General features: G+C 59.9%; 43 protein-coding genes and 1 pseudogene. 30 read left to right on the top strand and 14 right to left on the bottom strand.

Annotated elements, in window-relative coordinates:
• Positions 1–312: 312 nt before the first annotated feature.
• The 3 genes from G5179_RS19325 to G5179_RS19315 form a co-directional block, all read right to left on the bottom strand.
• The gene (locus G5179_RS19325; RefSeq protein ID WP_005338972.1) at positions 313–522 is read right to left on the bottom strand and encodes a cold-shock protein; all 210 of its coding nucleotides are present in this window, start codon (positions 520–522) and stop codon (positions 313–315) included.
• Positions 523–797: 275 nt separating this feature from the next.
• Positions 798–1466, bottom strand: a complete 669-nt coding sequence (locus G5179_RS19320) for a LysM-like peptidoglycan-binding domain-containing protein (RefSeq protein WP_047436096.1) — start codon at positions 1464–1466, stop codon at positions 798–800.
• A 99-nt stretch (positions 1467–1565) separates the two neighbouring features.
• Entirely contained in the window at positions 1566–3668 is a 2103-nt protein-coding gene (locus G5179_RS19315) for a methyl-accepting chemotaxis protein (RefSeq protein ID WP_421258930.1), read from the bottom strand.
• 274 nt (positions 3669–3942) lie between these two features.
• On the opposite strand from G5179_RS19315, the gene gltX reads away from it, so the two are divergent.
• Complete coding sequence (gene gltX / locus G5179_RS19310; RefSeq protein ID WP_076360502.1) at positions 3943–5358, top strand: glutamate--tRNA ligase; 1416 nt, start codon at positions 3943–3945, stop codon at positions 5356–5358.
• Positions 5359–5498: 140 nt separating this feature from the next.
• On the opposite strand, the gene G5179_RS19305 is transcribed toward gltX, so the two are convergent.
• A complete protein-coding gene (locus tag G5179_RS19305) occupies positions 5499–6749 on the bottom strand; it encodes a methyl-accepting chemotaxis protein (protein WP_421258929.1) in 1251 nt (416 codons plus the stop codon).
• Positions 6750–6849: 100 nt separating this feature from the next.
• On the opposite strand from G5179_RS19305, the gene G5179_RS19300 reads away from it, so the two are divergent.
• From G5179_RS19300 to G5179_RS19250, 11 genes are all read left to right on the top strand, one after another.
• Positions 6850–7599: a potassium channel family protein gene (locus G5179_RS19300; RefSeq protein ID WP_266135366.1), complete on the top strand. Its 750-nt coding sequence runs from the start codon at positions 6850–6852 to the stop codon at positions 7597–7599.
• Between the two features lie 146 nt (positions 7600–7745).
• Positions 7746–8351, top strand: a complete 606-nt coding sequence (locus tag G5179_RS19295) for a TIGR04211 family SH3 domain-containing protein (RefSeq protein ID WP_266135365.1) — start codon at positions 7746–7748, stop codon at positions 8349–8351.
• A 313-nt stretch (positions 8352–8664) separates the two neighbouring features.
• Positions 8665–11829, top strand: a complete 3165-nt coding sequence (gene putA, locus G5179_RS19290; protein WP_421258928.1) for a bifunctional proline dehydrogenase/L-glutamate gamma-semialdehyde dehydrogenase PutA — start codon at positions 8665–8667, stop codon at positions 11827–11829.
• Between the two features lie 221 nt (positions 11830–12050).
• On the top strand, positions 12051–12830 hold the full coding sequence (nudC, locus tag G5179_RS19285) for an NAD(+) diphosphatase (protein WP_421258927.1): 780 nt from the start codon (positions 12051–12053) through the stop codon (positions 12828–12830).
• Positions 12831–13012: 182 nt separating this feature from the next.
• Complete coding sequence (hemE, locus tag G5179_RS19280) at positions 13013–14080, top strand: uroporphyrinogen decarboxylase (RefSeq protein WP_005335440.1); 1068 nt, start codon at positions 13013–13015, stop codon at positions 14078–14080.
• A 112-nt stretch (positions 14081–14192) separates the two neighbouring features.
• Complete coding sequence (locus tag G5179_RS19275; RefSeq protein WP_323918848.1) at positions 14193–15122, top strand: ROK family protein; 930 nt, start codon at positions 14193–14195, stop codon at positions 15120–15122.
• A 60-nt stretch (positions 15123–15182) separates the two neighbouring features.
• Entirely contained in the window at positions 15183–16193 is a 1011-nt protein-coding gene (gene epd / locus G5179_RS19270; protein ID WP_005335438.1) for an erythrose-4-phosphate dehydrogenase, read from the top strand.
• Between the two features lie 61 nt (positions 16194–16254).
• On the top strand, positions 16255–17418 hold the full coding sequence (locus tag G5179_RS19265; protein WP_005335436.1) for a phosphoglycerate kinase: 1164 nt from the start codon (positions 16255–16257) through the stop codon (positions 17416–17418).
• 115 nt (positions 17419–17533) lie between these two features.
• Positions 17534–18613: a class II fructose-bisphosphate aldolase gene (fbaA, locus tag G5179_RS19260; protein WP_005340963.1), complete on the top strand. Its 1080-nt coding sequence runs from the start codon at positions 17534–17536 to the stop codon at positions 18611–18613.
• A 159-nt stretch (positions 18614–18772) separates the two neighbouring features.
• Positions 18773–20077 carry an NAD(P)/FAD-dependent oxidoreductase gene (locus G5179_RS19255; RefSeq protein WP_421258926.1) on the top strand — a complete coding sequence of 435 codons (1305 nt, stop codon included), beginning with the start codon at positions 18773–18775 and terminating at the stop codon, positions 20075–20077.
• Between the two features lie 236 nt (positions 20078–20313).
• Positions 20314–20904 (top strand): hypothetical protein, encoded by a 591-nt coding sequence (locus G5179_RS19250; RefSeq protein ID WP_421258925.1) that lies wholly within the window; start codon positions 20314–20316, stop codon positions 20902–20904.
• A 54-nt stretch (positions 20905–20958) separates the two neighbouring features.
• On the opposite strand, the gene G5179_RS19245 is transcribed toward G5179_RS19250, so the two are convergent.
• The 4 genes and pseudogenes from G5179_RS19245 to cutA form a co-directional block, all read right to left on the bottom strand.
• Positions 20959–21372 (bottom strand): hypothetical protein, encoded by a 414-nt coding sequence (locus G5179_RS19245; protein ID WP_042080037.1) that lies wholly within the window; start codon positions 21370–21372, stop codon positions 20959–20961.
• A 70-nt stretch (positions 21373–21442) separates the two neighbouring features.
• Positions 21443–21934: pseudogene (locus G5179_RS19240) on the bottom strand (GNAT family N-acetyltransferase).
• On the bottom strand, positions 21924–23723 hold the full coding sequence (locus G5179_RS19235; RefSeq protein ID WP_421258924.1) for a protein-disulfide reductase DsbD: 1800 nt from the start codon (positions 23721–23723) through the stop codon (positions 21924–21926). Before G5179_RS19235 ends, G5179_RS19240 begins: the two are co-directional and overlap by 11 nt.
• Positions 23720–24037 (bottom strand): divalent-cation tolerance protein CutA, encoded by a 318-nt coding sequence (gene cutA / locus G5179_RS19230; RefSeq protein WP_204480078.1) that lies wholly within the window; start codon positions 24035–24037, stop codon positions 23720–23722. Before cutA ends, G5179_RS19235 begins: the two co-directional genes overlap by 4 nt.
• A 244-nt stretch (positions 24038–24281) precedes the next feature.
• On the opposite strand from cutA, the gene G5179_RS19225 reads away from it, so the two are divergent.
• The gene (locus G5179_RS19225) at positions 24282–24638 is read left to right on the top strand and encodes a hypothetical protein (RefSeq protein WP_005354392.1); all 357 of its coding nucleotides are present in this window, start codon (positions 24282–24284) and stop codon (positions 24636–24638) included.
• 162 nt (positions 24639–24800) lie between these two features.
• Here the strand turns inward: G5179_RS19225 and G5179_RS19220 are convergent, their stop codons facing one another.
• Entirely contained in the window at positions 24801–25247 is a 447-nt protein-coding gene (locus G5179_RS19220; protein WP_047436069.1) for a PACE efflux transporter, read from the bottom strand.
• A gap of 125 nt (positions 25248–25372) precedes the next feature.
• Between G5179_RS19220 and G5179_RS19215 the strand changes: the two genes are divergently transcribed.
• Complete coding sequence (locus G5179_RS19215; RefSeq protein ID WP_167571162.1) at positions 25373–26254, top strand: LysR family transcriptional regulator; 882 nt, start codon at positions 25373–25375, stop codon at positions 26252–26254.
• Positions 26255–26260: 6 nt separating this feature from the next.
• Here the strand turns inward: G5179_RS19215 and ygfZ are convergent, their stop codons facing one another.
• Positions 26261–27169 carry a tRNA-modifying protein YgfZ gene (ygfZ, locus tag G5179_RS19210; protein ID WP_421258923.1) on the bottom strand — a complete coding sequence of 303 codons (909 nt, stop codon included), beginning with the start codon at positions 27167–27169 and terminating at the stop codon, positions 26261–26263.
• A 111-nt stretch (positions 27170–27280) separates the two neighbouring features.
• On the opposite strand from ygfZ, the gene G5179_RS19205 reads away from it, so the two are divergent.
• Entirely contained in the window at positions 27281–27550 is a 270-nt protein-coding gene (locus tag G5179_RS19205; protein ID WP_113739619.1) for a succinate dehydrogenase assembly factor 2, read from the top strand.
• A 19-nt stretch (positions 27551–27569) separates the two neighbouring features.
• Complete coding sequence (locus G5179_RS19200; RefSeq protein ID WP_421258922.1) at positions 27570–27962, top strand: protein YgfX; 393 nt, start codon at positions 27570–27572, stop codon at positions 27960–27962.
• 157 nt (positions 27963–28119) lie between these two features.
• Here the strand turns inward: G5179_RS19200 and nadB are convergent, their stop codons facing one another.
• On the bottom strand, positions 28120–29727 hold the full coding sequence (gene nadB, locus G5179_RS19195) for an L-aspartate oxidase (RefSeq protein WP_005354382.1): 1608 nt from the start codon (positions 29725–29727) through the stop codon (positions 28120–28122).
• 182 nt (positions 29728–29909) lie between these two features.
• Between nadB and rpoE the strand changes: the two genes are divergently transcribed.
• From rpoE to cysQ, 11 genes are all read left to right on the top strand, one after another.
• Positions 29910–30491 carry an RNA polymerase sigma factor RpoE gene (gene rpoE / locus G5179_RS19190; protein WP_005335411.1) on the top strand — a complete coding sequence of 194 codons (582 nt, stop codon included), beginning with the start codon at positions 29910–29912 and terminating at the stop codon, positions 30489–30491.
• Positions 30492–30513: 22 nt separating this feature from the next.
• Complete coding sequence (locus tag G5179_RS19185) at positions 30514–31116, top strand: RseA family anti-sigma factor (protein ID WP_421258921.1); 603 nt, start codon at positions 30514–30516, stop codon at positions 31114–31116.
• A 21-nt stretch (positions 31117–31137) separates the two neighbouring features.
• Positions 31138–32118, top strand: a complete 981-nt coding sequence (locus G5179_RS19180) for a MucB/RseB C-terminal domain-containing protein (protein WP_216980206.1) — start codon at positions 31138–31140, stop codon at positions 32116–32118.
• 100 nt (positions 32119–32218) lie between these two features.
• Positions 32219–32680: a SoxR reducing system RseC family protein gene (locus tag G5179_RS19175; protein ID WP_040068038.1), complete on the top strand. Its 462-nt coding sequence runs from the start codon at positions 32219–32221 to the stop codon at positions 32678–32680.
• 116 nt (positions 32681–32796) lie between these two features.
• Positions 32797–34590, top strand: a complete 1794-nt coding sequence (lepA, locus tag G5179_RS19170; RefSeq protein ID WP_005335396.1) for a translation elongation factor 4 — start codon at positions 32797–32799, stop codon at positions 34588–34590.
• A 3-nt stretch (positions 34591–34593) separates the two neighbouring features.
• A complete protein-coding gene (gene lepB / locus G5179_RS19165) occupies positions 34594–35517 on the top strand; it encodes a signal peptidase I (protein ID WP_005335395.1) in 924 nt (307 codons plus the stop codon).
• Positions 35518–36189 carry a ribonuclease III gene (rnc, locus tag G5179_RS19160; RefSeq protein WP_005335394.1) on the top strand — a complete coding sequence of 224 codons (672 nt, stop codon included), beginning with the start codon at positions 35518–35520 and terminating at the stop codon, positions 36187–36189.
• Positions 36186–37085 (top strand): GTPase Era, encoded by a 900-nt coding sequence (gene era, locus G5179_RS19155; protein WP_005335393.1) that lies wholly within the window; start codon positions 36186–36188, stop codon positions 37083–37085. Before rnc ends, era begins: the two co-directional genes overlap by 4 nt.
• Complete coding sequence (gene recO / locus G5179_RS19150) at positions 37086–37796, top strand: DNA repair protein RecO (protein WP_216950233.1); 711 nt, start codon at positions 37086–37088, stop codon at positions 37794–37796.
• An 84-nt stretch (positions 37797–37880) separates the two neighbouring features.
• Positions 37881–38618, top strand: coding sequence for a pyridoxine 5'-phosphate synthase (pdxJ, locus tag G5179_RS19145; protein ID WP_421203775.1), 738 nt, complete (start codon positions 37881–37883; stop codon positions 38616–38618).
• 202 nt (positions 38619–38820) lie between these two features.
• Complete coding sequence (cysQ, locus tag G5179_RS19140; protein ID WP_421258920.1) at positions 38821–39588, top strand: 3'(2'),5'-bisphosphate nucleotidase CysQ; 768 nt, start codon at positions 38821–38823, stop codon at positions 39586–39588.
• Positions 39589–39675: 87 nt separating this feature from the next.
• Here cysQ and G5179_RS19135 read toward each other — a convergent pair whose 3' ends face one another.
• The 3 genes from G5179_RS19135 to G5179_RS19125 form a co-directional block, all read right to left on the bottom strand.
• Positions 39676–39972 (bottom strand): YciI family protein, encoded by a 297-nt coding sequence (locus G5179_RS19135; protein ID WP_005354350.1) that lies wholly within the window; start codon positions 39970–39972, stop codon positions 39676–39678.
• Positions 39973–39996: 24 nt separating this feature from the next.
• A complete protein-coding gene (locus G5179_RS19130) occupies positions 39997–40560 on the bottom strand; it encodes a septation protein A (protein ID WP_216952963.1) in 564 nt (187 codons plus the stop codon).
• Between the two features lie 90 nt (positions 40561–40650).
• Positions 40651–42174 (bottom strand): aminotransferase class V-fold PLP-dependent enzyme, encoded by a 1524-nt coding sequence (locus G5179_RS19125; protein WP_216952964.1) that lies wholly within the window; start codon positions 42172–42174, stop codon positions 40651–40653.
• 175 nt (positions 42175–42349) lie between these two features.
• Between G5179_RS19125 and trhA the strand changes: the two genes are divergently transcribed.
• The 3 genes from trhA to G5179_RS19110 all read left to right on the top strand — a co-directional run.
• Positions 42350–42985, top strand: coding sequence for a PAQR family membrane homeostasis protein TrhA (trhA, locus tag G5179_RS19120; protein ID WP_158111314.1), 636 nt, complete (start codon positions 42350–42352; stop codon positions 42983–42985).
• 127 nt (positions 42986–43112) lie between these two features.
• Entirely contained in the window at positions 43113–44774 is a 1662-nt protein-coding gene (locus G5179_RS19115) for a putative transporter (RefSeq protein ID WP_216952965.1), read from the top strand.
• A gap of 229 nt (positions 44775–45003) precedes the next feature.
• Positions 45004–46598 (top strand): retention module-containing protein (locus tag G5179_RS19110; RefSeq protein WP_421258919.1); only part of this gene is annotated, 1595 nt, incomplete at its 3' end.

The raw sequence follows: 46598 nt of genomic DNA, 5'->3' as shown, positions 1-46598 counted from the left end.
GGAATAGCTCAGTTGGTAGAGCACGACCTTGCCAAGGTCGGGGTCGCGAGTTCGAGTCTCGTTTCCCGCTCCAATCTCTCTTCGAAGTTTTCATAATCCCTTTGAATTGCCCCTCACATCGCGCTGCGATGCTTTGTCGTATCTGGCGTTTACTAGGCGTGTCTCTACCACCTCCTGCCAACAGGAAAGGGATGTGGGCTCATTGTGCGGATTGTACGAGGCAAGCGGTTGTGACAGGTGGTGGAAGGCGAGAATTGCGGGCAAAAAAGAGGAGGGGCCTTGGCTCCTCCTGCATGATTCACTGGCGCGGGCTTAGACCAGAGTAACGTTTTCAGCCTGAGGGCCTTTTTTGCCCTGGGTCACAGTGAACTGGACTTTTTGACCTTCAGCCAGGGTTTTGAAACCGGTGCTCTGGATGGAGGAGAAGTGAACGAATACGTCCGGCCCCTGGGATTGTTCAATAAAGCCAAAACCCTTGGTTTCGTTGAACCATTTTACCTGGCCGGTGCGAATGTCAGACATGTGCTAAATCCTATCAATAACAAAATGAAACTAAGCCCGTGCTGGGCTGCATTTGCCTTGCAATCAGGGGTTGGCTCATGACTGACCACGTCTCTTTGTCCCAGTAGCACGTAGAACAATCCCTGTCTAAAGCACAAACGATTGTACGTTAGCGCCGATCCTTGTCAATTTGACCCCTTTCGTTTTTTGAACAAGCTAAAAATATTGTGAAGTCAGTAGCTTATTTGACGATATTTGACTGAAAAAAAACGGGAGGCCAGCGCCTCCCGTTTTTGTTATTCCTTGAGGGCGAACCCTTCGCCCTGCCGGTCGTAGCGGTAAACCGCCTGACCGTAGGAGCGGATCTCCACCCGCTGGATGCGGCGGGTGTCGTCCACCAGGATGAAGATAGAGCGGCCCGATTGCAGGCGGGTCAGGGGACGATCCGGCCCCTCGATGGCGATCAGGCGGCTCAGCTCGGCACCCGGCAACTCGAATTTACGCCAGATGGAGTAGAGGGTCTCACCCGCCTGCACATCGTGTTGCAGCCAGGTGCCGTTGACCTTCTCTTCGACCGGCTTGGCTGCCGCGGGGGCACTACCTGCCGCGCCACTGCCGACAGTTAGAGCTTGAGCAGGCACGGCCAGCGGCACTTCCAGCGAGCCGGAAGGGGCGGCTTTGGGGGCGGATGGCGCTGGCTCCCAGGCCAGCACCAGCAACCAGAGCGGGATCAGGATCAGCAGACCTATGGTGTTTTTGCGGGGCAGCGGGCTGGACAGCTTGAATTTGCCTGCTTTGGCATCCTGGCGGCGTTGGCCGAGGTTGCTCATCCCTTGGCCAAAACGTTGGCGCAGGGACAGGGTCGCGGCATTGATGCGATGGAGCAGGGATCCTTGTGATTCGTCTTGGCGACGCTGCTGGGCTCGTCTGTTATGGCCTCGTGGGCGACGGTCCGGGGTGGGCACGGCATTTACCTCTCACTACATTGCCTGCCATCAGGCAAATTCGCCGCCTATGGTAAACGGACTCGCCCCCGAGGGGGAGAGTCCTGAGGCGGAAAATTATCAGCTGAGACGAAATTGACCCAATAATTGCTGCAATTTGTCGGCCGCCTGACGCAATGCCTGACTGGCTTTGGCCGTTTCGGTCGCATCCTGAGCAATGTCGTTGGCCAGTGCGTTGGTTTTTGACAGGTTGCCGGAGACGGTTTCTGAGACCGAGCTCTGCTCTTCGGCGGCGGAGGCGATCTGATAGGTCATGTCGTTGATGGTGGAGATGGCCTGGTAGATGCTGCCGAGCGCCTCTTCCGCCAGATCCGCTTCGCTCACTGCCTGATGGGTCAACTGCTGGCTCTGGGTGATGGCGTTGACTGCATTGGTGGAGCTAAGGCGGATCTTCTCGATCAACTCCTGAGTATTCTGCACCGCCTGTTGGGTATTGCCTGCCAGTTTGCGCACCTCGTCGGCCACCACCGCAAAGCCGCGGCCTTGTTCGCCAGCCCGTGCAGCCTCGATGGCGGCGTTGAGGGCCAGCAGGTTGGTCTGATCGGCAATCCCCTGAATGACGGTGAGGATGCTGGTGATCTGGGCGCTGTCGTGGGCCAGCCCTTCCACCACTTCGGCCCCTTTACCGGCTTCTGCCGCGACCTTGTGCATCGACTGGATCACCTGCTGGAAGCGCTCCTTGCCCTGATCGGCGGCGCCTTGCGCCTGTTTGGCCGAGTCGGCGGTATTGTTGGCGTGGGTGGCGACCTCCTGACTGACGTAGGACATCTCCTGTACCGCGGTCAGCATCTGCTCCATCTCGGCCTGATGATGCTGCAGGTTGTTGTCGGTCTGACCGGCAATGCGATCGGTGTCACCAGCGTAGCGGTTCACCTCGCTGGCAGTCTTGAGCACATCCCCGAGCAGCCCTTGCAGCTTGTCGATAAAGCGGTTGATTCCTTTAGCCAAATCACCAAGCTCATCCACCGAGCGGGTTGCGAGACGTTTGGTGAGATCCCCTTCACCATCGGCGATGTCATCCACCAGGCTGACCATCTGACGGATGGGGCCAGTAATGCTGCGGGCAATCACCAGCATGGTGACCAGCGCCAGCACCAGCACGATAACGGCGCCCACCAATTGCTGGGTCATGGCTGCCTGGTTCATGTCGCTCAGCTGGCTTTCCAGTTGATCGGCCCCCGCCAGTACCACCTTGTAGGGCAGGGTGACGATGATGGCCCAGTTGCGGCTCATTCCCGGTACCATGATGGGGACGGAAATACGGAATGACTCGTCCAGCTCCTGACGCTGAACTTCCGGTTTCAGGTACTGCTGCCACTGGTTGCCCAGCACCTTACTTGCGCTGCTGCCGAGCAGGCTAGCATCGCCGCTGGTGCCGGTGATGACACCGGCTGCGCTGACGATCAGGGTTTCGCCCTTGCCGTCATAGATATTGCTGTTGAGGCTCTTGGCCTGACGGCTGATGGAGTCCACCGCCAGATCCAGCGCGGCGATCCCCTTGAACTGACCATCCACCAGAATGGGGGTGGTGATAGTGCTCACCAGCACCTGTTGGCCGTTGATATCCACCTTGAAGGGATCGATCAGACAAGAGCGCCCTTCCCGTTTCGGGCAGGCGTAGTAGTCGTTGGCGGGATTGCCGAATTCGTCCGGGTCGGTTTTTTCGATGGAGAGCAGCAGATCGGTACCGATTTGATCCTTGTCGCGATAGAAGTAGGGCACGAAGCGCCCTTTGTCGTCACTGCCCAGCGCACTCTGGCCAGCAAAGCTGGCATCCTGACCGTCGAAACCGTTGGGCTCGAAGCCGGCGAAGGCGCCATAGAGCTGGGGCTCCAGCGCCAGTTGTGCCTTGAGCAGGTCGGTGGCCTGCTGGCGATCCAGCGGCAGTTTGCCCTGTTGTTGCAGGGCTAGGGCGCTGGCCATCTGCTGGGTGTAGGAGAGCCCTTTTTGCAGCAGCTGGGTGATGGTAGCCGCCTCGGCGCGGGCATTGGCGCTGACCTTCTGCCATGCCTCCTGCTGCAGCGCTTCACGGCTGGAGCTGATGGTCAGTTGTTGGGTCTGTTGGCCGGAGTATTGGTTGAGCAGGATCAGGATGACCAGGGCTGCGGTCATGGCGATCCCGGCCATCACTAGAATGCGATTCTGGATAGAACGGAACTGCATCGTCTCTTCCTTGTTCGTGAGAAGTGTGGTGAGCGTTATCTGGGTATCGACCGGAGGAGGCAGCTCTCCAGCATTGTGCATAGCAAATCGGAAACGGGGCTTCTGTTTTGCGATCCTCTTCAAATATCGGGCTACAGATGCAAATGGCGACAGATTTAACCCCCTACTTTAGCCCGCAATGGCGTCATGGTTTTCCCATCCGTGATTGTCGGTGCTAAAATGCGACGGTTTTTTCTAACGAATTGGCCCAAGGCCCTCTACACAAGGCTTAAAGATGAAAGTCAAAACCCGTTTTGCTCCCAGCCCGACCGGCTTTTTGCATGTCGGCGGTGCCCGTACCGCACTCTATTCCTGGTTGTTTGCAAAGAACCAGGGCGGTGAGTTCGTGCTGCGTATTGAGGATACCGATCTGGAACGTTCCACTCAGGAGGCAATCGACGCCATCATTGAGGGCATGGAATGGCTGGAGCTGAACTGGGATGAGGGCCCCTACTACCAGACCAAGCGCTTCGATCGCTACAACGGTCTGATCGACGAGATGCTGGCCGATGGCCGCGCCTACAAGTGCTACTGCTCCAAAGAGCGTCTGGAAGCACTGCGCGAAGGCCAGATGGCCAACGGCGAGAAGCCACGTTACGACGGCAAGTGCCGCGACCACGCCCACGATCACCCGGCCGATGCGCCGCACGTGATTCGCTTCCGCAACCCGACCGAAGGTTCCGTGGTGTTCGATGACCACGTCCGTGGCCGCATCGAGTTCGCCAACACCGAGCTGGACGATCTGATTATCCGCCGTACCGACGGCGCGCCGACCTACAACTTCTGCGTAGTGGTCGATGACTGGGATATGGAGATCACCCACGTGGTGCGTGGTGAAGACCACATCAACAATACCCCGCGCCAGATCAACATCTACAAGGCGCTGAACGCGCCGGTACCTGAGTTTGCCCACGTATCCATGATCCTGGGTGACGATGGCGCCAAGCTCTCCAAGCGCCACGGTGCAGTCTCCGTGATGCAGTACCGCGACGACGGCTACCTGCCGGAAGCGCTGCTGAACTATCTGGTGCGTCTGGGCTGGTCCCACGGCGATCAGGAGATCTTCAGCCTGGAAGAGATGATCAAGCTGTTCAGCCTGGATGCCATCTCCAAGTCTGCCTCTGCCTTCAACACCGACAAGCTGTTGTGGCTGAACAACCACTACATGCGCAGCCTGGATCCGGCCTATGTTGCCAAGCATCTGGCATGGCACATGGAAAACCAGAAGATCGACACCAGCAATGGCCCGGCGCTGGCCGACGTGGTCACCCTGCTGGCCGAGCGCTGCAACACCCTGGTCGAGATGGCCGCCCAGAGCCGCTACCTGTTCGAAGAGTACGAAGCCATTGACGAGGCGGCCGCTAAGAAGCACCTGCGCGGCGTCGCTGCCGAGCCGCTGGCTCTGGCCAAAACCAAGCTGGCTGCACTGGATAGCTGGACCACCGAAGCGCTGCACGAGCTGATTGAAGCCACTGCCGCCGAGCTGGGTCAGGGCATGGGCAAGGTTGGTATGCCGCTGCGTGTGGCCGTCACTGGTCTGGGCCAGTCTCCTGCTATCGACGCCGTAATGGCATTGGTGGGCAAGGAGCGCGTACTGGCGCGTATCGACCGCGCACTGGCTTACATCGAAGCCCGTATGGCTGCCGAGTAAGTTGTGCAAGAGTGGGCAAGGCGATAGCCGAGCCTGCCCTTTGTCCGATAGAAAAAATCCGAAACCACTGGTTTCGGATTTTTTTATGGCCGGGAGCGGCGGCAGGGCACAACGCGGTCATGCCCGACCAGGGCGAGCAGTCAGGCGAGCTTGAAGGAGTGGATCTGGCTGTCGAGCTCCTTGCTGTGCTGTTCGACCAGCTCGGAGGCCTCTTGCAGCTCGCGCAGCACCACGACGGAGCCTTCGGCAATCTGCTTGACCTGTTCCAGATTGCCGCGCATCTCTTCGGCGACCGAGCTCTGCTGCTCGGAGGCGGCGGCGATGTGGCGGTTCATGTCGGCGACACCCTGTACCCGCTGCACTATGGTGGCGAGCTGGGTACCGGCCTGGGTCACCTGTTCCACCCCCTTGTCGGCCTGGTGCACGCTCTGGGCCATCAGTTCGGCGGCCTGACCGGCATTGCCCTGCAGCTGTTCGATCATCTTCTGGATCTCGACGGTGGCGGCCTGAGCCCGGTTGGCCAGCTCGCGCACTTCGGAGGCCACCACGGCAAAGCCACGACCCGCTTCACCGGCGCGAGCCGCTTCGATGGCGGCGTTCAGTGCCAGCAGGTTGGTCTGCTCCGAGATGCCGCGAATGGTGTCGACCACAGAGCCAATGCGCTCGACCCCCTGCTCCACCTCGTTGACCACGGTGGCGGAGCGCTGGATGTTGCCGGAGAGGGTGTCGATGGTGCTGACGGTATCGGCGACGCAGCGGCTTCCCTCTTCCGCCAGCTGGCTGGTTTCGGCGGTGGCGTGAGAGGCCTGATCCGCATGGGCAGCCACTTCGCGAATGGCGCCGACCATCTGGCTCATGGCGCTCGCCAGCTGTTCGATCTGGGTGAACTCTTCGTTGATCGCTTCGTTGGCCTCCTCCATGCAGAGGGTGACCTGAGAGGCGATGTCGTTGAGCTCCTTGCAGGCGGCGCGCTGGTTGTTAAACACTGCTTTGAGGTTCTCCTGCGAGTGGGAGACCGCCTTGGCGATGTCACCGAATTCATCCCGAGATTTGAGCAACACCTTGTGACTGAGATCCCGCTTGGCGAAGCGCTCCAGCAGATCCACCAGATAGTGCACCTGCTTGACCATCAGGCGGGAACCGGTCATCAGCAGGATCACGAACAGCAGCCCCATGATGGTGGTCTCCATCAGGCCGCTCCAGAGCAGGCGGTCGGCAATGGCGTTGGCTTTGTCCGGATCAAGCCCCTCGCTGAGCAGGGTGGTCTCCAGATTGTTGGTATCAAACCAGAGTTTGGTCAGTAGCAAAATGGTACTCACCACCATCAGCAACACCACTTTCGGCACCAGCCGAATGTTGCTCATCCGCTTCTCCAGCAGGTTCAACTGCATCGTAAAATCTCCTTTGAATATCGCTTTTCCTTTGCCCTCAAGGCTATCGGCATTATCTTCTCTTTTATTAATTCGCACTGTGCTTAAAGTTGGAAAATGTATGCGACATCACTTAACTCATCTACGGGCGATGGATCTGCTGATGGCATTTCTGTCGATTGTCTCGGTTCTGCTGGTGACGGCCCGCTGGTGGGGCCACGAAACCCTGACTCCCCAGACCCTGCAGCTCTTCTATGACCTGGACAGTCTGATCTGCTACTTCTTCCTCGCGCATTTTGCTTATGGCTGGATCCGTGCTCCAGACCGCAAAGCCTACTTCAAGGCAAACTGGTTCTATCTGCCGGGTAGTCTGCCGATGGTGGAGCAGCTGCGTTGGGCCCGACTGCTCCAGTTGTGGCGGGTCTATCAACTGTTCAAGGAGCACCCGGATCTCTGGGCCATGTTCCGTCGCGAGCGCAACGAGACCACCCTCTCCGGCATCCTCTTCCTCTTCGTCCTGCTGCTGGGATTGGGCTCCGGCGTCATGTACTGGATTGAGTCGGGCCAGCCCGGCAGCCAGATTGAGACCCCCTATGACGCCTTCTGGTGGACGCTGGTGACCCTGTCGACCGTGGGCTATGGCGATCTGGTACCCAAGACCGAGGAGGGGCGTTTTGTCGCCAGCCTGCTGATCCTGTTCGGGGTCGGTCTGTTTGGTGCCATAAGCGGTTTTATGGCCAGCATCTTTTTGCAGCCTGCCAAGGAGAGCGAGACCGACAAGTGGCGTCATCACTACAACAACCAGCAAGAGGAGTTGCTGCGAGAGATCCGCGCCCTGCGCAGCGAGGTGCGGGAGCTGAAAAACAAGTGAGGCCAAGGGCGGGCAAGTTGCGAGGTGACTCGCAACTCCGCGCTTTATATCCGGGGGGAGCTGCTTTTTCTTTGCTTGTCCTTTAGCCTGCTGGCGGCTTAACATTCAACCTCTTGTCCACACCAGAAAAAGAGAACCGATCGACCATGCGCGCCCTTCTCGGGATTTTGATCTGCTTGTGTGCCCAACAGGCACTGGCCGATACCCGTTATGTTTCAGACAACATCTTTACCTATATCCACAATGGCCCGGGTACCCAGTACCGGATCCTTGGCAGCGTCAAGGCTGGTGAACCGCTGGAGGTAAAGGCGGTGAACGGCGAGGCCGGTTTCACCCAGGTGGTGGACGGTCGTGGCCGCGAGGGGTGGATCAAGAACAGCGAACTGCAGAGCCAGATCAGCCTGCGCGAGCGTCTGCCCCAGGTGGAAAAAGAACGCGATGAGCTTAAAGATCGCCTGCAGAACCTCAACGGTGACAACGAGAAACGCTTCACCGAGAAGGATGGCCAGATCGCTGCCCAGAGCAAGGAGATCGCCGCCCTCAAGGCCCAGCTGGTCAGTCAGGGTGAGGAGATGAGCAATCTCAAAGAGCAGAATGATGCCCTGACCCAGAGCTACGACAACCAGGAGCACGACATGCAGATGGACTGGTTTATCCGTGGTGGTGCCATGGTGGGGGCCGGTATCCTGCTTGGCATCCTGTTGCCCATGCTGCCCCGTCGTCGCAGCCGTGGCGATCGCTGGATGAACTGACAGCATCTGGCTGAATGAATTGCTAAGAAGGGTCGCCGTGGCGGCCCTTCTTTTTTGGGGCGTATTGGACGGAATGCGTGGCTGCTTTGCGATAGAGCGGCGGAAGATCGTATACAAAATGAAGTCAGGTGACCCTCACGCTTGCTGGCGTATTGGCTTAAAAAGGGAATTTATGGGGGGGATGAGCGATCTTTGTTAAAGAATGGCAACAAATTCATTTCATATAAGGTGCAACATTGTATACATTATCGGCGTTTCGGCGGCACGTCCGCCTTTGTTGATATCAGCCCTAGGGCGTACAGGAAGACCCCATATGTTCAAAGCTACTCAAGTGCTTGCCGCTGACTATATCCCCTCCGATCTGGCCGCCCTGCGCGAAGCCATCACCCAAAACTACGTGGTGGATGAAAATGCCTATCTGGCCGAACTGTCGGCCATGGTGCCGGGGGATGGTGCCTCGCTGGAGCAGGTGACCCAGCGTGCCCGTACTCTGGTGACCAAGGTGCGCAAGGAGAGCGGCTCCGGTGACGGTATCGACGCCTTCCTGCAGGAGTACAGCCTGGATACTCAGGAGGGGATTATCCTGATGTGTCTGGCCGAGGCGCTGCTGCGCATTCCCGATGCCGAGACCGCTGACGCCCTGATCAAGGACAAGCTCTCCGGCGCCAACTGGTCATCTCATTTCCGCAAGAGCGACTCTACTCTGGTCAACGCCTCCACCTGGGGGCTGATGCTGACCGGCAAGATTATCAAGCTCGACAAAAAGCTCGACGGCAACCCGGCCAACCTGCTGGGGCGGATGGTCAACAAGCTGGGGGAGCCGGTGGTGCGATCCGCCATGTATGCCGCCATGAAGATCATGGGCAAGCAGTTCGTGCTGGGGCGCGACATGAAGGAGGCGCTCAAGGCGAGCCGCAAATCCCGCGAGCTGGGCTACACCCACACCTACGACATGCTGGGTGAATCTGCGCTGACCATGCAGGATGCCGACAAGTATCTGACCGATTACCGCAACGCCATCGAGGCGGTGGGTAACGAGCGGATCAGCGACGGCGGCCCGGCCCCCTCCATCTCCATCAAGCTCTCGGCACTCCATCCACGCTATGACGTGGCCAACCGCGAACGGGTGCTCGGCGAAATGTGCGAGCGGCTGGTGGGGCTGGTGCGTCTGGCCCGCGACAAGGATGTGGCCATCAGCATCGACGCCGAGGAGATGGACAGACTCGAGCTGTCGCTGGACTTGTTCGAGCAGCTCTACCGCTCCGACGCCAACCGTGGTTGGGGCAAGCTCGGTATGGTGGTGCAGGCCTACTCCAAGCGCGCCCTGCCGGTACTCTGCTGGCTGACCGCACTGGCCCGCGAGCAGGGTGACCTCATTCCGGTTCGCTTGGTAAAAGGCGCCTACTGGGACAGCGAACTGAAATATGCCCAGCAGGCGGGTCTGCCCGGCTACCCGCTATTTACCCGCAAGGCGGGCACCGATATCTCCTACCTCGCCTGCGCCCGCTACCTGCTGAGCGAGTCGACCCGTGGCTTTATCGCCCCCCAGTTTGCCACCCACAATGCCAATACCGTGGTCAGCATTCTGGAGATGGCCGGTGATCGCCAGTTTGAATTCCAGCGTCTGCACGGCATGGGGGAGGAGCTGCACAACGCCGTGCTGAACGACAATCCCGGCCTGCACTGCCGCATCTATGCGCCGGTCGGCGCCCACAAGGACTTGCTGCCCTATCTGGTACGCCGCCTGCTGGAGAACGGGGCCAACACCTCCTTCGTTCACAAGCTGGTGGATCCCAACACCCCGGTGGACTCGCTGGCCGAGCACCCGCTGCGCACCCTCAAGCGCTACTCCGGTTTTGCCAACGACCGCATTCCCCAGCCGGTGAACCTCTTCATCGACCGCAAGAACTCCAGCGGCGTCAACATGAACATCCTCTCCATCCAGCGCCCCTTCTTCGCCCGCTTGAAAGAGCTGGAGAGCAAGCAGTGGCTGGCGGGCCCCATCGTCGATGGCGAGACCCTCAAGCGCAGCGAAGCCCGCATCGTGCTGAGCCCGCAGGATGTGAGCCTCACCGTCGGCAAGATCCACTGGGCTGACGAGCAGGCGGTGGAGCAGGCCTTGGCATCTGCCCACGCAGCCTTCCCGCGCTGGCGTGAAACCCCGGTGAGCGAGCGGGCCGCCGCGCTGGAGAAGCTGGCGGATCTGCTGGAAGCGAACCGCGAGCAGTTTGTCTCCCTCTGTACCCGCGAAGCGGGCAAGCTGCTGCAAGATGGCATCGACGAGGTGCGTGAAGCGGTGGATTTTTGCCGCTACTACGCGGTGCAGGCCCGCAGCCTGATGGGGCAGGCGACCCTGCTGCCCGGTTATACCGGCGAGCAGAACGAGCTGTTCCTGCAGGGGCGCGGTGTCTTTGTCTGCATTAGCCCGTGGAACTTCCCGTTGGCGATCTTCCTCGGCCAAATTGCTGCTGCGCTGGCCACCGGCAACACCGTTATCGCCAAACCGGCGGAGCAGACCGGCCTTATCGCCCATCTGGCGGTGACTCTGGCCCATCAGGCCGGTATTCCGGGCGACGTGCTGCAACTGCTGCCCGGTGACGGCGCCACCGTCGGTGCCAAGTTGACAGCCGATCCGCGTATCGGCGGCGTATGCTTCACCGGCTCCACCGAGACCGCCAAGCTGATCAACATGACCCTGGCCCAGCGCGATGGCGCCATCCTGCCGCTTATCGCCGAAACCGGCGGCCAGAACGCCATGATCGTCGACTCCACCGCGCTGCCGGAGCAGGTGGTACGCGATGTGGTGAGCGCCGCCTTCCAGAGCGCCGGTCAGCGCTGCTCGGCCCTGCGGGTGCTCTATCTGCAGGAGGAGATTGCAGAGCGGGTGCTGGAGATCCTCACCGGCGCCATGCAGGAGCTGAAAGTGGGCAACCCGGCCGAGCACAACACCGACGTAGGCCCGGTGATCGATGCCGATGCCAAGGCCGGTCTCGATGCTCACCTCGCCTACATGATCCCGCGTGCTCGCCTGATTGCGCAGGCGCCGATGCCCGCCGCGACCATGGAAGGGCACTTTGTCCAGCCGACCGCGCTGGAGATCGGCTCCATCCGCGAGCTGGCCAAGGAGCAGTTCGGCCCCATCCTGCACGTGGTGCGCTACGCCACCCGGGATCTGGACAAGGTGATCAGCGACATCAACGGCACCGGCTACGGCCTGACGCTCGGGATCCACAGCCGCAACGAATCCCACGCTGAAGAGCTGGCGAGCCGCATCAACGTCGGCAACGTCTACATCAACCGCAACCAGATCGGCGCCATGGTCGGGGTGCAGCCGTTCGGCGGCCAGGGGCTCTCCGGCACCGGCCCCAAGGCGGGTGGCCCCCACTACCTGAGCCGCTTCGTTACCGAGAAGACTCGCACCATCAACACCACTGCGGTGGGCGGCAACGCCTCCCTGCTGGCGATGGGTGATGCCTGATCCGCGTCGATAGAGGCCGGATACGGGATACCGGATAACAACGGGCCGCCTTCGGGCGGCCTCTTTATTTGCACCATCCGTTTTTTACGAATGGGACAATCGGCCACAGCGGGGTCGTCAGCGACCCGTGCTGGCCGTAAGATGGGAGTCATTCGCGCGGCGTTTGCCACTTGGTCGGCCAGCCGTGGTCAGGGTTCTGTTTTAACGAGAGTGTTTATCTGATGTCATTAACCGAACAAGCCCGCTGGTTCGTGCTGGGGGGCGATCATCTGGTACTGCTCGATCAGCAGGGAGTGGTGCCACAGGGCAGTAAAGCGTGCCTGCCCGCAGCGCTGGCCGGTGCCCATTTCGAGCGTTTCGACGAGTGGCAGGGGCTACCCTGCTATCTGCTCGATCTGGGGGCTGAGGCCTACACGACTATGATGGCCCCCCTGCGCCAGCTGATGGTGGCGGGAGACGAAGAGGGCTTTCGCCTCGCCGGCCGTGCCTGGCAGCTTGTTACCTTCCGCCGCACCCACCGTTTCTGCGGCGAGTGCGGCGCCCCCATGACCCCGAAGGCGGGGGAGTGGGCGCAGGTGTGCCACCTCGGCCACACGGCCTATCCGCGTATCTCCCCCTGCATCATAGTGGCGGTGCGCAAGGGGCCGGAGATCCTGCTGGCGGCTCATCGCCGTCACTATCAGGCGGACGATCCCATGTATACCGTGCTGGCCGGCTTTGTGGAGGCGGGGGAGAATCTCGAGCAGTGCGTGGCGCGGGAGGTGTTCGAGGAGAGCGGCATCCGGGTGCGCAACGTGCGCTATGTGGCGAGCCAGCCCTGGCCCTTCCCCCACAGCCTGATGATGGGCTTTACCGCCGACTACGAGAGCGGCGAGATAATGGTGCAGGATGACGAACTGGTTGCCGCCGCTTTCTTTGCCGCCGACCGGCTGCCGCGTTTGCCGCCCCACGGCACCATTGCCCGGCGGCTGATCGAGTTGTCACTGGCTGGCGAGGGGTAACGAGGCGCTCATCTTTTCGCCAACTTTTTTGCACTTCTTTTTTAAAACGGGGCGGTCAGGTTTGCGCCCCTTCACATCTTTGCAACCGATCACCCATTTGCCACGTTTTGGGCAGTCCGCTTGACTGGGCAAAGTGGTATTATGGCCGCCATTTTATGCGTGATACGAACTCAGGAACTGGGATGAAAGAGCTGAAGAACGATCGATACCTGCGCGCTTTGCTGCGTCAGGATGTAGACATGACGCCGGTATGGATGATGCGCCAGGCAGGGCGCTATCTGCCGGAATACAAGGCGACTCGCGCCCAGGCGGGGGATTTCATGTCCCTGTGCCGCAATGCCGAGCTGGCCTGTGAAGTCACCCTGCAGCCGCTGCGCCGCTACCCGCTCGATGCCGCCATCCTCTTCTCCGACATCCTCACCGTGCCCGATGCCATGGGGCTGGGTCTCTACTTCGAGCAGGGCGAAGGCCCGCGCTTCGAGCGTCCGATCACCTCCATGGCCGATGTGCAGGCGCTGCCGATCCCGGATCCGGAAGATGAGCTGGGCTACGTGATGAACGCGGTGCGCACCATCCGCCGCGAGCTGAAGGGCGAAGTGCCGCTCATCGGCTTCTCCGGCAGCCCATGGACCCTGGCCACCTACATGGTGGAGGGGGGCAGCTCCAAGGCGTTCACCAAGATCAAACAGATGATGTACGCGGAGCCGCAAACCCTGCACCTGCTGCTCGACAAGCTGGCCGACAGCGTGATTGCTTACCTAAACGCCCAGATCAAGGCGGGTGCGCAGGCGGTCATGGTGTTCGACACCTGGGGCGGCGTGCTCACCCCGCGCGATTACCGCGACTTCTCCCTGCAGTACATGCACAAGATTGTCGATGGCCTGATCCGCGAGCACGACGGTCGCCGCGTGCCGGTCACCCTGTTCACCAAGAACGGCGGTCAGTGGCTGGAGCAGATCGCCGCCACCGGTTGCGATGCGCTGGGTCTGGACTGGACCACCGACATTGCCGATGCCAAGCGTCGGGTCGGCGACAAGGTGGCGCTGCAGGGCAACATGGATCCCTCCATGCTCTACGCCACTCCCGCTCGCATCCGTGAAGAGGTCGCCTCCATTCTGGCCGGTTTCGGTCACGGTAATGGCCACGTATTCAACCTCGGCCACGGCATCCATCAGGATGTGAACCCGGAGCACGCCGGTGTGTTCGTCAACGCGGTGCACGAGCTCTCCGCCCAGTACCACGGTCGCTAAGGCCGGGGCGAGAGAAGAAGAGTGTGTTTGAAATCCGGGGCCGTCAGGCCCCGTTTTACATTAAAAAATGGCGCTGCGACGACGAGAGCGTGGCGGCCGTGCAGGAGGCAAGATGAGCAGCAAGTCACTGGATTGGGGTATCGATCTTGGCGGTACCAAGTGTGAATGTGTAGTGCTGGATGGCGATGAGGTGCTGCTGCGCCATCGGATCCCCACCGAGCGGGCGGGCGGTTATGACCATATGATCGGCCAGATCGCCAAGCTGGTGGATGAGTGTGCCGAGAAGATTGGCCAGCGCCCGGCTGTCATCGGTATGGGCACGCCGGGGGCGCGTGATCCGCAGACCGGCCTGATGAAAAACTGCAACACCACCGAGCTCAACGGCAAGCCGTTCAAGGAGGATCTGGAGCGCAAGCTGGGCGTGCCGGTGCTGATTGCCAACGATGCCAACTGCTTCGCGCTGGCAGAAACCCATCTCGGTGCAGTGCGCCAGCACCATCCCGATGCGAAAGTGGTGTTCGGCATCATCATGGGCACCGGGGTCGGCTCCGGCATCGTCATCAACGGGCAGATCCTCAACGGCCACCACGGCATCGCCGGTGAGTGGGGCCACAACGTGCTCTCCCCTGATGGCCCCGAGTGCTACTGCGGCAAGCGCGGCTGCGTCGAGACCCTGATCAGCGGCCCGGCGCTGGAGGCCTGGTACGAAGCGAAGGCCAAGCGCCACCTCTCGCTCGCTCAAATCGCGGCCGCCACGGCTCACGATCATGTGGCCAAGCTCACCATCGACCGGCTGCACCTGCTGTTTGGTCAGGCGCTGGCCAACGTGGTCAACATTCTCGACCCGGATGTGATCGTCATCGGTGGTGGGGTGGGCAATGTGCAGAGCCTTTACAGCGCCGGACGGCAGACAATTTTGCCCTTCCTCTTTAATCCCCGCTTCAGAGCCCCCATTATTGCTCCTGCCCTTGGTGACAGTGCCGGGGTATTCGGGGCCGCACTGCTGGCCCGCGGTGAATTCAAGGAGGCCCTGCTGTCGTAGCCGGGGCTCCCGGGCGGCCGGTGCGCCGCCCTGTTGCTGGTTCAAGGAAACGGATTCTCGATGATCAAGATTGCCATCAATGGTTACGGACGGATCGGTCGCAACGTGTTGCGAGCCCTCTATGAAAGCGGGCGCGACAAGACCATCAAGATCGTCGCCATCAACGAGCTGGCGGCCCCCGAGGCCATGGTGCACCTGACCCGTTACGATACCAGTCACGGTCGCTTCCACCATCCGGTGCAACTGGCGGGCAACAGCATGCTGGTGGGGGAGGATCTCATCTCCCTGTTTGCCGAGCGGGATCCGTCAAAGCTGCCGTGGCGGGCGCTGGGGGTGGATGTGGTGCTCGATTGCACCGGGGTGTTTGGCTCGCGGGCCGATGCCGAGCTGCATCTGGCGGCGGGGGCGGGCAAGGTGCTCTTCTCCCACCCGGCGGATGCCGATGTGGATGCCACCGTGGTCTACGGGGTCAACCATCATACCCTCACCGGAGCGGAGCGGATCGTCTCCAACGCCTCCTGTACCACCAACTGCGTGGTACCGGTGATTGAAACATTGCATCGAGAATTCGAGATAAATTGTGGTACTATTACGACAATTCATTCGGCCATGCATGATCAGCAAGTCATCGATGCCTACCACAGTGACTTGCGCCGAACCCGCGCTGCCAGTCAGTCCATCATTCCGGTGGACACCAAGCTGGCAAAGGGGCTGGAGCGTATCCTGCCCCACTTTGCCGGCAAGTTTGAGGCGATCGCGGTGCGGGTGCCGACCATCAATGTAACAGCGATGGATCTCAGTATTACTGTTCGTAAAAAAGTGACAGTTACTGACGTAAATCAAGCCCTGCAACGGGCATCCAGAGGTACATTACACGGTATTCTGGATTACACGGAAGAACCTCTGGTCTCCGTAGACTTCAATCATGATGCACACTCCTGCATCATTGATGGTACCCAGACCCGGGTGAGCGATGCCAACCTCGTCAAAATGTTGATGTGGTGCGATAACGAATGGGGCTTCGCAAACCGGATGCTGGATACCACCCGGGCCATGATGGCCGCAGGCTGAGCCTGCCCCGGGCGAAAGGTTACTGTTTTTAACATTACCTGGAAAATATAGAGGACTGAATATGTCTGTTATCAAGATGACTGACCTGGATCTGGCGGGTAAACGCGTTCTGATCCGTGCTGACCTGAACGTACCGGTAAAAGACGGCAAGGTCACCTCCGATGCACGTATCGTTGCGACTCTGCCGACCATCAAGCTGGCTCTGGAAAAGGGCGCCAAGCTGATGATCACCTCCCACCTGGGTCGTCCGACCGAGGGTGAATACAACGAAGAATTCTCCCTGGCTCCGGTTGTCAACTATCTGAAAGACGCTCTGTCCTGCCCGGTTCGCCTGGCCAAGGATTACCTGGATGGCGTAGAAGTCGCTGCCGGTGAGCTGGTTGTGCTGGAAAACTGCCGCTTCAACAAAGGCGAGAAGAAGAACACCGAAGAGCTGGCCAAAAAATACGCCGCCCTGTGTGACGTCTTTGTAATGGATGCGTTCGGTACTGCTCACCGCGCCGAAGGTTCCACCTACGGTGTGGCTCAGTTCGCACCGGTCGCCTGTGCTGGTCCGCTGCTGGCGGGTGAACTGGAAGCCCTGGGCAAAGCCATGCTGAAGCCCGAGCGCCCGATGGTTGCCATCGTTGGCGGCTCCAAGGTCTCCACCAAGCTGACCGTTCTGGAATCCCTCTCCAAAATCGCTGACCAGCTGGTTGTCGGTGGTGGCATCGCCAACACCTTCATCGCTGCTGCCGGTCACAACGTCGGCAAGTCCCTGTGCGAGCACGATCTGATCGACACCGCCAAGAAACTGGCTGCCGAGACCAACATTCCTGTGACCACCGACGTGGTTGTAGGTGCCGAGTTCTCCGAATCCACTCCGGCGACCATCAAGTCCGTCTCTGACGTGACCGACGGCGACATGATCTTCGACATCGGCCCGGATTCTGCCAAGGCCCTGGCTGACATCATCATGAACGCCAAGACCATCCTGTGGAACGGCCCGGTTGGTGTATTCGAGTTTGACCAGTTTGCTGAAGGCACCAAGGTTATCGCTGAAGCCATCGCTGCTTCTCCGGCCTTCTCCATCGCTGGCGGTGGCGACACCCTGGCTGCTATCGACAAGTTCGGCATCGCTGACAAAGTCTCCTACATCTCCACTGGCGGCGGCGCCTTCCTGGAGTTCGTAGAAGGCAAGGTACTGCCGGCTGTTGCGATTCTGGAACAGCGCGCCAAAGCCTAATTGACCCGGAACGGGGGGCAAAAGCCTCCCGTTTCGTTTATCATGTGCCCGCTGTGCCGGTTCATGATGAACCCCCCATTTTTTATTAACGGCATACGAGACAGGACGATTAAACATGTCTAAGAAAATTTTCGACTTCGTAAAACCCGGCGTGATCACTGGTGATGACGTTCAGAAAGTGTTCGCCATCGCTAAAGAGAACGGCTTTGCTCTGCCGGCCGTAAACTGCGTTGGTACCGACTCCGTGAACGCCGTACTGGAAGCTGCCGCCAAGGTTAAAGCGCCGGTTATCGTTCAGTTCTCCAACGGTGGTGCCGTGTTCACCGCCGGTAAGGGTCTGAAGCTGGAAGGTCAGAAAGCTGCCATCCTGGGTGCCATCTCTGGTGCCAAGCACGTTCACGCTGTTGCCGAAGCCTACGGCGTGCCGGTAATCCTGCACACCGACCACGCTGCCAAGAAGCTGCTGCCGTGGATCGACGGTCTGCTGGAAGCGGGCGAGAAGCACTTTGCTGAAACCGGCAAGCCGCTGTTCTCCTCCCACATGCTGGATCTGTCCGAAGAGTCTTTGGAAGAGAACATCGACATCTGCTGCGAGTACCTGACCCGCATGGCCAAGATGAACATGACTCTGGAGCTGGAACTGGGTTGCACCGGTGGCGAAGAAGACGGCGTCGACAACAGCCACATGGATCAGTCCGCTCTGTACACCCAGCCGGAAGATGTTGCTTACGCTTACGAGCGTCTGTCCAAGATCAGTCCGCGTTTCACCATCGCTGCCTCCTTCGGCAACGTACACGGTGTATACAAGCCGGGTAACGTCAAGCTGACCCCGTCCATCCTGGACGCTTCCCAGAAGTACGTTTCCGAGAAGTTTGGCGTTCCAGCCAAGTCTCTGGACTTCGTATTCCACGGTGGTTCAGGTTCCACTCTGGAAGAGATCCGCGAGTCCATCTCCTACGGCGTAGTGAAGATGAACATCGACACCGACACCCAGTGGGCAACCTGGGAAGGTCTGCTGAACTTCTACAAGAAGAACGAAGCTTACCTGCAAGGCCAGCTGGGCAACCCGGAAGGTGCCGACAAGCCGAACAAGAAGTACTACGATCCGCGCGTATGGCTGCGTGAAGGTCAGACTTCCATGATCGCTCGTCTGGAGAAAGCATTCTCCGACCTGAACGCCATCGACGTACTGTAATTCGTTACAGCACCTTGATTGCATGAAAAGGCGCCCTTCGGGGCGCCTTTTGCATTTCTGTGATCCGCACCGGTTGGTGAGTGGAGGGGGAACTGGGTATTATCGAAACAACTTTGCTTATTTTATTAAACAATTTGCAACCAAGGCAGGATGCTGAGTATGCAGGCAGGAAAGCATAACGGATATCAGGAGCACGTCGCCTCCTACTACGCGGCCACCCGCAACGACTCGCAACAGTGGCCTGAGCTGGAGGGGGAGCACAAGGCTGACGTCTGCATCATCGGCGGCGGTTTTACCGGTCTCAATACCGCCATCAATCTGGCTGATGCCGGTTACAAGGTCGCCTTGCTGGAGGCCAACCGTATCGGCTGGGGCGCCTCCGGGCGCAACGGCGGTCAGCTTATTCGCGGTATCGGCCACGATACCAGCCAGTTTGCCCGCTGGATTGGCGAGCAAGGAGTGCGCGAGCTCGATTTGATGGGGCTGGAGGCGGTGCAGCTGGTGCGCGAGCGGGTCGAGCGCTTCAATATCGACTGCGATCTTACCTGGGGCTACTGCGACCTCGCGACCCGTCAGCGCCATCTGGCCGGTTTCGAAGAGGATCTCGCGCATCTGGCGAGCCTCGGCTATGAGCACGAACTCAAGCTGGTCCCGCGTGAAGATATCCATACAGTGGTGGGGTCGGATCGCTATATCGGCGGCCTCATCGACATGGGCTCCGGCCACCTGCATCCCCTCAATCTGGCGCTGGGCGAGGCGCGCGCCGCCGCCAGCCTCGGGGTCTCCCTGTTTGAACACTCCAGAGTGACCCATATCGACTACGGCAAGCAGGTTGAAGTGACCACCGCCCACGGCCGGGTCACTGCCGACTATCTGGTGATCGGCTGCAACGCCTACCTCAACGACCTCAATCCGGAGCTGGGGGGACGGGTACTGCCGGCCGGCTCCTATATCCTCGCCACCGAAGTGCTGGATCGCCGCTTGCGCCAGCGCCTGCTGCCGCAAAACATGGCGGTGTGCGATCAGAATGTGGCGCTCGACTATTACCGCCTCTCCGCCGACGGCCGCCTGCTGTTTGGCGGCGCTTGCAACTATTCGGGGCGGGATCCCCACGACATCAAGGCGTTCATGCTGCCCAAGCTGCTGCGGGTCTTCCCTGAGCTGGCTGGCACCGCCATCGAGTTCCAGTGGGGCGGCATGATCGGGATTGGCGCCAACCGGCTGCCGCAGATTGGCCGCCTAAAAGAGCATCCCAATGTACTCTATGCCCAGGCCTACTCGGGCCACGGTCTCAACGCCACCCATATGGCGGGCAAGCTGGTGGCCGAGGCGATCCGCGGCGAGAGCCGGGGTTTCGATCTCTTTGCCAGCGTGCCCCATATCACCTTCCCCGGCGGCCCGGCGCTGCGCTCCCCGCTGCTGGCTTTGGGTATGCTGTGGCACCGGATGAAGGATATCTTCTGACCCCCATTGTCAGCCTGCGCAGTGCTGGCTGAACGTGGCCCTTTTTGCCAACCCCTTGTTTATAGCGGGTTGGCACTATCGTTCCGCCCTATAGACCAAAAGATGCATTCGCGCCAATCTCGTCCCGTTGGCGCTATCTTTTAGGTGTGAGAGCGGTTATCTGCCAAGGGGCAAGGATTTGACAGATTGCCGAATATTTGCCGAGAAAGGGCTGGATACGGGGGGGGAGGACCAAGATGGAGATAAATGTGGTCGCGTCAGGCGGGCTCAGCCCGCTGGCGCAACGGCAGGGTTCTCCCGCTGTGCAGGCACAGGAGCGGACTGTGACCTCGCCATCAACGGGCGGCGACAGCCGGATGGTGCGCGACCTTGGTGCTGTGCTGGACGAACTGGGACTGTCACCGCAAGGGGAGAGCAGTGGTGGTGGCACTGTTTCAATTAGGGATTCGCTGGAAGCGTTCATCAACACCATGATGGGCTCCCTGCAACAGCAGCAGGAGCAACAGTTGGCATTGCAGCAACAACAGCGGCAAGAGCAGGAACAGCGCAAACTCGCCATCGCCGACAGCAGCGAAAACCCGCTCAAGCGGGATCTGGAGCGCCTGCTGGAGACGCTGGATCAGCAGGGCGGACAGGGAAAAGAGAGCGAGCAAGGAGCCGAGCGTGAAGCGGTCAACCCCTTGCAGAACCAGCTGACCAAGCTGCTGGAGAGCAGTGGTGCGGTAGAGAGCGGGGTCACCCTCAAGGAGGTGCTGTCAGGGTTGGCCAGCAAGTTGCCGAGCGAACCTGCCGAGCGAAAAGGGTATCGGGTCGATACCCAGGTTTGAGCTGGTTGGCAACAACAGTCCCGTAGTTGCAGTGCGTAAGGGGCGGGCAGCCCTTTATTGGGCCGGTTCCGCCAGTCGCCACCCCTGTTCGTCCTTCATCATCCACACCTCGGCCTCTTGTGGCAGCACCTGGCCCGCCTCGAACTCGCCATATTTGCGCTCGAGCTCCATCAGCCCCATCTCCTGCTGGAAGGGGCCAACCCGGTCGTAGACCAGGTCCTCGTCGTGCAACACCTGCAACTGATCGAGCCCCTGCTTGAAGTGGAGCTGGTAACTCACCTTGACCAGATAGACCCCCTCCATCCGCTCCTCCTTGCCGAGGATGGTGAAGTCGCTGATATCGAACAGGTTGGCGTCTGTCTCGGCCAGCAGCTTGGCGGTGACCTGCTGGCGGATATCCTCTTCACCGGGCCCTGCACTGCAGCCATAAAGCCAGAGGGCTAGCAGGGGGATGAACCACTTTTTCATCAAAACTCCGGACAAGTGCAAAACGAGAGGGGCGATTGTGCCACGCGAATGCGCGGCGGCAAACCTCGGCTCACGGTTCCAGTGAACGTTCCAGCACGATGGCCTCGGCCCGATAACCAGCCAGCTCGCGGCGATAGCACTCGGTGAACCCTCTGCGCAGCCAGAAGGATAGAGCACTCTCATTGCTGGCAATCACTGACAGGCGAAGCCGGGTAGCCCCCTATGAGCTTGCCAGCGTGCAGGCGTGAAGATAGAGCGACTGACCACGGCCACTCCCTTGCCAGGGTTCCCCCACCAGTAACAGACCCAGATAGGCGGTGTCTGGATTGGGGTAGCCGCGCAGCAGATCAATGACAGCGGTGAGTTCTCCCTGCTCCCAGCGGCCGATGAGATGTTTGTCGGAGAGAGGCTGGCCGGATGGGCAGGCGACAAGTTCCTCTTCTCCTGCCTGTGCAGAGAGAGGGTCATTGCTCACCGCCGCCTGATAGGAGGGGGCCTGCTCGAACAGCCGCTGCAAGGCAGGTGCATCGCTTGTCTGCAGCCGACGCAACTCAGTGTGCATCACTTACCATCTCGAGATGTTTGGCAAAGGGGATAGGCCCCATAAAACCGGTGACCCGCTGGCCTGTCAGCTCCTTGCCCTCGCGGTCGAAGAAGATGAGGGTCGGCAGTCCCAGCACATTGAGGCCGTTGAGCAGCTCGACATCGGCATCGTCGTTGGCGGTAACATCCGCCTGCAGCAGCACCATCTGGCCGAAGCGCTCCCGCACAGCCGGGTCGCTGAAGGTCTTGTGTTCGAACTCCTTGCAGGCGACGCACCAGTCGGCGTAGAGGTCGAGCAGCACCGGTTTGCCGCGGGCGGCTGCCAGCTGCACCTTGAGATCATCCAGCGTCTTGATGCGGATAAACTGCGGTGCCGTTTGACTGGCATCCGCCGTGATGACTGCAGGGGGGGCCGGTTGCAGCAGATCCTTGCCCACTACCACGGCGCTGATCATCGCCAGCAACAGCACGAAGCCGCGCACGCTTTTGGCCACCGAGTGGGGCTGGTGCTGGTTGTGGTGATAGAGATAACCGCACAGCAGCAGCCCCCAGCCGAGCCAGGCGAGGGTAGTAACTTGATCGCTCCAGAGCCGTGACAGCAGCAGGATGGGCACCGCCAGCAGGGCAAAACCAAACAGCTGCTTGATCACATCCATCCAGGCGCCCGCTTTGGGCAGCAGCTTGCCACCCGAGGTGCCGAGCAGCAGCAGCGGCAGACCCATCCCCAGTGACAGCGCATAGAGCGCCGCCCCGCCGAGCCAGAGATCGCCGCTCTGGGCCACGTAGATCAGCGCCCCCGAGAGCGGCGCCGTGGTGCAGGGGGAGCAGACCAGCCCGGAGATCATCCCCATGATGGCGACCCCGACTACCGAGCCGCCCTGCTGGCGGTTGGAGAGACCGGAGAGACGGGTTTGCAAACTGCTCGGCAGTTGCAGTGTATATAGGCCGAACATGGAGAGGGCCAGCAGCACGAACATCGCCGAGAGGGCGATCAGCACATAGGGGTGTTGCAGCGCCGCCTGGAATTTCAGACCTGCCGAGGCCACTACCAGCCCCAGCAGGGTGTAGGTGACCGCCATCCCCTGCACATAGACAAAGGAGAGCAGGAAGGCGCGACCGGTGGAGAGGCGATGGCCGGCACCGGCGATGATGCCTGTCAGGATTGGGTACATGGGGAAGACGCAGGGGGTGAAGGCGAGCCCCAGCCCCAGCGCGAAGAAGGCGACGATGCTGAGCCAGAAACCCTGATTGCCGAGGGCGGCGGCGAGCTGATCCTGCTGGCTAACCGGTGCGACGCTTTGTGCCGTTTCAGCAGTGGAGGCTGTGGTTGCCGTGACCAGCGGGGCCACATCGATCAGCTTGTCGGTCGGCGGGTAGCAGAGGCCGTCGGTACAGCCCTGATAGCGCACCCGCAGGGTGGCATTTTCCCCCACCTCCTTCAGCGGCACCGCAATGCTCACCTGCTGGTAGTAGACCCGGGTTTTGCCGAAGAAGTCATCCTCGTGCTCGGTGCCTTCCGGCAGGGTCGGCTCGCTGAAGGTGAGGTTGTTCCCCTTGAAACGCAGGCTGTGGCGATAGAGGTAGTAATCGTCGGCGATGTGAAGGGTCAGCAGCAGCTGATCGCCACGCTGTTCGCTCTCGATCTGAAAGGCCTCATTGACCTGCAAAAATTTGGGTTTGGCATTGGCTTCAATGCCCAGCGAGCTGAGCAGATCGGCGCCGCTGGCGTGGGCTGGGGCGCTGCCCACTGTTGTCATCAACAGGGCACAGAGCAGCAACAGGGGAGAGAGCAAGCGGGTGAACGTCATGCGGTCTCCCCATTGAGCCAGTCGAGATAGGCAGGTAGTCCGGCACTCACCGGCAGGGCCAGCAGTTCGGGCACTTCATAGGGGTGATTGGCTTGAATACATGCCTGCAGCTCGGCAAAGCGCGACTGGCGGGATTTGATGATGAGCTGGATCTCGGTGGCGCGCTCCACCTTGCCTTGCCAACGATAGACGGAGGTAATGCCCGGCAGTTGATTGATGCAGGCGGCCAGCCGCTGGTTCAGCAGCTTTTCGCAGAGAAGGTCGGCACTGGTTTGATCTGGGCAGGTGCAGAGCACCACAATGGCGTCGGTCATAAAGCGGATCTTCACCTCGTTGGGGTAAACCGGGCAGGCGCCCTTGCCGTCTCATCCTTTTCTGCGGATGAAGGTGAAAAAAGCGCCTGAAAATCAGCGGCTACTATACCCCAGAGGCGCTTCAAATAGCATCTGTAGCCATTTGTGAGCCAGCGCCAAAAATTTGTGGGGGGCATGAGATAGACGCTGTCATGGGGACAGGGCAGAATGAGCGGGCTTGTTCCCAATTGACGTAAGGAAATGTATGACCCAACAGAATGAGCAGCAGAGAAACCGCATGTTGAGCCTGCTGCGCGAAGGTGAGCGCCGCATGTTGGTTCAATTGGCCGGGCTGCTGCGCACGACCGCCGATGAAATCAATGCCGAGCTGGAGAAAGAGGAGCTGATGGCCACCCTGGAGCAGCCCATCACGGTGGAGTATCTCAACGGCGTGGTGCAGCACCATCTGTTCGAGCGCAAACACAAGGGAGATATGGCGGTTGCCCAGCAGATCCTGAGCGATTATCAGAGCGAGCTGGAAGCGCTGCAGACCGCTCAGGCCCAGCCTGAAGAGGCTGTTGCAACTGACGAGAGCGGCGAAGAACTCAAGGCCCAGGCCTGAGCGACGGGCAGGCCTGAATCCTTACCTCTGAATCAGCCGGCCTGCCAGCGCTGATCCCTGTTGCGGCCCCATCATGTCTGCCATGGTGGGGCCGTATCGTTTCTTTTGTTGCCTTCCCTTGTTGACCTTCACTTCTCGGTTTCAATCCAACTGATTCGTGCCTTAGCGCGCCTCTTGGGGCATGCCGTGCGGCACTTCGCGGGGGATGGGGAACACCTTGTCATAGCCCCAGTTGTAGACGAAGGCATAGATCAGGTAGAAGACGACGAAGCCCAGATCCAGCACCAGCGCCTCCAGCAGGCTGACGCTCAGCCACCAGGACATGACCGGCAGCGCGACGATCAGCAGACCGCCCTCAAAGCCGAAGGTATGCAGCACCCGTTGCCACAGGGTTTTGTGGGTATGGCCCTGATATTTGAGCAGCAGCTTGTCGACCCCGATGTTGTAGATGTAGTTCCAGACGGTGGCCAGCACCGAGAAGAACAGTGCCAGCGGGCCCATATGGTTGAGCCCGACCCCGGTAACCCAGCTGGCCAGCGGGGCGGCAATCAGCAGCCCAATGAATTCAAAGCCAATGGCATGGCGCAGGCGATCGTTACGGGTACGCATAAGTCACTCTCTCAATCAGATTTATTCACGGATTGCTGGTTAATCTATAGATCTTTAGCGATAGATTCATGTTGGTATCCATCGCTAAAATAGATGGATGAGAGAGCTTGCCGGAGGGCTATAAGATGATGCCATCACTGGAACAACTGAGGATCTTGCTGGCGGCCGCCGAAACCGGCTCGTTTTCCGCTGCCGCCCGCAAGCTGGGCAAGGCGCAGTCGGTGGTGAGCAGCGCCATCGCCAATCTGGAGATCGATCTGGCGCTCACCCTGTTTGACCGCAGCGGCCGCTATCCGCAGCTGACGGAGGCAGGGGCCCGCATGGTGCAGGAGGCGGGGATCCTGTTGGCGCAGAGTGAACGGTTGCAATCCATTGCCGGGGAGCTGGCGGCCGGGGTGGAGACGCGCCTCACCCTAGCCATCGATGATGACTCCCACCTCCCCTGGCTCGGCACCCTGCTGGAGGAGTTCGCCACTCGTTACCCGACCGTGGAGCTGGAGCTGCTCTTCCCGTTGATGGAGGATGTGACCGAGATGTTGGTGACTGGGCGGGCCCAGCTCGGCATCAGTTATCAGAAGGTGCATCCCCAGCGGGAGATTGTCGCCCGTTCGCTGGGGGAGGTGACCATGCCGCTGGTGGTGTCACCGGATCATCCGCTGGCCCGCAAGCAGCCGCTGCGGGAGGTCGATCTGCAGGGGGCACGTCAGCTGATGGTGACCGGCCGACGTGAAGGGAGCGAGCGCCAGCGTTTTCGCATCTCGGCTCAGGTGTGGTGGGTCGAGGGGGATCTCGGGGTGCTGGAGCTGGTCAAGCGGGGCCTTGGCTGGTCCGCCATTCCGGAATTTCTGCTGCATCAACCGCTGAAGCGGGGTGAAGTGGTGGTGCTGGAGCCGGACTTTATCGCCAGCCACGCGCTGGCGCTGGAGTTGCAGTGGCATCGCGCCCGCCCGCTGGGGCAGGCGGGGCGCTGGCTGAAGGAGGCACTGCTGGCGCGGGTGCCTCGCTAGCCGACCTTACTCGGTCAGGGCGTAAGGCAGGGGTTGCAGGGTGAGGCGGGAGCCTTCGTCCTGCTTGAGGCGGAATTGGGCGTCAGCCTCGGTATCTTTTGGTAGCACGGCAGTGAGCCACACCTGCCCGGCCTGTTGCCAGGCGTTGAGCACCATGCCGCTGCGGCGCCAGTTGTCACCCAGTTGCAGCTCCAGGGTATCGCCGCTGGTGACCGGCTCGCCGGCACTGCCCGCCAGCAGGAACAGGGCGCGGTTGTTGGCGCCGCGATACTTGGCGCGGGCCACCGTCTCTTGCCCCATGTAGCAGCCCTTGTTGAAGCTGATGCCGTCCAGTGCCTGCAGGTTGAGCATCTGCGGGATGAACTCCCCCTGATGCACAGCTTCCATGTGTGGCAGGCCCGCCTTGATCTCGAGCCCCCACCAGAGTGATTCGTCACCTTGCGGCAGGGCGTCGGCTTGCTGATTGCTCACCAGCAGCCAGCGATCCTGCTCAATCTTCACCGCCATGCCGCCGTCGATAAGACCGCTCTGCAGAAGGCCAAATTGCGCAGCGATCCACTCATCGCTGCCCGCACCGGCGATCCCAGTGGCGTGACGCTCATCGGCGGCGATCTCGACCTTGGAGAAGACGGCAAATTTCTTCAGCTCCGGCAACTGACGTTCCAGCACTGAAGGGCTGGTCAGCAGCAGCAGGCTGTCGTCGAGGCAGAGCAGGCGGAAATTGCTCCACAGCTTGCCCTTGGGATCACAGTGGCCGCCCGGGGTCTGTTGCCCTGGTTGCAGGGCGTTGACATCACAGGTGACCTGACCTTGCAGATATTTGGCGCGATCCTCGCCGCTGATACGGGTGATGGCCAGCTTGGTCAGGGGGAAGCGGGTCGGCTCGGCAGGAAAAACAGGTGGTTGCAGGCTCACGATGGTATTCCAGAGAGAAAGTATGTGAGCTGCATGGTAAAGACGTAACTAATGTTTGTCAGCCGGAAAATCCAGCTGGTACCATCCCCCGGTCTTTGTAAGGAGAGTGCCATGTTGAGCCCAGTTGAAAAATCCCGCCTGAAGTGGGCCTGCCGTCGCGGTATGCTCGAGCTGGATGTGATCTTTATGCCCTTTTTCGAACACGAGTTCGACTCCCTGAGCGAAGCCGATCAGCAGACCTTTATCCGCCTGCTGACGAGCGACGATCCGGATCTGTTCAAATGGTGCATGGGTCATGGTGTCCCTGCCGATCCCGCATTTGCCGCCATGATCCCGATGATCCTGGAGCGCAATCAGGCGCGCCACGACCGCCAGGGGTAATACCGTGGAGCGGGTGATCATGACGGTTCACCCCTCCCGCCATCAGCAATGTTTGCTGGTGGCCCTCTTTTTGTTGCTGCTCTGGCCGGTGGCTGGCCTGATTGCCGGTTGGCAGTGGGCGCTGTTGCTGCCCGTCTGGCTGGCGGCGCTCTGGTTGAGCTGGCGCTCCCTCGTCGAGCTCCCGTTCGAGCTTGTCTGGGATGGCCAGTGGCTACAGTGGCAAGGTCGCCGCTATCAGCTCGGCAAGAAAAGCCGTATTCTGCCCGGCGTGCTCAGGCTGGTGCTTTGTCCCGAGCCGGAAGGCTCTGAATCGGCGTCGCCACGGCAACTGTGGCTCTTCTCCGACGCCCTTCCCCCCGAACATTACCGCCTGCTGGCGCGAGCCATCCACTTTCTGCCGTCCCGACGTTGACGCCTGCTTCCCTGATAACCAGGCGCTGAGTTATCGCGATAAGCCGCTGCCATGTGGCTGATTACGGTACTCTTTTTGTGGCTGAAAAGCGGTTGAAAACAAGTGACCCCGCCATGGCGGGGTCACTGATTGCTGCAACGCTTTACGGGAAGGGGGATTAATCCCGCTCCGGGGTCAGCACAGTCGGTTTGGAGTCCGGCAGCATATCCGGATAATCCAGGTTGTAGTGCAAGCCGCGAGACTCCTTGCGCTGCAGGGCGCAGTTGACGATAAGCTCGGCCACCTGCAGCAGGTTGCGCAGCTCCAGCAGGTTGTTGGAGACACGGAAGTTGGCGTAGTACTCCTGCACCTCCTGCTTGAGCAGGTCGATACGGCGCTTGGCGCGGGCCAGGCGCTTGTTGGTACGCACTATCCCCACGTAGTCCCACATCATCAACCGCAGCTCGTGCCAGTTGTGCTGGATCACCACCAGTTCGTCGGAGTCTTCCACCTTGCTCTCGTCCCACACCGGCAGGCGCGGCGGCTCCACACTCATCGGCAGCTTGGCCAGAATGTCGGCCCCCGCCTGATGGGCATAGACCACACATTCCAGCAGGGAGTTGGAGGCCATGCGGTTGGCGCCGTGCAGACCGGTGTAGGTCACTTCGCCGATGGCATAGAGGCCGGGGATATCGGTCTGGCCGTTGTTGTCGATCATCACGCCGCCACAGGTGTAGTGGGCGGCCGGCACGATGGGCATCGGCTCCTTGGTGATGTCGATGCCAACCGCGAGGCAGCGCTCATAAATGGTCGGGAAGTGCTTGATGATGAAATCGGCCGGTTTGTGGCTGATATCCAGATACATGCAATCCGCCCCGAGCCGCTTCATCTCGTGGTCGATGGCGCGGGCGACGATATCCCGCGGCGCCAGCTCGGCCCGCTCGTCAAACTCCGGCATAAAGCGGCTGCCGTCCGGGCGGCGCAGATAGGCTCCCTCGCCACGCAGCGCTTCGGTCAGCAGGAAGTTGGGGTCGTCCGGGTGAAACAGGCTGGTGGGGTGGAACTGGTTGAACTCGAGGTTCGCCACCCGGCAGCCGGCCCGCCATGCCATGGCGATGCCATCGCCAGAGCTCACATCCGGGTTGGAGGTGTACTGGTAGACCTTGGAGGCACCACCGGTCGCCAGTGCCACGAAACGGGCACGGATCACCTCGACCTGCTCGGCGTTGCGGTTCCAGACGTAGGCGCCCAGTACCTTGTTGCCCGGCAGGTTGAGCTTGCGGGTGGTGATGAGGTCGACCGCGTTGAAGCGCTCCATCAACTGGATATTGGGGTGGGCACGAACCTGATCGATCAGGGTGAGCTGCACCGCTTTGCCGGTGGCATCCGCCGCGTGGAAGATGCGGCGATGGCTGTGACCCCCTTCCCGGGTGAGGTGGTACTGGGACTCGCCGTCGGCGTTCTCCTCCTGATCGAAGGGGACCCCTTGCTGAATGAGCCACTGGATGGATTCGCGGGCGTGGCGAGCGGTGAACTCCACCACTGCCGGATCACACAACCCGGCGCCCGCGTTGAGCGTGTCGCTCACGTGGGATTCGATGCTGTCGGTTTCGTCGAAAACGGCAGCGATGCCTCCTTGCGCATAGAAAGTGGCCCCTTCACTGATGGGCCCCTTGCTCAGAACCAGGACTTTGGCGTGGTCTGCCAATCGCAACGCGAGGGACAAACCAGCGGCACCGCTGCCAATGATCAGTACATCGCAAAGGTATTCAACACTTGCTTTCATAAGTATCATTGGCCTGGATTAAGAACTGGCACCATGGTAGCCCAAGCGAGGGCGAGGATGCAGCCTGCATCACATTTTTTTCAATTGAAGCGAACTTTCTCTGATTCTCCCTGTCTGAACTTGTGCGCTTAGGAAGGGCCGGAAAAGAAAAACGATAACCTGATGGGGGTTTTACGGCTCTGATGAGCGACCAGAATCTACTGGACGAACAGCTGGTTGAACGGGTCCAGCGCGGCGATAAAGCAGCTTTCAACCTGTTGGTAAAAAAATACCAGCATAAGGTGGTCAACCTGGTTGCCAGGTATGTCAACAATCCCGGTGATGTGCCCGATGTGGCGCAAGAGGCCTTTATAAAAGCCTACCGTGCATTGCCGACATTCCGTGGCGAAAGTGCTTTTTACACCTGGTTGTACCGAATTGCCGTGAACACGGCGAAGAATTATCTCACCTCCCAGGGGCGCAGGCCGCCCAGCAGTGATGTGGAGGCTGACGAAGCGGAGTCTTATGGTGGTGGTGAAGCCTTGCAAGAGGTCTCAACCCCCGAAAACCTGGCGCTGACTGACGAGATCAAACGTACCGTGTTTTCAGCCATAGAGGCATTGCCGGAAGACCTGAGGACAGCTATCACCCTTCGCGAACTGGAAGGGCTGAGCTACGAAGAGATTGCCGAAATCATGGATTGCCCTGTGGGTACGGTCAGATCCCGTATCTTCCGGGCGAGGGAAGCAATCGATAAAAAGCTGCAACCTCTGATCGAGAATTAACTGGGGAAAGACGGGTTAACTTATGGCAAATAAAGAGCAAATCTCTGCCCTGATGGATGGTGACCTGAGTGACGCAGAGGTACTGAACGAGCTGGAGATGGACTCCGACTTGCAAGATACCTGGGGTCGTTACCACCTGATCGGCGATGCCATGCGGGGTGACCTGCCGGTCAATCTGCAACTGGATCTCAGTGACAGCATCATGGCTGCGCTGGAGGATGAGCCCACCATACTGGCACCCAAGCCGGTCGAGACGGCTCCCGTGCTGCAACCAGCCGTTGCGCCGGTCAAGACTGATTCCAATGTGGTTCCGTTGTTCCGCCGTGTCGGTCAGCAACTGGGTCAATATGCCATTGCGGCATCTGTGGCCGCTGCCGTTATCTTCGGGGTGCAGCAGTATCAGGGGCAGGATGGCGTTCCGGCCAATCCGGTGCTCAATACCATTCCAATCGGTGGCAGTGCGGCGCCTGTGAGTGTTCACTATCCGCAACAGGATGGTGCCCGTGCCCGTCAGCAAGGTCTGACCGAACAGCAGATGCAGGAACAGCGGGAGCGGATCAACGCCTTCCTGCGTGACCACCAGTTGCAACAACGCCTGTTGCAAGACAGGCAGAACCAACAATAACGAGTCGTCAGGGATATCAACGTGCGCCAGTACAGCCGTATTTTACTGGCCTCTCTCCTGCTGATCAGTGCCAAGGCCTCGGCCGACGATAAGTCGGCCGAGGCCTTGTTGCAGCAGATGCAGAGTGCCGTGCAGCAACAGAACTTCGAATTGTCCATGGTCAAGGCCCGTCAGGGACGTCTTGAACCGATCCGCATCAGCCATGCCGTGATCGATGGCAAGGAGGTAGCCCATCTCAGCTATCTCGATGGCAAGGCGATCGAGTATCTCCAGCGTCAGAACGAGTACACCTTCTTTGAAAACAGCCATGATCCCTACACCCTGAAGGATGCCCGCTTTCCCGGTATCTGGTCGACCCTGGTGAAGATGCCGTTGGCACAGGTGCTGGAGAGTTATGATCCTGTGCTTGCTGGCCGTAGCCGGGTGGCCGGCGAGGTCGCTCAAGTCGTCAGGTTGGTTCCCAAGGAAGCTGACAAATATGGCTTTGTGCTCTGGATTGACGAACGTAGTCACCTGTTGCTGCGAGTCGACATGGTGGAGCGGGAGGGCAATCTGGTGGAGCAGATGCTGGGGGTGGATCTGCAATTGCAACAAAAACCGTCCCCATGGCTGGTAAAGCTGGCCAACAGCAAGCAGCCCTCGGCGCTGGCGCTGGAGGATGCCTATCCTGCACCGCAACAGCAGTTGAACTGGCAGATCACCTGGTTGCCCGATGGCTTCAAGGTGCTGTCGCAAGACCGGCACCAGCTGGTGACCACCAGTGTACCGGTGGATTACATGATGCTCTCCGATGGCCTGGTGGATCTCTCGGTCTACGTCTCTCGGGTCGATCCCAAGCAGGCGGTGCGCCAGCAGCTGATCCGCCAGGGGGCGACCTCGCTGGTGAGCTACGTCAACGAGGTGGGGGTCGAGATCACCGTGGTTGGGGAAGTGCCTGCCGAGACAGCCAAACGCATCGCCGAGTCGGTGCAGCCGCTGGCTCGCAACGAAGCGGTGCAGTGAGTCCATGTTCTGGGTTCACAGTAGTGTGCGGCTTGCCGTTGGCTGTGAGTCGTGTTCAGATCCTGCCATTGCATGAGCACGAGGTGTTGCCGTGAACGAGATGAGTGAAGAGCTGGCGACCGTGGTGGCCATTGAGGGTGACCATGCCTGGGTGGAGTGCGAGCGTCGCTCCGCCTGCAGTGGTTGTCAGCAGCAATCCAACTGCGGTACCGGCACCGTGGCCAAGGCGTTTCCCCTGAAAGCTCCCCGCTTGCGGGTCAGGCTGACCGCCGAGGTGCGGGTTGGCCAGCAAGTGAGGCTCGGTATCCCGCAGGAGAGTCTGCTGCGCGGGGCGGCGCTGGTCTATGTGCTGCCGCTTTTCTGTCTGTTGGCCGGCGCCTTGCTGGGGCAGCTCTGGCTGGCGCCGCTGCTCTCGGGCGGGGAGGGGATTACCATTCTCTGCTGCCTGCTGGGGGGCGTGCTGGGCTTTTTACTGGTTCGTTACTTTTCCAACCGCCTGGATCAGGGGCGCTACGGCCCGCAGATGCTCGGCGTCGTGGTCCCTGTCCGCATCCTCCCCTGACTGAACAGGCGCTATTTCACTGGCGCTGGCGACTAAAGAATGGCCGTCAGCCGGGTTATCCAGTAAAATCGCGCCTCCATAACTGACCTTAACTAATTTTGAGTGACTCTTGCTCGATGAAACACATTCGTAACTTTTCGATTATTGCGCACATCGACCACGGTAAATCGACCCTGTCGGACCGTCTGATCCAGACTTGCGGTGGCTTGTCCGACCGCGAGATGCAGGCTCAGGTGCTTGACTCCATGGATCTGGAGCGCGAGCGCGGCATTACCATCAAAGCACAGAGTGTGACCCTGAACTACCAGGCACAAGACGGTAACACCTACCAGCTGAACTTTATCGACACCCCAGGCCACGTGGATTTCTCCTACGAGGTCTCCCGCTCTTTGGCGGCCTGTGAAGGGGCGCTGCTGGTGGTGGATGCCGGCCAGGGGGTTGAGGCACAGACTCTGGCAAACTGCTATACCGCCATGGAAATGGATTTGGAAGTGGTGCCGGTGCTGAACAAGATTGACCTGCCGGCCGCAGAACCCGAGCGGGTTGCCGAGGAGATCGAAGACATCGTCGGTATCGACGCGGTCGATGCGGTGCGCTGCTCCGCCAAGACGGGTCTGGGTGTTGATCTGGTGCTGGAAGAGATCGTCGCCAAGATCCCGGCGCCGGAAGGTGACCCGGATGCCCCGCTGCAGGCGCTGATCATCGACTCCTGGTTCGACTCCTATCTGGGCGTTGTCTCTCTGGTGCGGATCAAGAACGGTTCCCTGAAGAAGAACGACAAGATCAAGGTGATGAGCACCGGTCAGGTGTGGGGTGTCGATCGTATCGGTATCTTCACGCCCAAGCAGGTGGATACCCAGGGTCTGGGTTGCGGTGAGGTAGGTTGGGTTGTCTGCGGTATCAAGGACATCCACGGCGCGCCGGTGGGCGATACCCTGACTCAGGCCAAGAACGGTGCCGACAAGGCGCTGGCCGGCTTCAAGAAGGTGAAGCCGCAGGTTTATGCGGGTCTGTTCCCCATCTCCAGCGATGACTACGAGTCGTTCCGTGACGCCCTCGACAAGCTCTCCCTGAACGATGCCTCCCTGTTCTTCGAACCAGAGAGCTCCACTGCGCTGGGCTTCGGCTTCCGTTGTGGCTTCCTCGGCATGCTGCACATGGAGATCATTCAGGAGCGTCTGGAGCGTGAATACGATCTGGATCTGATCACCACGGCGCCGACCGTAGTGTACGAGATCGAGCTGACCGACGGCTCCACCATCCACATCGACAGCCCGGCCCAGATGCCTGCCATCACCAGCATCAAGGAGATGCGCGAGCCGATCGCCGAGTGTCATATCCTGCTGCCGCAGGAGTACATGGGCAACGTGATCACCCTCTGTATCGAGAAGCGTGGCGTACAGACCAACATGGTCTACCACGGCAAGCAGGTGGCACTGACCTATGAAATCCCGATGGCGGAAGTGGTGCTCGACTTCTTCGACCGTCTGAAATCCACCAGTCGTGGTTACGCCTCGCTGGACTATGGCTTCAAGCGTTTCGAAACCTCCGACATGGTCCGTCTGGACATCATGATCAACGGTGAGCGGGTTGATGCCCTGGCCATCATCACCCACAAGGACAACGCCCAGTATCGCGGTCGTCAGGTGGTGGAGAAGATGCGCGAGCTGATCCCGCGCCAGATGTTCGATATCGCCATTCAGGCGGCCATCGGCAACCAGATCATCGCACGCAGCACCGTCAAGGCACTGCGTAAAGACGTAACCGCCAAGTGTTACGGTGGTGACGTGAGTCGTAAGAAGAAACTGCTGAACAAGCAGAAAGAAGGTAAGAAGCGGATGAAGTCCCTCGGCCGTGTCGACGTGCCGCAGGAAGCCTTCCTCGCGATTCTCCACGTCGGAAAGGATTAATAGATGGCAAGCACGTTTTCCCTGATCCTGGTGGTGGTCTGCGCGATCACCGGTGTTATCTGGTGTCTGGACAAGATGATTTGGTCCAAGCAGCGCGCCGCCAAGATTGCCGTGGCTCGTGCCCATGGCGGTGCCCACCTGGATGAGAAGACCCTGGCCAAGGTCGCCCCCGTGCCGGTCTGGATTGAGCAGACCGCCGGGGTGTTCCCGGTCATCACCTTTGTGCTGATCCTGCGTTCGTTCATTTTTGAACCGTTCCAGATCCCGTCAGGTTCCATGATGCCCACCCTGCTGGTGGGCGACTTCATCCTGGTGGAAAAATTTGCCTATGGTCTGCGGGACCCGGTGACCAACACCAAGTTCCTCGAGACTGGCGAGCCCAAGCGTGGCGACGTGGTGGTGTTCAAGTATCCCCTTGAACCGCGCGTTGACTACATCAAGCGGGTGGTCGGCATGCCGGGTGATCGGGTCATCTATCGCAACAAGGAGCTGATGATCCGGCCCAAGTGCGAAGAGCAGGAAGGGAAAACGTGCCCGGGCTTCAAGAAGCTCGACGTCAAGTTTGAACAAAGAGGCGAATTTACCCAGATGGGGATCCCCCTTGATCGCTATACCGAGCAGTTGGGCGATGTCTCCCACGAGACCCTGCGCAATCCGCTGATGCCCGACATGGTTGGCCGTTACTATCGCCAGCCCGGCACCTACCCCGACGAATGGGTGGTACCGGAAGGCCAGTATTTCGTGATGGGCGACAACCGCGACAACAGCACCGACAGCCGCTTCTGGGGCTTTGTGCCCGAGCAGAATCTGGTCGGCAAGGCGGTCGCTATCTGGATAAGTTTTGAATTCGAGCGCGAAGAAGGCTCCCTGCTGCCAAGTTGGGTACCGACAGGTGTGCGCTTCAACCGCATTGGCGGAATCAAGTAAATGAATATCAAGATGAACAGACTGCAGTCCCGTCTCGGGCATGTCTTTGCGGATCTGGAACTGCTGACCCGGGCGCTGACTCACCGCAGCGCCGGCTCTCGTCACAATGAACGACTGGAATTTCTGGGTGACTCGATTTTGAGTCTGGTGATTGCCGACGATCTGTTCCACCGCTTCCCGCAAGCGGCGGAAGGGGATCTCAGCCGGATGCGCGCCACCCTGGTGCGCGAGAAGACCCTGGCCGAACTGGGCCGGGAGTTTGACCTCGGGGATCACCTGATCCTGGGGCCCGGCGAACTCAAGAGCGGCGGTTTTCGCCGCGAATCCATTCTGGCCGACACGGTCGAGGCGGTGATCGGTGCCGTCTATCTGGATACCAATCTTGAGACGGTGCGGACACTGCTGCTGAGCTGGTACGCCAGCCGCCTGGAAGAGATCAAGCCTGGCATCGAGCAGAAAGATCCCAAGACCCGTCTGCAAGAAATTTTGCAGGGAAGCCGCAAATCCCTGCCGACCTACACAGTGACCAACGTCAAGGGCGAGGCCCACAACCAGGAGTTCACCGTCCAGTGTGACGTGGAAGGTCTGGATGGTCCCCTCGTCGGGGTCGGCACCAGCCGTCGCAAGGCCGAACAGGCCGCGGCGCAGCAAGCATTGGAAAAACTGTCATGACAGATACCACCTATTGCGGCTTTGTCGCCATCGTGGGCCGCCCCAACGTGGGCAAGTCCACCCTGCTCAACAAGCTGCTTGGCCAGAAGGTCAGCATCACCTCGAAGAAGCCCCAGACCACCCGTCACCGGATTTTGGGGATCGACACCGAGGATAACTACCAGACCATTTATGTAGATACCCCGGGTCTGCACATTGAAGAGAAACGGGCCATCAACCGCCTGATGAACCGTGCCGCCACCAGTTCGCTGGGTGATGTGGCCATGGTGGTGTTCATGGTCGACGGTACCCACTGGACCAAAGACGACGAGATGGTGTTGGGCAAGTTGCGCAATCTCAAGTGCCCTGTGGTGCTGGCGGTCAACAAGATCGACAACGTCAAGGAGAAAGAAGATCTGCTGCCCCACCTCGAGTGGCTGGGACAACAGATGAACTTCGCCCATATTCTGCCCATCAGTGCCGAAAAGGGCACCAACGTGGAGAAGATCCGCGAGTGGGCCAAGGATCTGCTGCCGGAAAACGTCCACTTCTTCCCGGAAGATTACGTGACCGACCGCTCCTCCCGCTTTATGGCCTCCGAAATCATCCGCGAGAAGCTGATGCGCTTCACCGGTGAGGAGCTGCCCTACTCGGTGACGGTGGAGATAGAGCGCTTCAAGGTGGAAGAGAACGGCCTCTACCATATCCACGGCCTGATCCTGGTCGAGCGCGATGGCCAGAAGAAGATGGTCATCGGCAACAAGGGCGAGAAGATCAAGACCATCGGCACCGAGGCGCGCCTCGACATGGAACGTCTGTTCCAGAACAAGGTGCACCTCGAGCTGTGGGTCAAGGTCAAGTCGGGCTGGGCTGATGATGAGCGCGCCCTGCGTAGCCTCGGGTATGGCGACGACTGATTGCTGACCCCGGCTTTCGTCATCCACAGTCGGCCCTATCGGGAGACCAGCCAGCTGGTCGAGGTCTTCACCCAGGATAGTGGCCGATTTACCCTGGTGGCTCGCGGTTCTCGCGGGCCACGCTCCCCTCTCAAGGGGCTGTTGCAGCCCTTTACCCTGCTCACCATCGCCTGGCGAGGCAAGGGGGATCTCAAGAATCTCACCCAGGTCGAATGCCCGGATCACTCCCTGCGACTCGGCGGTGATCGCCTCTTCTACGGCCTCTATCTCAACGAGCTGGTTTACTACCTGCTGGAAGCGCACACCCCGTTCCCCGAAGTATTCGATGCCTATGCCCGTGCCATCATGGCGCTGGCCGATGGCGAGACGCCGGAGCTGCCGCTGCGTCGCTTCGAGTTCCTGCTGTTGCAGGCGCTCGGGTATGCTGTGGATTTCGAATACACGGCGGACGACGAGTCGCCCATCGAGCCGAACTTGCTCTATGGCTTCGAGCGTGAATTGGGCTTTGTTGCTTGCGAGCGGGCGCCGGATCCCCGTACCCTGTTTCTCGGTGCCCACCTGCTCGCCTTTGCCGAGGGACGTTTCGATACACCTCCCTTGCTGCAGGCGGCCAAACGTTTCAGCCGATTGGCACTGCAACCCTATCTGGGCAAGCGCCAGCTAAAGAGCCGGGAGCTGTTTTTAAAACGCAAAGCCAGTATGCAAGGCTGACACAGATTACAGACATACGGATATTGGCGCGGTGTGATTCGCTGACCGCGCAGTCAACAGATGAAGCCTTTCAAGGAGTTCTCAATGAGTGAAATCTATCTGGGTGTGAACATCGACCATATCGCCACCCTGCGCAACGCCCGTGGCACCCAGTATCCTGATCCGGTACAGGCCGCCTTCGTGGCCGAGCAGGCCGGGGCCGATGGCATTACCGTGCATCTGCGTGAAGATCGCCGCCACATCACCGACCGCGATGTGGAGATCCTGCGCCAGACTATCCAGACCAGAATGAACCTGGAGATGGCAGTGACCGAAGAGATGATCGGCATCGCCTGCCGCATCAAGCCCCACTTCGTCTGTCTGGTGCCGGAGAAGCGCACCGAAGTGACCACCGAGGGCGGTCTGGACGTGGCCGGTCAGCGGGACAAGGTGACTGACGCTGTTGCCCGTCTCTCCGCGGTGGGGGCCCAGGTTTCCCTCTTTATCGACGCCGATCCCATCCAGATTGATGCGGCTGCCGAGAGTGGCGCCCCTTTTATCGAGATCCACACCGGTCGCTATGCCGATGCCACCACAGATGCCGAGCGCAACGCCGAGTTCAAGCGTATCGCCGCCGGCGCCTCCTATGCCGTTGGCAAGGGGCTCAAGGTCAATGCCGGCCACGGCCTGCACTACCACAACGTCAAGGCCATCGCCGCCATCCCCGAGCTCTATGAGCTCAACATCGGCCACGCCATCATCGGCCGCGCCGCCTTCGATGGTCTGGCCAAAGCCGTGAGCGACATGCGCCTGCTGATGCAGGAAGCCCGTCAGGGGATCTGAGTTGCAAAATAGGCCCGCGGCCTGAGACCGGCCGCTAGAAATAACAAGGGACGCCACGGCGTCCCTTGTTATTTTTGGCCCTGTTCGAGCGAGGGCAATGCGCTGGTGGCCTCCGAGCTGTAATAACCCAGCACAATCGGCTATAAGCAGTTGATGTCAAAAGGGTTACACTGGTTGACCCTGTGAGCTGGACGAGAATGTTATGGATCATCCCTTGTACCACCCCGATATCACCGAACTTGAACCTGTCGCCCGCGCGGCGGGGGCGGCCATCATGGCGATCTACAGCGAGCCTTTTGCGGTGGAGTACAAGAGCGACGAGAGCCCGCTTACCGCTGCCGACAAGGGGGCTCATGAGGTGATCGTTCAGGCGTTGGCACGGCTGACACCCGACATCCCTCTATTGTCCGAGGAGTCGGGGCCCGAGGTGATGGCGGCGCGCCACGGTTGGTCCCGCTACTGGCTGGTGGATCCCCTCGACGGCACCAAGGAGTTTGTCTCCCGCAACGGCGAGTTCACCGTCAATATCGCGCTGATTGAAGGGGGGGCGCCGCGCTGGGGGCTGGTCTATGCCCCAGTGCTGGACAAGCTCTGGTATGGCGGAAAGGGGCTCGGTGCCTGGCGCATCGCCGATGGTAAGCGCGAGCCTATCCAGACCCGGCCTCATCGTGAAGGCGAGGCGTGGCGAGTGGTGGGCAGTCGCAACCACCTGTCGCAGGAGACCCTCGATTTCTTGGCTCCTTTTGGCGAGATCGAACTGGTCTCGATGGGCAGCTCCCTCAAGTTCTGCATCATTGCCGAGGGGGGCGCCGAGCTCTATCCGCGCCTTGCTCCTACTTGCGAGTGGGATACCGGTGCGGCGCAGGCGGTGCTGGAGGGGGGGGGCGGCAGCGTCACCCGACTCGATGGCTCACCCCTTGCCTACAACAAGCCCGATATCCTCAATCCCTGGTTTGTCGCCAGAGCGTGACCTTGTTGGTGCGCTGAGCATCGCGCAATAAAAAGAGGCCGGAGCGGGTTGTACATCCGTTCCTGCCTCTTTGTATTTGACGCAGTTTTAAAAGACTTTCTTGAACGGCTTGATGGTCACTTTGGCATAGACGCCAGCTGCCACATAGGGATCGGCATCGGCCCAGGCCTGGGCGTCCGCTTGCGAGGCAAACTCGGCGATGACAGTGCTGCCGGTAAAGCCTGCATCGGCCGGATCCTCGGCATCGATGGCCGGGTTTGGACCTGCGGTCAGCAGCCGACCTTCATCCTGCAGGGCTTGCAGGCGAGCCAGATGGGCAGGGCGAACTTGCTTGCGCAGTGGCAGGCTATCGGGGACATCTTCGGAGTAGATGAGATACCACATGAGACAATCCTTTTCTGATGAGGGTTACTTTTTGAGTTCGTCTTTTTGCTGGGACAACTGCTCGGCAGGGATGTGGCGGTAGAGGTAGACGCCGCTCAGCAGGGTAAAGACCAGCGTCATCCCCAGCAGGCCGAACACCTTGAAGTTGACCCACATCTCTTGCGGCATGTTGAATGCCACATAGAGGTTGAGCAGGCCACAGACGGTAAAGAAGCCGACCCAGCCGAGATTGACCTTGTCCCAGACTGCATCGGGTGCCTGCAGTTCCTTGGCCAACATCTGTTTGATCAGATTCTTGCCAAAGCCGTAGCGGCTGATGAGCAGACCCAGTGCGAACAGCACGTTGATGACAGTCACTTTCCACTTGATGAAGGTGTCATCGTGGAAGAAGACGGTGAGGCCGCCGAAGAAGCCGACCAGCAGGAAGGTAAAGAGCTGCATCTTCTCGACTTTGCGATAGCGGATCCAGCTATAGGCGAGCTGCAGACCGGTGACCACCACCAGTGCGCCGGTAGCCATGTAGATGTCGTAGAACTTGTAGACCGCGAAGAAAACGATAAGTGGAATAAATTCAATAAATTGCTTCATGTCTGGCGCCTAGTCCTCAAAGATGGCCTGCAAATTTCGCCCAGTCTACCTGCATGGCGGACAACGGCAAATGAATAAGACCGCTCATTTTTACGCCGGTTCCGTGCCGTCGCCAAACAGTTGGCGTGCAATGGATATCCCCAGTCGCTGCTGATCGGCCAGCAGGTCGCGGATATGGCGCTCTTCAATCAGAGGGTTGAGCAGCACGGCGCGCAGCAGGGTGAGCGGTTGGGCACCGTAGCGTACCACCGCTCGTTGGGTGCGGGAGACAAAGCTGTGCCCCTCGGCCCGCTGGGCTTTTTGCAGGGACACGTTGAAGTCGTTGATCTGCGCATTGGCCGTCTCATCCAGCACCTTGCCCTGCAGATGGGGCGGGATGCAGCGATAGGAGAGCAGGTTCATCACCGGAGCAGACATCAACTCGAAGGCGGGGTCGCTTTCGATGAGCTCGGCCATCAGTCTGGCTCGGTCGTAGTTGGCTTCGATAAGCTCGGCATAGCCTTGCTGGCCGAAGAGCTGGAAGGCGGCATCCAGATAGAGGGCGTTGGCCGGGCGGGTGCCCTCCAGGGTAAAGCGACCCTGATCGAACGAGGTGGCGCGAATGGCATAGGGCGCCTCCCGCTTGACCGCCATCATCAGGTCGGGCTGGCGGCAGAGCAGCATGCCGGTACCGAGCGGCACCAGAAGTTGCTTGTGACCATCCAGGGTGACGGTGTCGGCCTGCTCTATTCCGGCTAGCAGACCTTGATAGCGGGGGGAGAAGAGGGTCGGGCCACCCCAGGCAGCATCCACGTGGAAGTGGATCTGCTCTCGTTCGGCAATGGCCGCCAGCTCAGGCAGGGGATCGATGGAGCCAAAGTCGGTACTGCCTGCCACGCCGACCAATGCCAGTACTTTCAATTTCTGCTCTTTGCACTGGATCAGCGCCTGTTCCAGCGCAGCCAGACTGAGCCGGTTCTGCTCGTCGGTCTCGAGGCGCCAGACGCTGCGGGCGCCCAGTCCCAGCAGATCCATCCCCTTGTCGAAGGAGTAGTGCATCAGCCGGGAGCCCAGAATGACTGCACCGCGATAGCCTTGCTCATAGAGCGCGAACAGGTTGTCGCCGCAGGCGCGGTTGCGGGCCAGCCAGAGAGCTGTGACGTTGGCGATGGTGCCGCCGCTGGTCATGACGCCGAGGGCGGCATCCTTGGCATGCATCTGCTCGCCGTAGAAGGCATCGTCCCTGCCATAGATGAGGCGGTGCAGCTTGGCCAGCACCTCCCGCTCCAGAAAGCTGAGCAGGCGGGAGGACTCCATCTTCATCGGATTCTGGTTGAGCATCACCAGCAGGCGCGACAGCTCGGCGGTATAGGCCGGCAGGGGCGCCGTCATGTGGCCCATGTAGCGTGGCGAGGTGAGGTGCGAGGCGCCGGGTACCAGAGTAGCCAGCCGCGCCAGATACTCCTCGATAGGTTGGCCGACTGCAGGCATGCGGGATTGATCGAGCTGGTGGGTGAACAGGTCGCGCTGATAGGGGGCCTGACTGTCGTCGGAGTGGTGGAAGCTCTCCAGCAAGGTGTTCATCGCCTCGCCAAAGGCGGGATCCGCTTGTGCAAACAACTCAGTCAACTTCATCAGGTTCTCCAGACCAGGTCACCGGGTTAGGTGTCTATGCCGCTTGTCTCGGGCATCGGCGGCAGAGCATACACCAAAGGGGGGCGGGTGACAGCCACCCCATTTTTTAAGCGAACACTTGTACTCCGAAATGGTGCTGGGTAGAGTGAGCCACAGTTATTGTGGAGTCGATGTTATGAGTGGTGTGATGGATTACTCCCCCCGGGAGGAGCTGGCAAACCGGCTGAGTCACGGTGCGGGATTGTTGCTGGGGATTGTCGGGCTGGTGCTGTTGCTCATCAAGGGATGGGGACAGGGTACGCAGGCGCTGGTGAGCTACAGCCTCTATGGCGGCAGTTTGGTATTGCTCTATCTCGCCTCGACCCTCTATCACAGCATGGCTGAAGGGCGTGCCAGACGCTGGTGCAAGGTGTTTGATCACTGTGCCATCTATCTGCTGATTGCCGGCACCTATACCCCCTTTCTGCTGGTGGCGCTCGATACGCCGTTGGCGAAGGGGTTGATGGTGGTGATCTGGGCCCTGGCGCTGGCCGGGGTGGTGTTCAAGCTGGTGTTTATCAACCGCTTCAAGAAGTTGTCGCTCTTTACCTACCTGATGTTGGGCTGGCTGTCGCTGGTGGTCATCTACCAGCTCTATATCCATCTGGCCGGTGAGGGGTTGTTGCTGCTCGGGCTTGGCGGCCTTATCTACAGCCTCGGGGTCATCTTCTATGTGGCCAAGCAGCTCCCCTATAACCACGCCATCTGGCATCTCTTTGTGCTGGGTGGCAGCGTTTGTCACTTTATGGCCATTTACGGCTACGTCGCCTAACGTCTTGTAACTAGCCCTTAATTGGTATTTTTGGCGCGTAAAAGGATAAATTCGTGCGGTATCACACAGTTGGCATCAGCGTTTGCTGACAAGCTAGGGCCAGTTCAATTCGCAAAGGATGCACGAAATGAGTGAAATCGCGCTTTCCATCAGCATGTTGTCGCTGGTGGCAGTGCTGGGACTCTGGCTGGGAAACTGGCGAGTCTATGGCGTTGGGTTAGGGATCGGTGGGGTGCTGTTCGGCGGCATCATAGTGGGTCACTTTGCCGGGGTGTCAGAGCTGGCGCTCGATGAGCAAACACTCCATTTTATTCAAGAGTTTGGCCTGATCCTGTTTGTCTATACCATCGGCATTCAGGTCGGCCCCGGTTTTTTCTCGTCATTGCGCAGCTCCGGACTCAAGCTCAATGCCTTTGCTGCTTTGCTGGTTATCCTGGGGTGCATCGTTGCGGCGGCACTTCATCAACTGTTTGATGTGCCGCTACCGGTGATCCTCGGGGTCTTCTCCGGTGCCGTGACCAATACCCCATCTCTTGGTGCGGGTCAGCAGATCCTGGCGGAGCTGGGAGCTCCCCATGGTTCAACCGGGCTGATGGGGATGGGATACGCAGTGGCCTATCCATTCGGCATCTGCGGCATTTTGCTCACCATGTGGCTGGTCAGGGTCTTCTTTCGCATCAAGATCGACGATGAAGCCGCCCAGTTCGAGTTGCAGACAGGTAAAACCAAGGAGAGCTTGCAGACCATCAACATCGCGGTACGCAACCCCAACATGCATGGCTTGATGCTGAGCGAGATCCCGAGTCTCGACGAGTCTGATGTCATCTGCTCACGCCTCAAGCGTGGCGACGAGCTGATGGTGCCGCGCCCTGATTCCCGTATCGAGCTGGGCGACCTGCTGCACCTAGTTGGTGAGCGCCATGCACTGCACAAGGTGTTGCTGGTGCTGGGTGAAGAGGTCGACACTTCCCTATCGACTCGCGGTACCGACCTGAGGGTGGAGCGGGTCGTGGTGACCAACGAGCAGGTGCTGGGCAAGAAGATCCGCGATCTTGACATCAAACAGCGCTATGACGTGGTGATCTCGCGCCTCAACCGGGCCGGTATCGAGCTGGTACCGACCAGCCAGACCAGTCTGCAGTTTGGTGACATCCTCAACCTGGTAGGTCGTCTCGATGCCATCGAGGCCGTGACCAATGTGGTCGGCAACGTGCAGCAAAAACTGCAACAGGTGCAGATGTTGCCGGTATTTATCGGGATTGGCCTCGGCGTATTGCTCGGCTCCATCCCCTTCTACCTGCCCGGATTCCCGGCCGCTCTCAAATTGGGTCTGGCGGGGGGGCCGCTGGTGGTGGCGCTGATCCTGTCGCGGATCGGCAGCATCGGCAAGCTCTACTGGTTCATGCCCCCCAGCGCCAACCTGGCGCTGCGGGAGATCGGGATCGTGCTGTTTCTGGCGGTGGTTGGCTTCAAGTCAGGGGCCGGCTTTGTTGATACCCTGATCAACGGTGATGGCCCCTCCTGGATGCTATATGGGGCAGCGATTACCCTGATCCCCTTGCTGGTGGTCGGGGTGCTGGCGCGTCTCTATGGCAAGATGAACTATCTCACCCTCTGTGGCTTGCTGGCTGGCTCCATGACGGATCCTCCCGCATTGGCCTTTGCCAACGCCATGCACCCGACCAGTGGTGCCAGTGCGCTCTCCTATGCCACTGTCTACCCGCTGGTGATGTTCTTGCGGATCATCTCGCCGCAACTGCTGGCCATCATCCTCTGGGCCGGTGCATAGGGTTAATTCTGACAGGAGCATGCCTTGTCATGCTCCTGTCATGATAATGTAATGTATTGATAATTTTAGTTTTTATTTTTCGGTAATCCCCTCGTCACCCTTCTGTCTGGCTGAACGGTCCAGCCTCAAATCAGTCTATTCTTTCGAATTTTCGAACTGGTTATTTGCTCTCTCTCTGTGCAGAGTAGGCTGTGGCTTTTTGCATGCAAATCAGGATTCAGGAGAGAACATGATTACCAATTCCGTTACTCTGGAACAGGGCGTAACCGTCACCCAGCTCAAAGGTCAAGTTTATCAGGTGGCTGCAGATGGTAGCCGCAAGTTGCTGGTGGAAGGGGATGTGCTGCCGAAAGGGGCGGTGATCATGTCGCCGGATGGCGCCAGTTTCATGGGCGGCGGACAGTCTTTCAATGTGCAACCTGCCAGCGAGCAGAGTGAGCCTGCCGAAGAGGAAGCTGCTCCCCAGCTGGCGCAAAACAGTGCCGCAGGCACACCCGATGATATCAGTGCCCTGCAAGAAGCCATTTTGGGTGGCGCTGACCCGACCCAGGCCTTTGAAGCCTCCGCCGCAGGTGGTGCACCTGCTGCCGGTGTTGGTGGTGTCGCCGGAGCCAGTGGCAACGGCGGTTTTGTCACCATCGACCGTACCGGTTCCGCAACCATTGCTGAAGCCACCTTCGATACCACCTACAACACCAATGGCGAGCCACCGCTGGATGCTGCAGGAGAAGATGAGGTATTTGACCTTACGCCTCCAACCATCTCCGTGGTAGCGCCAGACAATACCAATGACACCACTCCGACCCTGACCGGAACCACGGATGCGCCTGCTGGCAGCACGGTGACCCTGGTGGTGACCGATGCCAACGGCAATCAGCAGACCCTGACCACTATTGTCACACCTAATGGCACCTTCACCGTGGATGTCGCCACACCGCTGGCCGAAGGGGGCTATCAGGTGACGGCTTCCGTGACCGATCCGGCCGGCAACACCGGCACCGCGACCGATGATGGCAGTGTGGATGTAACCGCTCCAGTGATTACTGTTGATGCACCTGACAATACCAATGACACCACCCCGACCATCACGGGTACTACGGATGCACCTGCTGGCAGCACGGTCACTCTGGTCGTGACCGATGCCAATGGTAACCAGCAAAAATTGACCGCCACGGTACAACCTGGTGGCAGCTACAGCGTAGATGTCACTACTCCGCTGGCCGAAGGCAGCTATGAGGTGACGGCCAGCATCACCGATCCGGCTGGCAACACAGGTACCTCTACCGACGATGGCAGTGTTGATAGCAAGGCCCCTGACCTGGCCATCACCCTGGATGCCGACATCACCGCCGACGACGTCATCAACGCCGCCGAAGCGGGTCAGCAGATCCCGGTCAGCGGCACCGTGAGCGGCGAGTTCAAGGCAGGGGACACCGTCACCCTGACCGTCAACGGCAAACCGTTCACCGGTCCGGTGGATGCCGATGGCCGCTTCACCATCTTGGTGGCGGGCAGCGACCTGGCGGCAGATGGCGACCGCACCATCGATGCCAGCGTGACCAGCACCGACGTGGCGGGCAACAGCGCCACCGCGACCGACAGCGAAGGTTATGAAGTGGATACTGACCTGCCGAGCATCGACCTGGCGGCGATTGGCGATGGCAACCTGTCGGTGGCGGAAGCCAAGGCGGTCGAGCTCAAGGGCACGACCAGCAACGTGGAAGATGGCCAGAAGGTCACCCTGACCGTGACCGACGTGAACGGCAAGTCGGTGACCTTCGAGGCGACCGTGAGCGGCGGCAAGTTCAGCACCACCGTAGACCT

It is taken from the genome of Aeromonas sp. 600886 (assembly GCF_049174935.1).
GTDB lineage: Bacteria > Pseudomonadota > Gammaproteobacteria > Enterobacterales > Aeromonadaceae > Aeromonas > Aeromonas veronii_A.
The sequence above is the reverse complement of the archived record's forward strand: the minus strand, read 5'-3'. Positions and strand labels throughout refer to the sequence as shown.

Coding starts and splice junctions, on each gene's coding strand:
- G5179_RS19325 (WP_005338972.1), bottom strand. CDS start 522: ATGTCTGACATTCGCACCGGCCAGGTAAAATGGTTCAACGAAACCAAG.
- G5179_RS19315 (WP_421258930.1), bottom strand. CDS start 3,668: ATGCAGTTCCGTTCTATCCAGAATCGCATTCTAGTGATGGCCGGGATC.
- gltX (WP_076360502.1), top strand. CDS start 3,943: ATGAAAGTCAAAACCCGTTTTGCTCCCAGCCCGACCGGCTTTTTGCAT.
- G5179_RS19305 (WP_421258929.1), bottom strand. CDS start 6,749: ATGCAGTTGAACCTGCTGGAGAAGCGGATGAGCAACATTCGGCTGGTG.
- G5179_RS19300 (WP_266135366.1), top strand. CDS start 6,850: ATGCGACATCACTTAACTCATCTACGGGCGATGGATCTGCTGATGGCA.
- G5179_RS19295 (WP_266135365.1), top strand. CDS start 7,746: ATGCGCGCCCTTCTCGGGATTTTGATCTGCTTGTGTGCCCAACAGGCA.
- putA (WP_421258928.1), top strand. CDS start 8,665: ATGTTCAAAGCTACTCAAGTGCTTGCCGCTGACTATATCCCCTCCGAT.
- nudC (WP_421258927.1), top strand. CDS start 12,051: ATGTCATTAACCGAACAAGCCCGCTGGTTCGTGCTGGGGGGCGATCAT.
- hemE (WP_005335440.1), top strand. CDS start 13,013: ATGAAAGAGCTGAAGAACGATCGATACCTGCGCGCTTTGCTGCGTCAG.
- G5179_RS19275 (WP_323918848.1), top strand. CDS start 14,193: ATGAGCAGCAAGTCACTGGATTGGGGTATCGATCTTGGCGGTACCAAG.
- epd (WP_005335438.1), top strand. CDS start 15,183: ATGATCAAGATTGCCATCAATGGTTACGGACGGATCGGTCGCAACGTG.
- G5179_RS19265 (WP_005335436.1), top strand. CDS start 16,255: ATGTCTGTTATCAAGATGACTGACCTGGATCTGGCGGGTAAACGCGTT.
- fbaA (WP_005340963.1), top strand. CDS start 17,534: ATGTCTAAGAAAATTTTCGACTTCGTAAAACCCGGCGTGATCACTGGT.
- G5179_RS19255 (WP_421258926.1), top strand. CDS start 18,773: ATGCAGGCAGGAAAGCATAACGGATATCAGGAGCACGTCGCCTCCTAC.
- G5179_RS19250 (WP_421258925.1), top strand. CDS start 20,314: ATGGAGATAAATGTGGTCGCGTCAGGCGGGCTCAGCCCGCTGGCGCAA.
- G5179_RS19245 (WP_042080037.1), bottom strand. CDS start 21,372: ATGAAAAAGTGGTTCATCCCCCTGCTAGCCCTCTGGCTTTATGGCTGC.
- G5179_RS19235 (WP_421258924.1), bottom strand. CDS start 23,723: ATGACGTTCACCCGCTTGCTCTCTCCCCTGTTGCTGCTCTGTGCCCTG.
- cutA (WP_204480078.1), bottom strand. CDS start 24,037: ATGACCGACGCCATTGTGGTGCTCTGCACCTGCCCAGATCAAACCAGT.
- G5179_RS19225 (WP_005354392.1), top strand. CDS start 24,282: ATGACCCAACAGAATGAGCAGCAGAGAAACCGCATGTTGAGCCTGCTG.
- G5179_RS19220 (WP_047436069.1), bottom strand. CDS start 25,247: ATGCGTACCCGTAACGATCGCCTGCGCCATGCCATTGGCTTTGAATTC.
- G5179_RS19215 (WP_167571162.1), top strand. CDS start 25,373: ATGATGCCATCACTGGAACAACTGAGGATCTTGCTGGCGGCCGCCGAA.
- G5179_RS19205 (WP_113739619.1), top strand. CDS start 27,281: ATGTTGAGCCCAGTTGAAAAATCCCGCCTGAAGTGGGCCTGCCGTCGC.
- G5179_RS19200 (WP_421258922.1), top strand. CDS start 27,570: ATGACGGTTCACCCCTCCCGCCATCAGCAATGTTTGCTGGTGGCCCTC.
- nadB (WP_005354382.1), bottom strand. CDS start 29,727: ATGAAAGCAAGTGTTGAATACCTTTGCGATGTACTGATCATTGGCAGC.
- rpoE (WP_005335411.1), top strand. CDS start 29,910: ATGAGCGACCAGAATCTACTGGACGAACAGCTGGTTGAACGGGTCCAG.
- G5179_RS19185 (WP_421258921.1), top strand. CDS start 30,514: ATGGCAAATAAAGAGCAAATCTCTGCCCTGATGGATGGTGACCTGAGT.
- G5179_RS19175 (WP_040068038.1), top strand. CDS start 32,219: ATGAGTGAAGAGCTGGCGACCGTGGTGGCCATTGAGGGTGACCATGCC.
- lepA (WP_005335396.1), top strand. CDS start 32,797: ATGAAACACATTCGTAACTTTTCGATTATTGCGCACATCGACCACGGT.
- lepB (WP_005335395.1), top strand. CDS start 34,594: ATGGCAAGCACGTTTTCCCTGATCCTGGTGGTGGTCTGCGCGATCACC.
- rnc (WP_005335394.1), top strand. CDS start 35,518: ATGAATATCAAGATGAACAGACTGCAGTCCCGTCTCGGGCATGTCTTT.
- era (WP_005335393.1), top strand. CDS start 36,186: ATGACAGATACCACCTATTGCGGCTTTGTCGCCATCGTGGGCCGCCCC.
- pdxJ (WP_421203775.1), top strand. CDS start 37,881: ATGAGTGAAATCTATCTGGGTGTGAACATCGACCATATCGCCACCCTG.
- cysQ (WP_421258920.1), top strand. CDS start 38,821: ATGGATCATCCCTTGTACCACCCCGATATCACCGAACTTGAACCTGTC.
- G5179_RS19135 (WP_005354350.1), bottom strand. CDS start 39,972: ATGTGGTATCTCATCTACTCCGAAGATGTCCCCGATAGCCTGCCACTG.
- G5179_RS19130 (WP_216952963.1), bottom strand. CDS start 40,560: ATGAAGCAATTTATTGAATTTATTCCACTTATCGTTTTCTTCGCGGTC.
- G5179_RS19125 (WP_216952964.1), bottom strand. CDS start 42,174: ATGAAGTTGACTGAGTTGTTTGCACAAGCGGATCCCGCCTTTGGCGAG.
- trhA (WP_158111314.1), top strand. CDS start 42,350: ATGAGTGGTGTGATGGATTACTCCCCCCGGGAGGAGCTGGCAAACCGG.
- G5179_RS19115 (WP_216952965.1), top strand. CDS start 43,113: ATGAGTGAAATCGCGCTTTCCATCAGCATGTTGTCGCTGGTGGCAGTG.